Annotated in this window: 76 protein-coding genes, 1 tRNA gene and 2 pseudogenes (2 of these 79 cut by a window edge); 8 read left to right on the top strand and 71 right to left on the bottom strand. The window is 47.0% G+C overall.

Annotation, left to right across the window (positions count from 1 at the left end; translation table 11 throughout):
- From DW085_RS03000 to DW085_RS19015, 47 genes are all read right to left on the bottom strand, one after another.
- A protein-coding gene (locus DW085_RS03000) for a Gp15 family bacteriophage protein (protein WP_284525701.1) crosses the window boundary here: on the bottom strand, positions 1-525 show its 5' portion. It extends 54 nt beyond the left edge of the window; only the first 525 of its 579 coding nucleotides appear in the window; it begins with the start codon at positions 523-525; its stop codon lies off the left edge, out of view.
- Complete coding sequence (locus DW085_RS02995) at positions 525-977, bottom strand: hypothetical protein (RefSeq protein WP_118472733.1); 453 nt, start codon at positions 975-977, stop codon at positions 525-527. The genes DW085_RS03000 and DW085_RS02995 overlap by 1 nt, the downstream gene beginning before the upstream one ends.
- A 15-nt stretch (positions 978-992) precedes the next feature.
- Positions 993-1,490 carry a hypothetical protein gene (locus tag DW085_RS02990; RefSeq protein WP_118472732.1) on the bottom strand — a complete coding sequence of 166 codons (498 nt, stop codon included), beginning with the start codon at positions 1,488-1,490 and terminating at the stop codon, positions 993-995.
- A gap of 60 nt (positions 1,491-1,550) precedes the next feature.
- Positions 1,551-2,063 (bottom strand): hypothetical protein, encoded by a 513-nt coding sequence (locus DW085_RS02985; protein WP_118491301.1) that lies wholly within the window; start codon positions 2,061-2,063, stop codon positions 1,551-1,553.
- A complete protein-coding gene (locus DW085_RS02980) occupies positions 2,056-2,421 on the bottom strand; it encodes a hypothetical protein (protein ID WP_243033903.1) in 366 nt (121 codons plus the stop codon). The genes DW085_RS02985 and DW085_RS02980 overlap by 8 nt, the downstream gene beginning before the upstream one ends.
- Before the next feature lie 170 nt (positions 2,422-2,591).
- Positions 2,592-3,026: a hypothetical protein gene (locus tag DW085_RS02975; protein WP_243033902.1), complete on the bottom strand. Its 435-nt coding sequence runs from the start codon at positions 3,024-3,026 to the stop codon at positions 2,592-2,594.
- Complete coding sequence (locus DW085_RS02970) at positions 3,020-3,664, bottom strand: DUF4417 domain-containing protein (protein WP_118491299.1); 645 nt, start codon at positions 3,662-3,664, stop codon at positions 3,020-3,022. Before DW085_RS02970 ends, DW085_RS02975 begins: the two co-directional genes overlap by 7 nt.
- A gap of 3 nt (positions 3,665-3,667) precedes the next feature.
- Positions 3,668-3,871, bottom strand: coding sequence for a hypothetical protein (locus DW085_RS18890; protein ID WP_147353922.1), 204 nt, complete (start codon positions 3,869-3,871; stop codon positions 3,668-3,670).
- Positions 3,872-4,173: 302 nt separating this feature from the next.
- Complete coding sequence (locus DW085_RS02960) at positions 4,174-4,569, bottom strand: hypothetical protein (RefSeq protein WP_118491295.1); 396 nt, start codon at positions 4,567-4,569, stop codon at positions 4,174-4,176.
- 4 nt (positions 4,570-4,573) lie between these two features.
- A complete protein-coding gene (locus DW085_RS02955; RefSeq protein WP_333491334.1) occupies positions 4,574-4,843 on the bottom strand; it encodes a phage holin family protein in 270 nt (89 codons plus the stop codon).
- Positions 4,840-5,067 (bottom strand): hypothetical protein, encoded by a 228-nt coding sequence (locus DW085_RS02950; RefSeq protein ID WP_118491293.1) that lies wholly within the window; start codon positions 5,065-5,067, stop codon positions 4,840-4,842. The genes DW085_RS02955 and DW085_RS02950 overlap by 4 nt, the downstream gene beginning before the upstream one ends.
- A 2-nt stretch (positions 5,068-5,069) precedes the next feature.
- A complete protein-coding gene (locus DW085_RS02945; protein WP_118491292.1) occupies positions 5,070-5,567 on the bottom strand; it encodes a hypothetical protein in 498 nt (165 codons plus the stop codon).
- A 12-nt stretch (positions 5,568-5,579) separates the two neighbouring features.
- Entirely contained in the window at positions 5,580-6,755 is a 1,176-nt protein-coding gene (locus DW085_RS02940) for a phage coat protein (RefSeq protein WP_118491291.1), read from the bottom strand.
- A gap of 48 nt (positions 6,756-6,803) precedes the next feature.
- Positions 6,804-7,445 carry a hypothetical protein gene (locus tag DW085_RS02935; protein ID WP_118491289.1) on the bottom strand — a complete coding sequence of 214 codons (642 nt, stop codon included), beginning with the start codon at positions 7,443-7,445 and terminating at the stop codon, positions 6,804-6,806.
- A 32-nt stretch (positions 7,446-7,477) separates the two neighbouring features.
- Positions 7,478-7,551: transfer RNA gene (locus DW085_RS02930), tRNA-Ile, on the bottom strand.
- A 226-nt stretch (positions 7,552-7,777) separates the two neighbouring features.
- Positions 7,778-7,969, bottom strand: a complete 192-nt coding sequence (locus DW085_RS02925) for a cysteine-rich KTR domain-containing protein (protein ID WP_118472720.1) — start codon at positions 7,967-7,969, stop codon at positions 7,778-7,780.
- A gap of 100 nt (positions 7,970-8,069) precedes the next feature.
- Positions 8,070-9,287, bottom strand: coding sequence for a phage minor capsid protein (locus DW085_RS02920; protein WP_118491287.1), 1,218 nt, complete (start codon positions 9,285-9,287; stop codon positions 8,070-8,072).
- Positions 9,288-9,317: 30 nt separating this feature from the next.
- On the bottom strand, positions 9,318-10,727 hold the full coding sequence (locus tag DW085_RS02915) for a hypothetical protein (RefSeq protein ID WP_243033901.1): 1,410 nt from the start codon (positions 10,725-10,727) through the stop codon (positions 9,318-9,320).
- 54 nt (positions 10,728-10,781) lie between these two features.
- Complete coding sequence (locus DW085_RS02910; RefSeq protein WP_118491283.1) at positions 10,782-12,404, bottom strand: PBSX family phage terminase large subunit; 1,623 nt, start codon at positions 12,402-12,404, stop codon at positions 10,782-10,784.
- A gap of 38 nt (positions 12,405-12,442) precedes the next feature.
- A complete protein-coding gene (locus DW085_RS02905) occupies positions 12,443-12,706 on the bottom strand; it encodes a hypothetical protein (protein WP_118491281.1) in 264 nt (87 codons plus the stop codon).
- 156 nt (positions 12,707-12,862) lie between these two features.
- The gene (locus tag DW085_RS02900) at positions 12,863-13,519 is read right to left on the bottom strand and encodes a hypothetical protein (protein WP_118491279.1); all 657 of its coding nucleotides are present in this window, start codon (positions 13,517-13,519) and stop codon (positions 12,863-12,865) included.
- Between the two features lie 171 nt (positions 13,520-13,690).
- Positions 13,691-14,845: a DNA cytosine methyltransferase gene (locus DW085_RS02895; RefSeq protein WP_347474955.1), complete on the bottom strand. Its 1,155-nt coding sequence runs from the start codon at positions 14,843-14,845 to the stop codon at positions 13,691-13,693.
- 2 nt (positions 14,846-14,847) lie between these two features.
- The gene (locus DW085_RS20345) at positions 14,848-15,189 is read right to left on the bottom strand and encodes a DNA cytosine methyltransferase (protein ID WP_347474954.1); all 342 of its coding nucleotides are present in this window, start codon (positions 15,187-15,189) and stop codon (positions 14,848-14,850) included.
- Complete coding sequence (locus DW085_RS02890) at positions 15,182-15,628, bottom strand: hypothetical protein (protein WP_118491277.1); 447 nt, start codon at positions 15,626-15,628, stop codon at positions 15,182-15,184. Before DW085_RS02890 ends, DW085_RS20345 begins: the two co-directional genes overlap by 8 nt.
- Positions 15,629-15,668: 40 nt before the next feature.
- A complete protein-coding gene (locus DW085_RS02885) occupies positions 15,669-15,950 on the bottom strand; it encodes a hypothetical protein (RefSeq protein ID WP_118491275.1) in 282 nt (93 codons plus the stop codon).
- Positions 15,947-16,072 (bottom strand): hypothetical protein, encoded by a 126-nt coding sequence (locus tag DW085_RS20135; RefSeq protein ID WP_284525700.1) that lies wholly within the window; start codon positions 16,070-16,072, stop codon positions 15,947-15,949. Before DW085_RS20135 ends, DW085_RS02885 begins: the two co-directional genes overlap by 4 nt.
- A gap of 1 nt (position 16,073) precedes the next feature.
- On the bottom strand, positions 16,074-16,625 hold the full coding sequence (locus DW085_RS02880; RefSeq protein ID WP_118491273.1) for a hypothetical protein: 552 nt from the start codon (positions 16,623-16,625) through the stop codon (positions 16,074-16,076).
- 1 nt (position 16,626) lies between these two features.
- Positions 16,627-16,875 (bottom strand): hypothetical protein, encoded by a 249-nt coding sequence (locus tag DW085_RS02875; protein WP_118491271.1) that lies wholly within the window; start codon positions 16,873-16,875, stop codon positions 16,627-16,629.
- 4 nt (positions 16,876-16,879) lie between these two features.
- Positions 16,880-17,095, bottom strand: coding sequence for an alanine racemase (locus DW085_RS02870; RefSeq protein ID WP_243033900.1), 216 nt, complete (start codon positions 17,093-17,095; stop codon positions 16,880-16,882).
- Entirely contained in the window at positions 17,092-17,397 is a 306-nt protein-coding gene (locus tag DW085_RS02865) for a hypothetical protein (RefSeq protein ID WP_118491269.1), read from the bottom strand. The genes DW085_RS02870 and DW085_RS02865 overlap by 4 nt, the downstream gene beginning before the upstream one ends.
- Positions 17,398-17,434: 37 nt before the next feature.
- Entirely contained in the window at positions 17,435-17,761 is a 327-nt protein-coding gene (locus DW085_RS02860) for a hypothetical protein (RefSeq protein WP_147353921.1), read from the bottom strand.
- Positions 17,762-17,954: 193 nt separating this feature from the next.
- Complete coding sequence (locus DW085_RS02855; RefSeq protein WP_118491265.1) at positions 17,955-18,743, bottom strand: DNA adenine methylase; 789 nt, start codon at positions 18,741-18,743, stop codon at positions 17,955-17,957.
- A 14-nt stretch (positions 18,744-18,757) separates the two neighbouring features.
- Complete coding sequence (locus DW085_RS02850) at positions 18,758-19,450, bottom strand: DUF6291 domain-containing protein (protein ID WP_284525708.1); 693 nt, start codon at positions 19,448-19,450, stop codon at positions 18,758-18,760.
- 27 nt (positions 19,451-19,477) lie between these two features.
- Positions 19,478-19,906: a hypothetical protein gene (locus DW085_RS02845; protein ID WP_118491261.1), complete on the bottom strand. Its 429-nt coding sequence runs from the start codon at positions 19,904-19,906 to the stop codon at positions 19,478-19,480.
- The gene (locus DW085_RS02840) at positions 19,863-20,282 is read right to left on the bottom strand and encodes a hypothetical protein (RefSeq protein WP_243033899.1); all 420 of its coding nucleotides are present in this window, start codon (positions 20,280-20,282) and stop codon (positions 19,863-19,865) included. Before DW085_RS02840 ends, DW085_RS02845 begins: the two co-directional genes overlap by 44 nt.
- A gap of 149 nt (positions 20,283-20,431) precedes the next feature.
- Positions 20,432-20,737 carry a phosphoenolpyruvate carboxykinase gene (locus DW085_RS02835; RefSeq protein ID WP_118491258.1) on the bottom strand — a complete coding sequence of 102 codons (306 nt, stop codon included), beginning with the start codon at positions 20,735-20,737 and terminating at the stop codon, positions 20,432-20,434.
- A complete protein-coding gene (locus DW085_RS02830; RefSeq protein ID WP_118491256.1) occupies positions 20,688-21,281 on the bottom strand; it encodes a hypothetical protein in 594 nt (197 codons plus the stop codon). The genes DW085_RS02835 and DW085_RS02830 overlap by 50 nt, the downstream gene beginning before the upstream one ends.
- 2 nt (positions 21,282-21,283) lie before the next feature.
- Positions 21,284-21,901: a DUF1071 domain-containing protein gene (locus DW085_RS02825; RefSeq protein WP_118491254.1), complete on the bottom strand. Its 618-nt coding sequence runs from the start codon at positions 21,899-21,901 to the stop codon at positions 21,284-21,286.
- Complete coding sequence (locus tag DW085_RS19030) at positions 21,885-22,061, bottom strand: hypothetical protein (RefSeq protein ID WP_182430754.1); 177 nt, start codon at positions 22,059-22,061, stop codon at positions 21,885-21,887. The genes DW085_RS02825 and DW085_RS19030 overlap by 17 nt, the downstream gene beginning before the upstream one ends.
- Before the next feature lie 32 nt (positions 22,062-22,093).
- Positions 22,094-22,408, bottom strand: coding sequence for a hypothetical protein (locus DW085_RS02815; RefSeq protein ID WP_118491249.1), 315 nt, complete (start codon positions 22,406-22,408; stop codon positions 22,094-22,096).
- Positions 22,380-22,679, bottom strand: coding sequence for a hypothetical protein (locus DW085_RS02810; RefSeq protein WP_118491247.1), 300 nt, complete (start codon positions 22,677-22,679; stop codon positions 22,380-22,382). Before DW085_RS02810 ends, DW085_RS02815 begins: the two co-directional genes overlap by 29 nt.
- 47 nt (positions 22,680-22,726) lie before the next feature.
- On the bottom strand, positions 22,727-22,867 hold the full coding sequence (locus tag DW085_RS19025; protein WP_182430753.1) for a hypothetical protein: 141 nt from the start codon (positions 22,865-22,867) through the stop codon (positions 22,727-22,729).
- Complete coding sequence (locus DW085_RS02805; protein ID WP_118491245.1) at positions 22,854-23,066, bottom strand: hypothetical protein; 213 nt, start codon at positions 23,064-23,066, stop codon at positions 22,854-22,856. The genes DW085_RS19025 and DW085_RS02805 overlap by 14 nt, the downstream gene beginning before the upstream one ends.
- Positions 23,067-23,283: 217 nt before the next feature.
- Positions 23,284-23,475 (bottom strand): hypothetical protein, encoded by a 192-nt coding sequence (locus tag DW085_RS19020; protein WP_118523740.1) that lies wholly within the window; start codon positions 23,473-23,475, stop codon positions 23,284-23,286.
- A gap of 83 nt (positions 23,476-23,558) precedes the next feature.
- Positions 23,559-23,804, bottom strand: coding sequence for a hypothetical protein (locus tag DW085_RS02795; RefSeq protein WP_118491242.1), 246 nt, complete (start codon positions 23,802-23,804; stop codon positions 23,559-23,561).
- Positions 23,805-23,871: 67 nt separating this feature from the next.
- Positions 23,872-24,264, bottom strand: a complete 393-nt coding sequence (locus DW085_RS02790) for a helix-turn-helix transcriptional regulator (protein WP_118491240.1) — start codon at positions 24,262-24,264, stop codon at positions 23,872-23,874.
- A gap of 632 nt (positions 24,265-24,896) precedes the next feature.
- A complete protein-coding gene (locus tag DW085_RS19015; protein WP_182430751.1) occupies positions 24,897-25,049 on the bottom strand; it encodes a hypothetical protein in 153 nt (50 codons plus the stop codon).
- Between the two features lie 258 nt (positions 25,050-25,307).
- On the opposite strand from DW085_RS19015, the gene DW085_RS02785 reads away from it, so the two are divergent.
- A complete protein-coding gene (locus tag DW085_RS02785; RefSeq protein ID WP_118491238.1) occupies positions 25,308-26,012 on the top strand; it encodes a DUF4145 domain-containing protein in 705 nt (234 codons plus the stop codon).
- Here the strand turns inward: DW085_RS02785 and DW085_RS02780 are convergent.
- Both DW085_RS02780 and DW085_RS02775 read right to left on the bottom strand, forming a co-directional pair.
- Positions 25,996-26,211, bottom strand: coding sequence for a hypothetical protein (locus tag DW085_RS02780; protein WP_207663887.1), 216 nt, complete (start codon positions 26,209-26,211; stop codon positions 25,996-25,998). The two genes, DW085_RS02785 and DW085_RS02780, sit on opposite strands and share 17 nt — an antisense overlap.
- 5 nt (positions 26,212-26,216) lie before the next feature.
- Positions 26,217-26,426, bottom strand: a complete 210-nt coding sequence (locus DW085_RS02775; RefSeq protein ID WP_118491236.1) for a hypothetical protein — start codon at positions 26,424-26,426, stop codon at positions 26,217-26,219.
- Positions 26,427-26,593: 167 nt separating this feature from the next.
- Between DW085_RS02775 and DW085_RS02770 the strand changes: the two genes are divergently transcribed.
- The 5 genes from DW085_RS02770 to DW085_RS02745 all read left to right on the top strand — a co-directional run bounded on the left by DW085_RS02770 (position 26,594) and on the right by DW085_RS02745 (position 30,840).
- Positions 26,594-26,905, top strand: a complete 312-nt coding sequence (locus DW085_RS02770) for a helix-turn-helix transcriptional regulator (RefSeq protein WP_182430749.1) — start codon at positions 26,594-26,596, stop codon at positions 26,903-26,905.
- 22 nt (positions 26,906-26,927) lie between these two features.
- On the top strand, positions 26,928-27,665 hold the full coding sequence (locus tag DW085_RS02765; RefSeq protein WP_118491233.1) for a Fic family protein: 738 nt from the start codon (positions 26,928-26,930) through the stop codon (positions 27,663-27,665).
- 20 nt (positions 27,666-27,685) lie between these two features.
- Positions 27,686-28,150, top strand: coding sequence for an ImmA/IrrE family metallo-endopeptidase (locus DW085_RS02760; protein WP_118491231.1), 465 nt, complete (start codon positions 27,686-27,688; stop codon positions 28,148-28,150).
- A 48-nt stretch (positions 28,151-28,198) separates the two neighbouring features.
- On the top strand, positions 28,199-29,098 hold the full coding sequence (locus tag DW085_RS02755) for a hypothetical protein (protein ID WP_118491229.1): 900 nt from the start codon (positions 28,199-28,201) through the stop codon (positions 29,096-29,098).
- Between the two features lie 677 nt (positions 29,099-29,775).
- Positions 29,776-30,840 (top strand): site-specific integrase, encoded by a 1,065-nt coding sequence (locus DW085_RS02745; protein WP_118491225.1) that lies wholly within the window; start codon positions 29,776-29,778, stop codon positions 30,838-30,840.
- 116 nt (positions 30,841-30,956) lie between these two features.
- Here the strand turns inward: DW085_RS02745 and DW085_RS02740 are convergent, their stop codons facing one another.
- The 14 genes and pseudogenes from DW085_RS02740 to DW085_RS02675 all read right to left on the bottom strand — a co-directional run bounded on the left by DW085_RS02740 (position 30,957) and on the right by DW085_RS02675 (position 44,905).
- Positions 30,957-31,151, bottom strand: a complete 195-nt coding sequence (locus DW085_RS02740) for a small, acid-soluble spore protein, alpha/beta type (RefSeq protein ID WP_106999744.1) — start codon at positions 31,149-31,151, stop codon at positions 30,957-30,959.
- 54 nt (positions 31,152-31,205) lie between these two features.
- Positions 31,206-31,508, bottom strand: coding sequence for a hypothetical protein (locus DW085_RS02735; RefSeq protein WP_118491223.1), 303 nt, complete (start codon positions 31,506-31,508; stop codon positions 31,206-31,208).
- Between the two features lie 12 nt (positions 31,509-31,520).
- Positions 31,521-32,342 carry a DUF1700 domain-containing protein gene (locus DW085_RS02730; RefSeq protein WP_118491221.1) on the bottom strand — a complete coding sequence of 274 codons (822 nt, stop codon included), beginning with the start codon at positions 32,340-32,342 and terminating at the stop codon, positions 31,521-31,523.
- 13 nt (positions 32,343-32,355) lie between these two features.
- Positions 32,356-32,670, bottom strand: a complete 315-nt coding sequence (locus tag DW085_RS02725; protein ID WP_022360428.1) for a PadR family transcriptional regulator — start codon at positions 32,668-32,670, stop codon at positions 32,356-32,358.
- A gap of 465 nt (positions 32,671-33,135) precedes the next feature.
- Positions 33,136-33,285, bottom strand: coding sequence for a hypothetical protein (locus tag DW085_RS19010; protein ID WP_182430747.1), 150 nt, complete (start codon positions 33,283-33,285; stop codon positions 33,136-33,138).
- A gap of 52 nt (positions 33,286-33,337) precedes the next feature.
- A pseudogene (rpsA, locus tag DW085_RS02715) lies at positions 33,338-34,419 on the bottom strand (30S ribosomal protein S1).
- Entirely contained in the window at positions 34,400-35,251 is an 852-nt protein-coding gene (gene ispH, locus DW085_RS02710) for a 4-hydroxy-3-methylbut-2-enyl diphosphate reductase (protein ID WP_106999741.1), read from the bottom strand. The pseudogene rpsA and the gene ispH overlap by 20 nt, the downstream one beginning before the upstream one ends.
- 300 nt (positions 35,252-35,551) lie before the next feature.
- Positions 35,552-36,538 (bottom strand): LysR family transcriptional regulator, encoded by a 987-nt coding sequence (locus DW085_RS02705; RefSeq protein ID WP_118491219.1) that lies wholly within the window; start codon positions 36,536-36,538, stop codon positions 35,552-35,554.
- Positions 36,539-37,056: 518 nt separating this feature from the next.
- Entirely contained in the window at positions 37,057-38,073 is a 1,017-nt protein-coding gene (locus DW085_RS02700) for an aminopeptidase (RefSeq protein ID WP_106999739.1), read from the bottom strand.
- A gap of 266 nt (positions 38,074-38,339) precedes the next feature.
- A complete protein-coding gene (locus tag DW085_RS02695) occupies positions 38,340-39,638 on the bottom strand; it encodes a dicarboxylate/amino acid:cation symporter (protein ID WP_118491217.1) in 1,299 nt (432 codons plus the stop codon).
- A gap of 358 nt (positions 39,639-39,996) precedes the next feature.
- The gene (locus DW085_RS02690; RefSeq protein ID WP_118491215.1) at positions 39,997-40,989 is read right to left on the bottom strand and encodes an FAD-binding protein; all 993 of its coding nucleotides are present in this window, start codon (positions 40,987-40,989) and stop codon (positions 39,997-39,999) included.
- 154 nt (positions 40,990-41,143) lie between these two features.
- Complete coding sequence (gene pepV, locus DW085_RS02685) at positions 41,144-42,547, bottom strand: dipeptidase PepV (protein WP_118491213.1); 1,404 nt, start codon at positions 42,545-42,547, stop codon at positions 41,144-41,146.
- Positions 42,548-42,579: 32 nt separating this feature from the next.
- Positions 42,580-43,029: a GatB/YqeY domain-containing protein gene (locus DW085_RS02680; RefSeq protein ID WP_022360228.1), complete on the bottom strand. Its 450-nt coding sequence runs from the start codon at positions 43,027-43,029 to the stop codon at positions 42,580-42,582.
- Positions 43,030-43,315: 286 nt separating this feature from the next.
- The gene (locus tag DW085_RS02675) at positions 43,316-44,905 is read right to left on the bottom strand and encodes a peptide chain release factor 3 (protein ID WP_106999734.1); all 1,590 of its coding nucleotides are present in this window, start codon (positions 44,903-44,905) and stop codon (positions 43,316-43,318) included.
- A gap of 430 nt (positions 44,906-45,335) precedes the next feature.
- On the opposite strand from DW085_RS02675, the gene DW085_RS02670 reads away from it, so the two are divergent.
- Positions 45,336-45,989, top strand: a complete 654-nt coding sequence (locus DW085_RS02670) for a type III pantothenate kinase (RefSeq protein WP_347474953.1) — start codon at positions 45,336-45,338, stop codon at positions 45,987-45,989.
- A 119-nt stretch (positions 45,990-46,108) separates the two neighbouring features.
- Here DW085_RS02670 and DW085_RS02665 read toward each other — a convergent pair whose 3' ends face one another.
- On the bottom strand, positions 46,109-46,897 hold the full coding sequence (locus tag DW085_RS02665; protein WP_106999732.1) for an SseB family protein: 789 nt from the start codon (positions 46,895-46,897) through the stop codon (positions 46,109-46,111).
- Between the two features lie 450 nt (positions 46,898-47,347).
- Positions 47,348-48,124, bottom strand: coding sequence for an RNA polymerase sporulation sigma factor SigG (gene sigG, locus DW085_RS02655; RefSeq protein ID WP_106999731.1), 777 nt, complete (start codon positions 48,122-48,124; stop codon positions 47,348-47,350).
- A gap of 292 nt (positions 48,125-48,416) precedes the next feature.
- Between sigG and DW085_RS02650 the strand changes: the two genes are divergently transcribed.
- Positions 48,417-49,433: an acyltransferase family protein gene (locus DW085_RS02650; RefSeq protein WP_243033897.1), complete on the top strand. Its 1,017-nt coding sequence runs from the start codon at positions 48,417-48,419 to the stop codon at positions 49,431-49,433.
- Here DW085_RS02650 and sigE read toward each other — a convergent pair.
- The 6 genes and pseudogenes from sigE to murA form a co-directional block, all read right to left on the bottom strand.
- Positions 49,387-50,145 (bottom strand): RNA polymerase sporulation sigma factor SigE, encoded by a 759-nt coding sequence (gene sigE, locus DW085_RS02645; protein ID WP_106999729.1) that lies wholly within the window; start codon positions 50,143-50,145, stop codon positions 49,387-49,389. The genes DW085_RS02650 and sigE overlap by 47 nt on opposite strands.
- A gap of 55 nt (positions 50,146-50,200) precedes the next feature.
- Positions 50,201-50,989: a sigma-E processing peptidase SpoIIGA gene (locus DW085_RS02640; RefSeq protein WP_181357137.1), complete on the bottom strand. Its 789-nt coding sequence runs from the start codon at positions 50,987-50,989 to the stop codon at positions 50,201-50,203.
- A 337-nt stretch (positions 50,990-51,326) separates the two neighbouring features.
- Positions 51,327-52,552: pseudogene (gene ftsZ / locus DW085_RS02635) on the bottom strand (cell division protein FtsZ).
- Between the two features lie 200 nt (positions 52,553-52,752).
- The gene (locus DW085_RS19505) at positions 52,753-52,908 is read right to left on the bottom strand and encodes a hypothetical protein (protein ID WP_243033896.1); all 156 of its coding nucleotides are present in this window, start codon (positions 52,906-52,908) and stop codon (positions 52,753-52,755) included.
- Positions 52,905-53,525 carry a cell division protein FtsQ gene (locus tag DW085_RS02630; RefSeq protein ID WP_243033895.1) on the bottom strand — a complete coding sequence of 207 codons (621 nt, stop codon included), beginning with the start codon at positions 53,523-53,525 and terminating at the stop codon, positions 52,905-52,907. Before DW085_RS02630 ends, DW085_RS19505 begins: the two co-directional genes overlap by 4 nt.
- Positions 53,497-54,293: the 3' portion of a UDP-N-acetylglucosamine 1-carboxyvinyltransferase gene (murA, locus tag DW085_RS02625; RefSeq protein WP_118293738.1), read on the bottom strand. 487 nt of this gene lie beyond the right edge of the window; only the last 797 of its 1,284 coding nucleotides appear in the window; its start codon lies off the right edge, out of view; it ends in the stop codon at positions 53,497-53,499. The genes DW085_RS02630 and murA overlap by 29 nt, the downstream gene beginning before the upstream one ends.

Genomic DNA, 54,293 nt, shown 5'->3' with positions numbered 1-54,293 from the left:
TTTCTGTTCTTCCTCCGATGTCTTATTTTCCAAAATCACAAGTGAACGATGTTCATGAAGAAACTCTTCTTCCCATTTTTCTAGCTTCTTCCCTTTTGCACGCTTCTGGCGTATGGCAAGAACCTGCGAAAAGGTCCCTTCATCTATTTCGTCAAAATACCCCGCAAACGTCCACCAATGCGTATAGCGTTGGGGATTTCTCAGCTCATATCCTGCCACCTTATTAATCGCCGGAAAAATCATGGATGCATCCTGCTCCCAATCCATGACTCTGGGACCAGCCTTTCCATCACTTCGTTTCCCGCAATCCAGATACCAATACGCCCGTTCTACGGCTTCATTCAGGTACTCCTCCGGTGGAAGCTCTACAAACAGAATCTCCATCATTACCTGGATTTTGTTTTCCTCCGGCAGCTCTGGATCATTGAATGCCACCAAGATATCCAGAGCCGGGCGGAAATCTGTCCGAATTTCATACATTCCCCCGCCAACTTCCAGCGTCTGCGGAAGATCCCAGGTAAACACTATTTTACCGGGGCAATATAGCCGCCCGGACCCGTTTTGTATTTCTGCGTGTATTTCTGAACATGAGCCTGCACCGCTTCCAGCTTTACATTTCTCTCCTGCTCAATGATCCCCTTCACGGCGTTCAGCACATTCTCAACAAAGAACTGCCCGCTGTCCAGCATCGTGAACGGGGAGGTAATCGAAAAGAAGCTTTTCGCCACCGGCGCATTAAACAGATAATCCACCTGTTCTCCGATACGCTTATCCAATTCCATTACATAGGAAATCGGTGCATCTTTTTTCCCCTTGATCTCCTCGGACATCTGCTCAAAAGCAGAAACCGTCTCATCATAACGCCGGATAAGATCGAAATCAGATGGAATAAATTTGAACTGTCCCAAAAGTTCCCCACGCATATTCGTAATATCGTATACCTTACTGCCATCATCAATCTGAATTACATTTCCCATCTGTTACACCTTCCCTTATTCTCCTACCTTGGCATCATCCCACGTGAGAGCGCCATCCGCGATCGTGACAGAACCTTCCTTCCGGTTTCCATCAAAATGAATACTGAACGGGATCTGAAAGCCCGATGTATTGCCGCCGTACTCTTCCGGCTTCACCACAACATCCTCTTTCCATGCCCTGTGTTTTGCCGCTGCGGTATCCTCTACAATCACTTCCAGAATCGTTGTTCTGCAATCATCACCCTTTAACCGGTTCATTGCCATATCTCGCAGTTTCGGATAAATCGGATCGGTCGGATCCGCATAGTAAGTGGTCGATTCGATCGACGGTTCATAACCGTTGTCCTCAACATATGATTCGTCCCAGACATTCTTATTGGATGAAACATCCGGATTCAGATTAACGCTTAAATCATCGGTGTACTTTCCCAGTCTCCACCATTTAGGCGTTCCAGTACCACCAAATGCCGCATCCAGAAATGTTCTGTAAGCACCTCTTGTTAATTTGCTCATAACGTCCTCCTTCTTGAATAAAAAAACAGAGCCTCAAATCAAATTGATCCTGGCTCTGCGTCATGCGTCTGGCTCTAATATTTCATTACTGTATCGTACAGATACCGGAAGAACCCAATCCTGTACACCATTTTCCTGCGGTTCCAAGCCATATGCATTTTCCCGCACAATTCTTGTTATCTTTCTCTCTTGGGAGAGCTTTGGATATTCAGTCAAACGATATTCTTTATCATTTAACACAACCTTTTCCCGGCAGAGCCATTTTCCAAGCCCGTCTAGAAAGCTCTGAGCCGATAGTTTACGTCGTTCCCGATCGGATGCCGTCCGGTATACAACATAGAACGGAAACTGACAGGTTTGAAAGATGTTCCCTATCACATCCTCATTCTCCTCATAAATCAAGGCACCGCTGTCCGCTGAAAAAGCAATTCCTTTGTCTTTTTCCAGCTCTTCAAACTTAATCCGTTCTCCCTGTGGCAGACCCGGATACTGATTCAAAAGCTCCTGGATCGCCGCCGTCAGTACCTCATAACCACTCGCATCTGTTCCTATCGGTTGCAATACATTAGCCACGTTTACCACCTCCCGCTGTTTCTTTTACCAGGTGAATCCATGCCTTTTCATCTGCCTTCTTGGCTGCTTCAAACCACTCCGCTTGCGCTTTCGGATGCGCCTGCCTCGTATATTCCAGCCGTTCCTTTGCCCGTGTCTTTCCGCCATATTGGCTGACCAAAACCTTCTTCGCTCCCCTACGCGCCCAGGGGCTGCCGGTTTGCTCATCTACCATGCCTTTTCCTTCATACAAGAATCGCCCCTGCAGACCATAGGCAGCATATACAACACCGCTGCCTTGCACCGCCGCACTAGCCGCGCGGGTTGTATTTATAAAACTTCCGGTAATCATCGGCATAAATGGAACCATACTTTCCATAACAGCCCCATCAAGCTGATATTGTGCCCTCTGAAACTGTCGCTTAAACCGCGACATATCCAATGTTATGTGAACATTTCCCTTGACGGTAGAGAAGCTTTTCATAGCACCTCTTTTACTCCTTCTGGCGATGTCGTCCACCTACTTTCCTAGAATTTCAAAGTGCGGGATCAGGCTGTACGGTCCGCCCACACTGGATATCTTAAAGCAGTATCCCGTTCCGCATTCAGATACTGATAAAAACCATCCGGGTAATCAGCATCATTCACGGCACCTGCCTCCCATTCTCCAGCTATGAAAAAATCATCATTGCCAAACGTGATACTGGCTGCCCTTTCTTCCGCCTCCTGCCTTTTCCAACTCTTTGGCGGAAGCCACGGAAGGAAGAATCCTGCTGCCGTCCGGATCAGCTTGCTACCATCCTGCTCCTGATATTCGATATGAAGCTGTGTGTTGTCCGTACTGCCTGGACCATATTTTTTCAAGATTGCACCCCGATCCATATTCAAATCTACACCCGACAAGACATATGGGTACCAGATGGCCTCGTCCGATGACTCGTAATAACAAAATACTGTAACCGTATCACTATACATAATTACCACCCATCACATACCGCCTCCTTGAATTTATCGCTAAATGCCCGCACCCGGACAATATTTCCTTTGCACTCCTCCGGTACACTGCCGTAAAAGATGATTGTCTCCGGATGTAACCGCTCAACCATCGCCGCGTACCCAGATAAAAACAGACTTCTTTTTTCTGCACTGTTCATGCATCCGACCGAAGAAACCGCCAGTGTGCCGCCCTTTGGCTCCCCATCGAAGCACCATGCATAGGATTCTGGTGTGCTCCATGAGATCGTCGGGATTACTCGGCAGCCATACTCCTGCAAGTATGCACCTACCCAATGCTTACGGTAATGGTTGTATATCTGGATAGCTTTAGGGAAATCGGTGTAGGTGCTGAAATCTGGCGTCAAAACATACTGAAACTGCCTCAGCTTGTCCACATAGCGATCCACGTTGCGCCATAGAGCATCGAATTGATAATCGTCAATAAAGAAATGAACTGCTTTTTTCTCTGGATTCCGGCAATTACCGCGGGCATAATTGAATCCCACAAACTCACAGTTTCCATCAAAGGTCTCCGCTTCTAAGCGCGGTATGCCGTATTCACCAGCACCAGGAAAGATCCGGCGGTTTAGATTTTCATATGCAATACTGCTTTCCTTATTCGCCATTGATTACCTCGTTCTACGCGGACGATATACTGTTTTACCTTTTCCACGTTCTCCATTCGGAAGAACTTCATAATCATGCTTTTGATTTTCATATCGTCTTTCGCGTGCTTTCCTCAGATCTGAATCTGTCAAATTTTTAAACCCATCTTTTTGACTCATATTTTTACGCAATGTGTTAAAATCAACCTTGCTCGGTCTTCCATCCACAAGAGTAACTCCTGCCGCTGTTCGTTGCACCGTTACAGTTCTGTTCCCCCGTTTGTACGAAAATCCCGTACTTTTTCCAGCCATTCCGCTGTTTCCGCCGCGTCCGCCCATCTTTACCTCCGTATAACAAAAAAGAGATACCACATCATTTCTGATATGATATCTCTCATTCGGCAAGTGTTCGGAGTTGAACCGAACTCTCCTCCATCAAGGCGTAATCACCAGGGTATACGACACTTGCTGGCAAAAAGCATCCCTTTATGGGAATCATGTGCTGATCACACTGTTTTTGTTCGTTTAAACTAATGCTTTCTGTTTATATGATTGTACCATATCTGTTTTACCCTCTCAACCATTTTCTTTTCAGAAGAAGTCAAGTGACTGGCTCCTTTAGCACTATCATTTTCATTATGATAGTATCCATGATGGATATGAGGTTGCATCCCCTTGTGTTTATGGTCGAGGTCAATTTGTTTTGCTCTTTTATTTTGTCGGTCGTAATATATGATTTTCAGAAGATCATTTCCGCCCACTGTTGCATATACACGACCTTTTGTCTGAGTTTCAAACAGGCTTTCTGAGTGCCTGTCATTTGCTTCCACAAATTTTATGTTTCCGCTTTTCAAGACGGTGTGATACTGGCTGCCGTAAGAATTACCCTTATCGCTTATACCGCTCGAAGCACCTCGTCCGCCCATTCAACTACGCTTTCTTGCTCTGTTTGTATAACTGGTTCACGCCTGTTGCCGCCAGACCATTGAACATACCGACCGCTACTGCCGTGATGTAGTCCGTTGCCGGAAAATCTGGGATAACTCCCATCCCGACTGCTCCGAGAATTCCACCAATAACCGCCATAATCACCGGGATCCATTCATCGGAGATTCTTTTTGATGCTTTACAGCCCATTCCTACGATGTAGCAGATCATAACGATTGCTATGCATGAACCTAATGTTGAAATGTCCATCATTTACCACCTCTTAACGCCTGAACAACATTCATAAAATTGGCTGTATTTTTAGCCATTTTCTCAACATTTTCAGGCTTTTTAAGTTCTTCAATAGTTTCACGGAATGCCTGCTTTATTTCGGGATTTTCTCTGAATATCTTTTTCACATTTTTTCTTGAACATTCAAGACAAATATCAGTACTCCAATGTGGCTTGAGTTCTTTTCCGCACTGTCTGCATTTCATACTCACACCCCCGCATATAAAATTGGTATCCCATCGTCTGTTCTTACTCCCATCAGCAGCGGAAGCGCTGTTTTGAGGAGCAGATCATTCGTTTTGCTCACATCCCCCGCAGCGGCATAGAGAGCGCTCCACTCTTTCGCGGCACTTCCGAGCTGCTGAGGGGTCGCATACGAAATTGATTCCGTTCCAGCGGATCGGGATGTTATCACACCCATTCTGTTATCAGCACCACTCTCGCCCGTTGAAACTCCCGAAGCGACTATCTGCATAGCCTGTTTCTCTGCCTGCTCTATCTGATACAATGTTTCTGAAAGAGCGCAGACTGCCTTCTGAATACGTTTCTGGGTTCTCTCATCACTCGGCAGACCGTCAACCAAACGATCGAAAGTTACTGTATCCAGCCAATCCGATGCCCGCTCCGAAAGTCTGGGAAAATCTGCTTCCGGCACGACATTGCCGAAATAATTTTTTCCATAAAACTCATAATCTGCATATGCCATGCCGGAACCTCCTTAACCTCTGGTTTTAATCTGTGCGATCGGGATCGCTTTCGACGGGAAATACTTTGTTCCGGAACTTGCATTATTATTTGCAAGCTCCCAGTTTGAACCAGTTGATAACTGAGCATCCGTCGGGGAGACAAACGACGGGCGTTTGAAGCTGATTCCATACGGAGAAAAAATCTTTCTCTGGCGGGAATACAGGGTATCTTCGCCACCGTTGGTTTTCGGATTACGATCCATCTCATACGGATATTTTACGCCACAGTTTGTATATTCAATTGCACCCGCTCCCAGAACATACGTTGTATATACCGTTCCTGCCGGAAGAAGTTTTACATAATCTCCCTCTGCCGCATCCGGAATATCAGTCGAAACCGTTGCTTTCTTGATTTCACCCGTTCCTGTTCCGTCTGTGGTTACTTTCAGTGCGCCTGGATCCGTCTGTACTGCCTTAACATACTTCGCTTCGACTGCCTCTGTCGGCATATTATCATCAACCAGTACGATTCTTCCGTTCAGTGTAGCTATCGTAAGATCTCTTTCAACACCATCTTTGTCGGTATACTTCATATACGCCAGAAGCTTTAAGTTCTCCAGATCCGTCGCGATTTTGGAATGCATAATTGCCAAACTGAATTTCGCTTTATTGTCTCCCAGTGCCTTCTGAATTGCATTATTCAGAGTGATCTCCTTAAATCCGCACTCCGTTGCATTCTCCGATACGTCATAGGTATGAGCGGTAACAAACTTCACATTCTCGGTTCCAGTCATACCAAACACACCTTTCAGCGTTGCTAACAGTGTAACCTGATCCACGCCATCCCAGTATTCCGCAACCTCTCCCGCTGCTGGAAGGAAATCTTCTCCGGTAATATCCGATGAAAAATCTTTCTCGGTCCATCCGTGAGCACGACCCACTACGATACGCCCCTGCGTGTACGTATCACGGGAATCCGACTTGATATCCGTCGAACCATCGTAGTTATCCGGTGTACCGCCGATACGTGCTTTAATCGGTACAGTAATATAGTTTCCTCCTGTCTGATCCGGGAGCATCGCTGCATACTGGCTTTTCTCAATAATTGCTCCAGATTTTAAAAGCTGGTTTCTGTTCAGATTCGGAACAGTATCTACATACCGCCCAAACACTTCGCCGTTGAAATTCTTTAAATCAAATAATGCCATTGCTTGTCCTTTCTACCTTATCGCGGTTTGTTGGTTTGTACAGTGCCGTCAGGCATTGATATAAGAGTCAATGTCAAGATCTGGGTTTTCATTCTTCATACGCATGACCTCCGTCATCGTATATTTATGTCCGCCCGCCGGTTTATCCTTGTTGACAGGAACCGTAAATTTGGCACTGTTTGCCTGCGCTTTATCTACAAAAATTCCCGGCTTCTGTTTTCCCTCATCATCCGTTACCATTCCTTTGAAAATATCAGCAATAGATTTTCCTTTTGCCGAATCCTTGTCCAGTTCCGCTACAAGAGCATCCCGAAAATGATTTTCAGTAATGTCATTGAGAAAACAATACCGCTTTTCCCCTTTTTCATCCTTTGAGGCAAGAAACGAATTGACTGTCTTTTCTACCTCTACCTTACGGGCATCTTCTGCTCTGGCTTTCTTCTCATCTGCCAAGTCTGTGGTAAGCTTCTGAATCTGCCCTTTCAAATCATCTACATCCACATCTTTAAAGCCGTCTAATTTTCCCTGTACCTGTTCCAGCGATGTCTTATACTCATCTCTCTTTTTTACCGCCTGGTCATAATCTTCTTTTGTGCTGTAGTTTTCTTCCATCTTCTTTTTCAGATCTGCCTTTTTGTCTTCGGGAATTTCAATCCCTACTCCCTTAAGGATCTGTTCATAGTTCTCCATTCTCATCCTCCTTAATATTTAAACATATGGTCTGGGCCGTCAGGGACTTGAACCCCGGACCATCCGGTTATGAGCCGGGTGCTCTAACCCACTGAGCTAACGGTCCTAAACCGGCACAGGCCGGTTAGCATTTTCTTTCATGTGCTATGCTTGGCACAACAGGGGGTACAAATGATAACGTATGTGCAACTTGCGTTGCAAGTGTGCGCCGGAAATTGCATCCGCTTTTCAACCTCTCCCCTAGCTGGGGATTTCTTTTAAGGGCGCACACAAACATGAAAGGAGTCTACCCAACATATAGAAAACGCAGAGTCTAAACTTGTAAGAATTTCTTACTCGTTCGGCTCTGCGTCATGCGTCTGGCTCTGCATATAAAAAACATTCCCTTTTACAATATCTACAATGCTCTGGTTTTTACATACCGGGCAAAATACTGGAAGATTTACTGCTTCCGTATCTGGCCGAATTTTTGTCCGGGTCTTGTTGCCGCATATTCTGCAGCATACCCATCCATTCTTTATCATTCTTCTCCCCTCCAACATACTGCCATTTTATCATGTTTTTCCCCAATCCATTCCCCCCACGTTTCACATCTCTACAATTACTTTTTATTGATTTCTGTTATCATATTCTTTTCGCATTCTGATACCGTCTTGCCGCTCCTCTGGCTTTTGCCGCCTGTTCCCTGCTCCATCTGGCTATCTTCAAGCGTTCCAAAAGAGGACGTAGGCTATTGTACTTGCAAAAATCCTGATATGCCTGGTTCTGCCTTTGCAGAAGATACGACTTCCGATCCAGTTCCTGCTGCAGGGCGAACTTTGCAGCCTCGTCCTGACACTGCTCAACTGCCGTCTGCATCCCCATCACCGCACGTTTGGTCTTCCGAACACGGCGTTCCAGCTCCCTCTGGCGCTTCTCCAGCTTCTCCATCCGGACATTATCTTCGGTTTGAATGTCTTTATATGGATTATGGACACCGTCGCCGCAGCCAAAACTATGACGGCAGTTCCAACCGCACAGCCCTTCTCCTGTTCCGTACCCCGTTTGCGAAAACGGAGGAAAGCGTTTGTCTGTTCCATTCCTGCTATAAAACTGCCCCTGCCACCACAAATGATTACCAGGATTCTGCCCGCCGTCTCCGGTTCTGGCTCCAATATGTGCAGATACTAGAATAATATCCCAGTCCATTTCTTCCATGCGCTTCAAGGATATGTCCCCGGTTGCCTGCGCGATCCCGGTGCGAACTGCCCGCGCTGTCGCAGTTTCCAGCGTATCCGTATGCCCGCTTGGATATTTCACTGCCACTCCCGCAGAAGATATCGTTTCAACCGCTTCTCTCACTGCCTGAGTATACGCAACTGCACCGCTCATAACATGGTTATATGCTTTATCACATTCTGTTATATAGAGCCGTTGTGCCTCTTCTGCCGTCGTGCGGGTGTAGTTCTTCCATTCACCCAACGATGCATTCATATTCCGCTCCATCAGCCGAACCAACGCTGGAGACTCCCACAGTGGTACCGTAGACAGACCGGCAGCACTGTATATCAAATCATCCGCTTCCAGCGCTTTCACTCCCGCCTCTTCCATTGCCAAACGAATCTCTTGTATTTGCTTTCTTGTATACAGTGCAAGCTCCGCCGTTATATTCTCCAGCAACTCCCCAGCATCCTGCAAGATCTGGATCCGCCAGCGGTCCGCCGAAGTCAGCAGATATTTTTCTCCTCTGCCGATGCGCTCCATCATCCGCCCCACAATGGCTTGTACAATATAATCATGCAGCTCCGAAGCGATCTGTTCGCTTCCTTCCGCAATCGCCGCCAAATATGCCGGTCTAAGCATTGCCGCCCTCACTTCCTCTATTGCATCCTTTTACTCTTCCCCAAACAGCGTTGGTTCTTTTGGCTGTGCTTCCTCTACCATTGCTTTCGCATCCTCTTCGGACATTCCTTCAAATTTCTGGAAGTAGACCCATGCCGGCACTTTTCCTTGCATAACATACTGCCACCAGCGCGCCCGGTCCTCTTCACGATTGTAGGTTATGTCTCCGAAGTCATACGTCACTTCATACAGCCCAGCCGGTGCCAAGCCGTTCAGGTCCGCATACACACTCAATGCATAAATCGCACCATTCAAGCAGTCCTGGAGCTTGTCCCGCATATCTTTTATCAGCTGGATCGTCCGCCGGTCATCCGCCTCCACCTGCGTTGCCGTTACCATTCCTGTTTTCTCGTTGAATACAAAATATCCGTTGCTGTACCCGGCCTTATAGCCTATCTGAGACAGCAGGGCATTGATACCAGAAAGACGTTCTTTCGTGTTAAGCTGCGGATTGATTTCATGATAAAAATCCTTTGAATCCGAGCCGAACACGTTTTTCACATAGTGCGGCAGCTTCATTTCCTCCCGCTGCTTTTCCAATTCAATCGCCGTTCTGCCCTTGATATTCATTCCATCCGGCATCATCAGGCGATCGTCTGCCAGCACAATTTTCTCACTGTCAAATATCTCCCCGGCATTCCGGCTGTACGCTACATCCAGATCGCGCAACTCCTCGATTGCTTCCACATACATTGGCAGTCCCATTGGAGAAGATAAATCGATATTGTTTGCCTGCGGTGTACGGAACACGCCAAACATCGGGCCATCCAGCCGCTCCCCGTTTGCTTTCAATATTGGTGGTGTATCCTCCATCATATCCGCCCACTTGGTTTTTTCCAATGCAATCTTTTTCCCAATGTCATCTGCCGATTTGGAAACGTATGCTCGATTGCTGATATAATACGGACACACACGTTTTCCGTCCTGCCATACCTCTACAAAGCGATGATACTCAAGCCTTGTATAAAATTTATCCCCTTCCGTGTATGTATCACGGAAAACCAGTCCTTTAATGCTCTGGTTATCATAATCTACCAGAATAACATCTTCCGGCGTAAATATGTCCAGCCCTTCCCCGTTCGACTTTACAAACAAGGTTCCGTAGGCACAGCCAAATTCAACCCAGTGACGAATCTGGAAATACACCTTATCAATCTGCTCTTGCAGCCAATTCGCCCGCGCGCTACCCTCAATCTGGATCCCGATTGCCAAGGTTGTCAGTCTGGCAGTCTCTGAACAAATTGACTTAGCAAAGTTCACAGTCCGGATTCTGTTATTTTTACTAAGCCACGGAGGTTTTCCAGCATAAATACCCGCACAGCATTTCAGCTCTCGATCCATCTCCGGAGATACTACGGACTTAATCTTAAACTCATCCTCTGCCTGTTTCTTGAAAATCATCCCTATCCACCTTTTTATTGTCTCTATTAATCCCATCTATTTTCACCCATACAACTATGCACTGTTTCCTCTCCGGTTGAACAGAGGTTCATATGCGTAACGCAGCGCTGAAATCGCATGATCGTCCCTGTCCGGATAGCCGCTTATTATATTTCCTTCCTTATCCCGGTCATACTCATAGCGGGTAATCTCTCTGTGTGCGTTCGGTGTCCGGTTCGGGTCAATGACAATTTTCTTTGTCTGTAAAAACTTAAATCCGTATTCAACACTGCCAGGCCCCTTCTCCGCCCCGCGGGCAGGAAGACCCGCATCCCGGAAATCATTGATTGACTTCGGCTCGGCAGAATCACATATCATAACGTAGTCATCGTACCCTTTTTTCTTGATCCATCCCGCCGTTTTGGCATTGCTCCACTTCGTCACATAGAGTTCGTCCAAAAGGTAGATTGTTTCCCTGGCGGCATCGTAGTACGTCCGCAGATAGCAAAACGAATCCGGGTACCATCCGAAGTCTACACCGCAGTAGAGTCGATCCATATGACTGATTTCTTCATCTGTGATTGCCCGCACCTCTACAAATTCGAACACGTTGCCTCCATTTCCGTTCGCATGACCCATATACTCATTCTCATATGCATCCGGATTTACTTCTTTCAGATGCTCGGCGTCGTTCACAAACTGTTCGCCCAGCCATTCCGCCGGGACATCTTTGTAAGTACTTCGGCAGACCAACGCCTCCGGATCCTTAAACTCCGCCTCCTCCACATACTGATTCGCCCAGTTTATTTTACTGCGCGGCGGGTTAAAGGATTTAAAGCGGTATGCCTCATCACCGCCTCGGATGGCGGACTGCTGAATACTTCTGACCTCTTCCGGTCCCGCAAACTGATCCAGCTCCTCCAGCCAGAGAATACCGATATATCCAAACTCCGGCTTAATCGATTTAATTTTCAGCGGATCATCCGCCCCGCGGAAATATATCTTCTGGCCAGTTGGCATATACGTGATTTCAAACGGGGATGTCTTAAACCGAAACTCCTCTTCCAATCCCAGCTTCGCGATCGCCCATTTCATTTGAGCGAACACAGAATCTTTTATCGTATTCCCCACCTTGCGGAGAATCAGCGCGTGCATACTTGGATGATTCTTTATCAGCTCCGGAATTATACACGAAATTCCCGAGGACTTGGTCGAACCACGCCCACCGGGAAGAATATATTCTGTATGCTTTCCACGTCTCACATCGCGAATCAACGGATGGAATACATCCGCAATCACATCCAAATCAATGTGGTATTCTCCCGCAGCCCTGGCTTCCTCTTTTGCTTTGCGAAGCGCTTCCTGCTGCTCCTTGATGGATAACGCCTTTTCCAAATCATTCGCAGCCTTTAACCGATCCGCTACGGAGAGATCCAGACCAAACTGATCCTTCTCCTCCCCACGCACCACTCTGCTCCGAAGCTCCTGGATCTCTTTCAGCGTACAGATGCGGTCGGAATCTATTTTCTCCTGCCGCTCGGCTATATAGGCGGCTATCTGCGGCTTTTTCAGGTTCTCCGCTCCCATCGACCCCGCCGCCCGTTCCCTGTATCCTGCGTCCCGCGCCGCTGCAGAAGCATTCCCTCCATTCTCTATGTAATTATCCGCAAAAGCTTTCTGCTTCGGCGTCAGCTTCATCTATCCACCCTCTTCCATCGTACTGTCCCGTCCCAAGCTCAAGCCCAGCCCTCTAACTGCGTCCAGATTTCCCGAAGCGTCATGACAATATCAATCTGCGATGCCGTCCGAATAATCTCATAATCCTTCATCCTCCATTCTCCCCGCCGGTTCTCCTGCAGCACTGGCGTTGTCAGTGAATACATCGTAATCATACGGTTCTGGTCCTTGCTGTGAAACTGGCTCGTCCCAATTTTCACTACTAAACCGGTTCGAACGAGAATAGCCCTCTGGAGCTTCCGCATCGCTGCATTCAGATTCATGTCTATCACTTCCCTTATTTCTGGCATTCTGCCATTATTTTATCATGGTGGGGCGGGAGGGGTTCTCTGCACGTTTGGATTTTTGAGGATTAAAAAAGAGGCTGTTGCCAATCATTTAACAACAATCCCCTTTTTCAAAATATTTTCTTTATGATTTTACCCAAATTCTTTTCGCTTCATTTCATCAACATACTCTTTGTATAAATCCATAATTTTTTTTCGCTTTAACATTGCATTATGACTCCATTCTGTTGTTTTCTCTTCTATAGAATTCACATATTTTATCCATCCTTCTCTGTCGTTTTCTTTCGGTCTTTTCTCTTCTGCAAAATAAAAAGTATAATAACGTTCCAAAAACCATAAGTTCATAAAATACTTATCTCGTGCCGTTTGCCCTTTTTCATCAAATTGAAACTCTCTTATTTTAAATTGTATATCATACATATCTTTCCTAAACTTCATAAAATCAATAACCAAAGTATTCATATTCAAAAAATCATATTTATCCAACAACAAAACCTTTTGAATATCTTTTGCCTCACTAATTTCCTTTTCAATTTCATAATTTCTTCTTAATCTTCTTTTCTCATCTTCTACAGCTTTCTGATTCTCTTTTAACGTAATCCTCAAAACCACAAATGTTGCTATCGCTCCAACATAAGATGCCATAAACGAAAACCATGTTTCGTTCGTAAATTGACTTATTACAGGTGTCTTATATAAAACAAATTCCAGCACAAATGGAAAACCCACAATAGAAATTGCAATTAATAAAAAGGTTCCTATTTTCTTTGCCCACACTTTCTTTTTCATTACTCTTACCTCATTTTACTATTCTTTCAAAATATAACAAAAAACGCCTTAATTCAATGCAGTTTTTCTACTACGCTTTTTTCTTCTGTGTAACTATAATATTTTTTATCATACACCAAAAGGATGCAAAAAGGAAGCGCCCGCTTCGCGCAGAAAACGCTTCCCTCAAATCTACGCGAACCTTAACTGCCCGCCCGCATCCTCGCCCAGACGATCCGCCCGGCAGTTCGGCAGCCGCTTCGCAACGCATAACTCTTTCAGATTCGCCCGCACCAGTGCCATAGGTATCGGCGGACACACAGCATTTCCACAGCGTCGCACCTGCTCCGCTCTCGGATAAGGCTTCCCGTCGCAATCCCGGTCGATGATGTAGTCGTCCGGGAATCCCTGGCAACCGTACAGCTCTTTCGGTTCCAGCATCCGCAGTCCGATATCCACAATCTGATATTCAGTGCCATATATGGTTACCAGCCCGAAACGATCCTGCGCTGTGATAGTATCAAGCGGCGCTTTTATGTCCTGCCCAGTACCGACACCGTAATACTTCGTCAAAAACGCCCGCACCTCTCCAAAATGCCCCGGGGAGGTCGTCACTGTATGTAATGGCTCCCTTATATCTTGTCCGATACCGCTCTTATAGAATTTGCTGATAAACGATGTAACAAGACCGTATCTGTTCGAACCATCTACCGTCATAAGCGGATCTTCTATTCCTTGACCACGCGTTTCATTTTGCGTCGTTTCCGAATGGTACTGAATCAGTATCGGTGCCACTACTCCAAAACCATGCTTTCCGGTAATTGTCGGCATTGGCTGCCGGATATCCCCCGGTTTACGTTCGCCGCCGTGATTGCACTGGATCAAGAACGGCTCCGGGTTATCCAGAATGAATTTCTTGATTCCACGGGCAATGCGATCCATTGTCTTCTTCGCCAGCGGACGCACCGCCCGGATTCCGTACTTTTCTTTAATTTCTTCGGTGCTATCGAAGATGCTCGGACACGGGAGTGAAAAATCCAGCTGTGTATACGCCCCCACATAAGGTTTCAGCAAGCCAGCTTTTACCTCCGGGCTGTCTGCCGGTCCGTGGGTACGTCGCGCCCATGCGATCGGCTTGCCATCGCATCGCGCAATCAGAAAGAACCGCTTCCGCATGGTAGGAGCTCCATAATCTGCCGCCACCAGCTCCCGGAACTGCACTTCGTATCCCAAATCAGTAAGCTGCTGGATAAATTTATGAAACGTTTTTCCCTGCTTTGCCTTGATCGGATGCTTCCGACGCCCCAGCGGTCCCCACGTCTTAAACTCTTCGACATTCTCCAACATTATCACGCGTGGACGTACCAGTCCTGCCCAGCGGCAGCAACCCACGCCAGACCGCGAATAAACTTGTCCTTTGGCTTCCCGCCCTTTGCTTTGCTGAAATGCTTACAATCTGGAGAAAACCACGCCAGCGCCACCGGATGCCCGCCACATACTTTGACCGGATCTACCTGCCACACATCCTCGCAGTAATGCTTCGTGTACGGGTGGTTTGCCTTATGCATCTTGATCGCCTCTGGATCATGGTTGATCGCGATATCTACACAGTACCCTGTCGCTTCTTCGATGCCGGTGCTTGCCCCGCCGCCCCCAGCAAAGTTATCTACTATCAATTCTCCGTTAATCATCGCCCTCGTTCTCCTCTGGCATTCTTTTTTCTAACGCCTCTTTTAAAGCTGCAATAATCGTATAGTCCAGTATGCTAATATCTTCCGGTTTTTCCGCTTTTCTGAGCTGTAGCTTAAGCAGCTCGCTTTTCAATGCACTACTTATCTTCAATGGTTCCAGTGGCTCTTTTATGTTATCAAGATACTGTACCTGACACGCTCTAGCTGTCTGCATTGCTTCCAGGCACTCCTCCGGTGTTCCAATGCTCTCATATACTCCCAGCTTCTGAATTACTCTAAATGTAATCTCATAAAACAGATCATATGTTTTATACGGATTTACAATGGCATCGTTTCCACTTCTCAGACTATACCGCGCCGGGGCGAATGCTTTTCCTGCATCTTCCGTCAATCGTTCAGTCAGAAAGTTGGTTGTTTTATTGTTTTCAGAATTCTTCACTCTTCTTCCTCCTGTATAAATTCATCACTGGCTTCCTTTCTCAAAACGAATATTTAACGTACATATACATATTGCTTCCCTCAATAGGATAATAATATGTGCCGTTTCCAGAATCATCATATATCATGATTTGATCACACCATTCACCATCCGATTGTTCTTCCCCATGCACTTCCTTCGAAACTCCAAACGAATGTGCGTAAATGCCATCAAAGCCGTTTTCGTTGACCCATTCGTCAAGTTCCTTGAAAAGTTCATTTGCCTCATTCACTAATTTTTCATAACGAGCTGCTTTCTCAGCTATTTCCTTCGATACAGTCATTTTCTATTGCCCTCCTCCGGTACAAATTCTTCGCACGCATCTTCATCGCCTGCCGGATGCCAGTCGCAAAATTCGTCATACCAGCAGTTCCAGCATTTTCTATCATGCTCTTTCTCGTTCATCTTATCGTCTACTCCTTAACATGCAAAACAATAGTTCAACCATCGACCGCTTCCGGCGACCGCCAAAACACTTGATGGCGATCGCCAGTTTCCATTTATCCAGGTTCCCATCCAGCGGTGTCGGATTCTGAAATTCATCTTCGAGCATTCTCGTTTTTGGAATAGCCACTATGATTCCGTATTCTGTCGACGATCCTGGATCGATACTGCGGATATGTGCGTCAAGTGCCCCGCTTAGATAATCCTCTTTAATGTCTTTATAGCACTGCATCGTGGTTACTATGTAATTCTTTTCTCCGATGAAATTCAACCCATTCCCGCTATATACATCTGCCTTGCAACTCTTGATTTCGTAACAGATAAAGATTCCCTTTTCGATGTCCGATATATTACACTGTCCCGCTGGCTGGAATAACATATAGTCGATCCGGCGATGCGTCCGTGCTGAGCCCGGATCGATGTTTACCTCTTTCGCCCAATGTTTTCCCAGCCCACTTAAATACTGCCGTTCCAGCAACTCGCCAAGAAATTTTGTCGTTTCCTTTCTATCCATGCTATAACCTTTCCGATACCTTCTTCGTGATCGCATCGCAAGCCATATCCCAGCCTTTCGAGAAATTGTCCGACGAATCACATCCTCCGGTTTCTTTGATGATTTCCAAAACGTCTTTTTTGGAGATCGGCTCGTTTTTCAGAAGCTCCATAACCCGCTCATTTTCCTCTTTTGTGCCGCAGCGGATAATGATATCATAAGTCTCATCATGAGCACTCCACGTTCCGTCGTTATTTGCTATCAACCGCATTCTATTACCTCCCAAATCCATGTTTCAGGGCGCACATCGTGCATACTGCTATCGCCCTTGCCTTCTCCTGCTCCGGTCTATACCAGCACGCCGCCCCGCATTCCGGGCACTTAACTATCTTCCAGCCTTTGCGCCCATTTGGCACGTTTGCCACTAGCGGCATCATGAGATAGCCACCAACTTCATCTGGTTTTCTTGGTGTTATCTTTATCTCCATCATTCCTTCCACCTCCCCAGCAGCCTCATATATCTGCTTATCTCTGCCAACGTTTTACGGCGATACGCGTAGAAATCGTCCTCGCCCGCCGGTATCTGCCGCCCCATCCGCAGGAGTGTCCGATATCCGGAGCCACTGGTAATCGAATCATATATTGCTATTTCCAGCCCTGGAGCTGCAGAGATCGCGCATTGAAGAATAATAAGCCGTTCCTCTGCAGACGCTTTCATACAGCGCTCCCGGGTCTTCTCCTCATCGCTTTTCAACATTCCATAATCCGCATAAGTCTTATAACGCGTTCTCATGCAGTTCTCCTTCTCCTTTCCGCCTACACCGACATTTCTACCGCCGATCCAGAATCTTCCCGCGGTAATACATCGCCAATTCCGCGTATGTACTGCTGCTTCCGTCGGATGTCCGCACCAGATACCGGTGCTTACTGATTACCCGAACCGTCCGGCGCACGGTTCGCACCTCGCCTTTGGTACGCGCATCGGCAAGCAGCATCACTTTGAGCGAATCCCCGACCTGCACCCGGTTTCTGGTCTTTTCCAGCTCATCCGCCCAGATGCCGTCTACCATCCGGCGATCATCTGGCTTGTCCAGTTCCTCGTCGTTTTCCTCCTCGCCTACACGCGTCAGCAGGTAGACCGCTTTCTGACCGCGCACACCATCGCCCTCCTGAATCAGTTCGCCCAGAGCACACATTTTCTTTACCGCAGCTCTGGTTCTCTCCCGTTCCTCGCCAATCGCTTCCGAAAGCTCCCGAAGTATTTCTCTTGCCGCCCCGAAGCTGCTTCTTGATGGCTACCCGGCGTTCCTCCATGCTCATCATCGTTCGTTACTCCTTTCTCACCCCTGCCTAAAACATCCTCATCTGCCCCTCCAGCTCAAAATTCATCCAGAGGCATTCCGTCCGCTGCTTGTTTGCACGGCAATATTCTATCTTTTCTTCCCTGTGCCAGTTCTGCAGCATATCCGAATACAGCTCATTATCATATCCGCTTATTATCGCCGGTCCCTGGTGTTGCAAAAGCGCCCTCAGAAGGTTCTCGTGGTCCGTATCGCTCATCTCATGCTTGTACTGCTTGCCTGTCCTGCTGCCAAGGATGTACGGCGGATCGCAGTAAATCAGCACGTTTTTGTGATTATATTGCTCGATCAGCTTAACCGCATCCATACACTCTATCTGCACTCCCCGCAGTCGTTCCGCCGCTTGTATGATCACATCCGGAAGTCGGCTCCAATCACGCGCCGTATACGCTTTTTCTCTGCCACAAACATCCCGCTTCCAACCAGGCGGAGATCCGACCGTTCGGAATCCATATCCTTGATTGGCTCTTATACACAGTCTTACAGCCCGGTCATAGGCTTCCGTGAATTTGCCCTCTTCTTCGTACAGCATACGCGCATATGGGGTGTAGTAAATCATCCATGCGAGACGTTCCGGATCTTTCCGGATGCATTCAAACAGGTTGATTACATCTCCATCCAGATCGTTGATCGTTTCAATCGGGCTCCGCGTTTTCCGGAAGAGAACCGCTCCAGAACCTAAAAATGGCTCTAAATAGCTGCGATGAGCCGGGAAGTGACCGATGATCCAGTCCGCCAAGCGCGCCTTACTGCCTGGATAGCGAATCACTGATTGCATTGTTCATCATCCTTTCATCCCGTACCGGGTTCCACAGCGCTTCCAGCCTCGCCCTGCGCCGCTGCGCCCACCATGCCCCACACCATCGCATCGTAGTCGTAGCCATGTTCTTCCAGGTTGTGAAAGCGGTTCTTCTTGGCGACTTCGGCGGCCCCATCCTGCCTCTGCGGATTCTTTTCTCTCCTGTCCCAATTTCTAACCGCTGCTTTCCAGTCCTTCATGCGATTCTTGCCGACCATCCAGCCGTTACTGGTGTAGTAGTCAATAAAACGCTCTGCATCCACGTGCGTGTATCCCATTTTCAGGCAGTAATCTTTTACTTCTTGGAGTGTGGGAGGCGCGAAGCGCTTTTCTTTTACACCCTCTAGGGTGTTTTCTTTTAAATCATTATCATACTCATTATCATTATCAGCTTTTTTTGCTTTTTCAGAAAAGCATTTGCTTTTTTTGCTTTCCTCAGAAACCATTTGCTTTTTATCAGAAGCATTTGCTTTTGGTCTTCCGCCTTTCTTCCCTGCTTCCGATCTGGCGGCACATGCTTCTTTGTAGCGCTGACTGTCTGCGTCCAGCTGCTGCTTGATAAGTTCAAACACGAACGCCAATGCAGGGTCTTTCGGAGCGGCATCCGGGTCTTTCTGGTAGGCATAGATCGCTTGATGAGTTCGCCCGCCTGCTCGTTGCTCATCTTTTCGATGGCAGTGCCCCAGCTCTCATACATGACAAAAGACTTCTTATCACTCATCCAAGCCCATCTCCTTTCCCACCTGCCAGTCCCGGTAATAGCAGATCCATGTATCCAACAGCAGAGTAATGATTCCACCGCGGATCCGTGCTTTCAGTTCGTCGAAAATGTCGTCCGAATACATCCGTTGGAAGTTCTGCAGGTACATGGACACCCGCCACGGCTCACGGTTGCGCCGGTGCATTACCACCGGAATCTCGCCCGCCCTGGCGTCCCTTGAGGACTGCTGCAGCGCTTTCCGAAGTCTCAGGTCTTCCACTCGTTTTACTTCGATATGTACATCCGGCAGCCCAATCACGTCCGCATCGCCGGAAGTCCCGCAATACTGCTGACCCCGGCGGCAATTATATCCATAGTCCCGCAGGATGCCAGCAAGTTCACGCTCGCCGCGCTTTCCTTTTTCCCTCTGTGCCTTCCCCATCCCGCTGTCCTCCATCCCTGAACATGCTAATTTGTCCATATATGCCTTTCGGCTCTTTCCATCCCGTCGCAAATTTAAGTGCTCCCGCCTGTGCTGCGCGGATTGCCTGCACGCGGCGATCTTGCCGCTTAGACCAGCGCTTGGCATCTGCCCGCCCCGCATCCGTTGTCTCCGGCAGGTAATAGCCCTTGCCATCGTCACGGCTCAGAATCGCGTAATCAAGCCGCAAAATCTCTATTCCCTTGCGGAGCATCCGATCGCTGCATCCGAGGCGCTTGCAAAGTTCTCTGCGGGTCTGTGCATTCTTATGTCCCACTCCCAGCGCGTTATATAAAGCACTGGTAAAGATTTCCATTTCCGTTAATTTCTTTGCCAACTTGCTTCCTCCTTCCGGAGCGGGAGGGTCGGTCTCCCTCCCGGTAAACCAATGGCATCCTGTAAAGGTTCGGTAATATATAACACGGTAAGGCGTGCCAGGATGCTGTCTACGGGTTACTATGTACTAGCCCTGCGGCTGTTGTACCGTTATAAATAACTCTTGCCAAACTCGGCAATAAACTGCTGTCTGCTGCCGATGTGGACCTCATAATACTCCTGTGCCTGACGTTTCAGACTCTCATCGAACTCTTGGTTCATATGGACACTGTACGGCGTCATGTTATGCCAGTCCGGGCGGAGCGGAACGATAAAGCCATATGCCTCCGATCTGCTCCGGTTGGCTCCATTAAATACATGATGGATTGCCACCTCCTGGCTGCCGGTAATGATACAATGTTTTAAATCATCCGTCAGTACGCTGTACAGTTTCTTTCTTCCTGTGGTTTTCTTCATACTCTGCCATCATCCGAGCCAACTCCTCCGGCGGCAGAGTTTCAATCCCCTGCTCCTCGCATTCCGCTACCAGCCCGTTTATCAACTCACTCATTTCCTTTGTATCGTAGGTACTGGATCCGGCAAGCACGGTATATGTGCGGTATGCCTTCCCATCCTTGCCCTGCTTAACCTGCGAAGTTGGACGGATGTGGAAGGTTTCCGCCTCCAGCGCCGTCTCTTCCGCTTCGGTCGTGTCCGGCACAACCAAATACGCCATCTGACCGGCAATCATGAGATTCTGACCGTACCGGCGAAGCATCAGATTGTGTGCCCGTGGCTTAGAAATGTCTGCCGCCTCCGCCAGCCGTGAGAGAAGCACCCAGTAATATGCATTCGCATCCAGGCTCCGCTTCTCCCGCCATTGCTTTGCAATGATCCGCAGGGGCTTGTCCTTAATCTTGTCAATCAACGACGATACATCCGATTCCAGCTCAAACGTCAGCCGCATCCGACCGGTTTTCCAGTCCATCGACACATCTTTTAAAGTTCCTTTGCTCTCCACATTTAATCATCTCCGTACTTTGCCTTCAAAGCATTCAGCATGGTTCCTGCTTCATTTCCTGTAAGACTATCCCATGCACGATTATTAGATGCAAGCCAATACTCCATATCTACCTTATGCTTTTTACCTAAATTCTTAAGGGTCTGTATCTGCGCTTTGCTTGCTAAAGGCTCGTCCCCGGGAATAACATTGTCAAATGGCTTCTGTTCCTCTTTGAGCCACAAATCAAAACCAAGTCCAGTATGAATTGCCACACACTTCACAAACGAACGCGTCATGCTATTCCAGACACGCTGTTGATTCATGCTGTTGTCCTTTACAGGATTGCTTCCGTTCATGACCGGTGACTGCATGATGTATTCCTTGCCATCAATTACAACTCTGATGCGAGTTTCGTAGCAACGATTTCTAATTCCGCTCTTATCTTCAAATTCAAGATCAGTATAATAAAGGCTTCCGCCTGTTTTGCGGTTTGGAATTGGTTCAAAATAAACCTCTTCTGCTCCGTATTCGCGCAGAATGTCAATGCACTTCGCCCAATTTAAATATTTAATTCCTTCTCGTTCCATGCAATATCGAGATATGTCCACTTTTCTGAGTTCACTATATGGTTTCAGCATGATCTTCCTCCTTAATCCAGTTGCCAGAGAAGAAGAACTCAACAAAGAGTTCTTTATCTTCCTGCGGCAGTTCATCCAGATGATTCTTCGCGTATTCGAACGCCTCTGCATCGTTCACTGTCTTTCCGGCTTCTGGCGTAAACATCATTCCTTTATACATTCTTCTGTCTTCCTCCAACAGCGCCGCAGCAGTCACATCTTTCCAGTATCCTGTAACTCCTTTTTCTTGTTTGCAAGCTCTTCTAAAAGTCTATCCGTACTACAACCAATATAATTGGTACTGAATGTCCAATATTTATAGCAACCAGGGTACCACCCATCGGGATATACACGAATATCCAAGCAACCATTAATGTGTCCATTAAACGCAAAGAACGCCGTAGGCTTGCGTCCAGTAAGCTCCTGACTTCTTACCTGTGTGGTATTGATCTCCAACACCATCTCCAGCGCCTCATGAATCTTCTTCCGGCGCATCTTCTCAATTTTCTTTGCCAGTCTCTTCTTCATCGGAATCCTCCTCCCATGCTGCTTCCGTAGCTGTGTGAAATGCCATATGGAAATCTGCATACGCTTTCTCCAGCTCTTCTCCCGAAAAATACGCTTTCAGAAGCGCCGCCGCCATTCTTGCCAGGGCTCCCGGAAGAATTGAAAATTTAACATCACCGATGATAAACGCCCCTGAATCTCTGATTGCATCATACTGGATCGTGGTACCAAGGATCATGTCCCCCTCCAGCTCCATCGGCTCCCTTTTACCTTTAAACGTTGCTTTTACCATTGCATCCTCCTGTATCTCTTGATATAATCAAGCTGTTAATATTTTTATTAATGTGACCGTTCAGCTCTGCCAAGCTGGCGGTCTTTTTCTTTGGTTTCCCATAACCGGTGTACCGACTGGCGTTTACCATCGCCCCGGCGCGGTTGGTTCCGTTGGTTCTCCTGCTCATCTTTCTTATTCAATGCCATTGCAGACGCTTTCCAGCAATTCCGCAATCTCCTTTCCGCTGTAAACAGCTCTGTTGTTTTCCGGTGTTTCATTCCCCAGATAACCTATAAGGTAATGCGTCGCAAGCTTGACGCGTAATCCATCATCACGGTAATCTTCTCTGACTCTCAGATCTTCCCGTGGCATACCTCTGAGGATTTCTTCGGCTCTCTTCGACATACTCCTGTCCTCCTTCCCCTGCTGCCAGAAACAGCCTTTACTGCTTCTCCAGCCTCAAACAGCTCTCGAACCCCCTCATCACACGGAACGCTGGGCATTTTTCTTTTAAGCATAATTCAAATCTCGTCCGTGTAACGTCCCCTTGTCCAACAAGTACGGCTGGAAATGTCTCCATCACAGTTCTGAACGGGCAAAACTCCATTTCTCTTTCTCTCATTTAGAACATCCCCGCCGCCTGTGCAATCGCCACCATCGCCCCGGTCGCCACCGCTGCAATCGCCAGACCGGTAAAGGCTAATCGCCAAGCAAACTGCAGATCTGCCTGTGCTCTACTCAGTTCCTCGCCCAGCACCTCAATGATCCGCTGGTTCTGACTTCTCAGTTCCATGCATTTCAGTTCTCTTCTCATTACGCTTCCTCGCTTTCTTCTTATAATCTTTGCACGGGTATTCCCGATCGGATTCCATACACCGCCAGCAACTCCGGCAGGTCTTACACGACTTTTCTTTCATTTTCATATTTTGCAATCACATTATTGCGAATCTCCAGAAGCCGCAGCACATACGCCCCAGACACCTTCCACGGCGCAGATTTAATATTATGGAGCGTTGACAGCGATACTCCCAGCTCACCAGCAAGTTTTTCATTTGTCCAACTGGTTCGAATCTTAATTTCGTTTATCCAATCCGCCGTGCAATAGCTCCATGATGGCTTTTTCTTAAATGCAGTTCTTTTCATCCCTCTCACCTCCCCTTCTGCATCGGAATACGCCCCTACAAACTCATCTGAGCATTAGCATCCCGAATCAATCTGGTTCTATCGGTAAATCATCCGTCACACGCTTTTTGAAATTCTTCTGAATTTCTGCCGTTGATACTGGAACCCCTACAAGCTGTACAAAATGCCTTTCTCGCCCACTGGTGTATGCAACATGGCACTCCTTGATTTTTTTGTCATATATCATGAACGCCATCCGCTTACTGGTAGCTCTCTGGTAAAGTTTAAGACCCGGACTAGAGTCCGACCAAACCACATAAAGGCATTCTTTTCCGCCACCCTCCAACTCCGCATCCAGAAGCCAGTCCACTGATCTGTTTAAGACCTTTGACAGCTTTTCCAAATCATCCAAATCGATCCGGATCTTTACGTTTTCAATTCCCACCAGCCGATGGGGTTTGATTCCTGACTGCTCTGCCAGCTTCTTCTGGGTTCATCCCATTTCTGCTCTGGCTTTAACAATGTTATTTGCAATGTCGCAATAAAAATCAAAGCCAATACGTTCCAGAATCTCGTTCTCAATAAAACGCATCTCTCTCACCCCCTCTCGTCCTCTGTTGCAAACAGGTAATCATTGTCTTCTCTGTCTCCCCAGTGCTATACTGTATTTACAGGCGTTGCAGCGCCGAGTATACGGAAAGGAGGAACTTGTTATATATACAATTATTGGAAATGTCATTACCTCTTTAGGTGCATTTATTACGATTTATCTTACGGCTATCAAAGATAGTCATGTATCAAAGCTCAAAACCATTCGTGAACAATTAGATAAATTTTATATCCCTTTTTATAAAATTTATTGCCGCGGTTTCCTGTCTGAACTGAGACTAAGCGAACTGAATTTCGAAACCTGGTCTTGTATTCTGGATCTTATGAGTGACAACCTCCATTTGATGGAACCAGAATCTCAGTCCATGTATTCTAAATACTATTTAGCTTACCTCAATATGCTCGAAGCTCAGGATGGAAACCCTATGTTCCCTGTCGAGCAAACTTCGCAAAATCTTGATGAAGCTTTTAACACTTTATGTAGGGCTATATTTAGGGAATATGTTACATTGCTACGCAAATTAAAGCTGCCAGTCCCCATACTACCCACGCACAAAAATAGTGCTCTTTAAGTGCCAGTGCTATTGCACCTACGTTTATCACGGCTAAGGTCAATACTTTTTCCGTTAGAATAGCTCTGATTACTGTTTCTAACATCCTGTTTCTTCTCCTTTCTCCTCTTTAATATCATCTGGTTGCTGCATTTGAAAATCTTTTGTAAGACTCACCTGCAGCGACCATCTTCCATGCTCAAAACTCAAATGCACTCATTTTTGACGATAACCTCTGAGTCGATTTCATCTGAAAAACCGTATTCACGCATTCGTGAAAACCATATTGCTCTTCCAATCTATTTAGTGCTATACTCTCTATACAAGCTCCTGCAAAGCTGAGTATTAGGAAAGAAGGAATTCAATGAAAACAACCATTAATGCTTTTAGTGTAAATTCGCAAATGAAAAACATTAATATTAACGTTGAAACACCACATAGCTGTCCCAGATGTGGAATCGCATATGCTGACGCACCTCGAGTTACATATTATAGTTGCCTTGACGGTTTCTATGAGTATAATATCTATGCATATTCCCTATACTTTTGCCCTAATTGCGGCAAATGTTTTTTTATCGAATATCGTGTATCAAATGATCTTTATTCTCCAGAAACATATACTGCTTACACAGATGCTGTGTATCCTCATCCCGATATAGAAAAAGGATTTTCTGAAGATATCGCCAAACTTTCACCTAATTTCATTAAGATATACCATCAAGCTGAAAAGGCTGAAAATATGGGCTTATCAGAAATATGTGGATTAGGTTACCGAAAGGCTCTTGAATTTCTTATCAAAGATTATGGAATCTTATTTCACCCTGATGATGAAGAAAAAATCAAAAACATGGCTCTATCACCGTGTATAAACACCTACATCGACAACCCTCGAATAAAAACACTTGCAACTGCATCTGCTTGGATCGGAAATGATGAAACTCATTATGTTCGTAAACATGAAGACTATAATTTGGAGCATTTGAAAATTTTTATATCTGCAACCGTTTCCTTCATCAATTCAGAACTCTCATATTTGAAAGCTGAGCAATTGCTTAACACTCCAAAGTAGACTCTTTTATTGCTTTGGCCTCAAGTTCCACCAATGGAGCACACAATTCCATATCCATCTCTGCCAGAAACTTTCCATCTAAGTCCCAGTACTGAGTAACAACCCGTGCTGGGTCTTTTTCTGTTCCAAGTCCTCTTACAGACTTGGTTTCAATTACCTGAATCACTTTGGCCTCTTTTACACCGTTTGGTCTATTCACTTTTCTTACACCTCCTTCTCATCCTCTGTTGCGAACAGGTAATCCAGAGAGCATTCTGGAAATTCTTTTTTAATCTGAATCATTTCGTTTCTCTTGAATTCTGTCGCACCAGACATTTTGTTTTTTAGACTCTCGTAATTGATACCCGTAATTTCTGCTAATGCTTTGATAGAAATTTTCTTTCTTGCCATCTCCGCATTCAAGTTATTAAACAATGTTTTCGCCTCCTTTATTACCCTGTATCGTAATCACAATACAACTATATTACCCTGCATCGTATTTGTCAACCCCAAAAAGTAATTTTTTTACTTTATAGGGTAATTTTTTATTTACAAAATATATCTTCCGTAGTATTATGAAATTACGAGGAGGTACTCACAATATGGGATTAACAGATAAATTAGATATTTTAATGAAAGAACGAAATATAAGTAAAGCGGACTTAGCTAGGGAATCTGGTGTTCCTTATACAACGATAGATGGCTTTTATAAAAAGGGATCAGAAAATGCAAAACTTTCAACATTAAAGAAACTTTGCAACTATTTTAATTGCACTTTAGATTATTTAGCTGATGATGCAGTTAATGACCAACCCACCACTTTAGCCGCCCATTTTGAAGGGGAAGAATACACAGAGGATGAGCTGGCCGAGATTCGCCAGTTTGCTGAATTTGTTCGAAATAAAAGGAAATAATCATTTCAGGAAGGAAAGATATATGACTACTGCTGAATTTATCCAGTTCCTGCTGGAACGCTTTCTGATTGAATGGAAGCGCCGCGACCGTTCCGGAGTTTACGGTTTTACCCAGCGACTGATGGCATATAACTCAAATAAAATCGAGGGCAGCACCCTGACAGAAGAACAGACCGCTTCCCTCTTCGATACTGGCACACTTCCAAAATCCGATGATTATTATCGTGCGAAGGACGTTGAGGAAATGAACGGTCACTTCCTGGCATTTAATAAAATGCTGGAAACCATCAAACAACCTCTAAGCCAGGAACTAATCAAACAATTCCACTATGAACTGAAAAGCGGCGTCTTTGAAGATCGCGCCAACGGTTACGCAATTGGAGATTACAAGAAGCGTCCTAATATCGTCGGCATGTATGAAACCGTGCTCCCCAGCAAAGTGCCGGAAGCAATGAGTGAACTTCTTGTCTGGTATAACTCTCAGACCGTCACACTGGAAATTCTGGCGAAGTTTCATGCACGCTATGAAAGCATCCACCCATTTCAGGATGGAAACGGACGCACCGGACGCATTATCATTTTCCGGGAATGCCTGCGTCACGGTATTTCTCCGCTGATTATTGAAGATACACACCGGCCGGAATACCTCGAAGCTTTAAAAGAATACCGTGAATCTGGAACCGTGGCAAAACTAATTTCACTCTTTCAGCTTGAACAGAAGTACTACCTGAATCGGTGCCAGTATTTTATGCTGGAATAATTTAGTACTGGGGGGATTTTATGAACTCGTATGAATCTTTACTGGAAGAGGCCTGCAGAGATGGAGTTGAGGTTTATGATTATCCATTTACCAGTGAGCGTATCAGAGGCCTGTACTGTGACAGAGCTATTGCCATCCGACAGGGCATGACAACGGTGGAGAAGTCCTGTGTCCTGGCCGAGGAGCTGGGGCATCATCATACCACCGCCGGACAGATCATTGACTTAGATTCTGTAGAAAACCGAAAGCAGGAACGCATGGCGCGTCTGTGGGCTTACAATAAGCGCATCGGACTCTCTGGCATCATCCAAGGCTACCGGAAGCGCTGCCGCAACCTACACGAACTGGCAGAGTGCCTGGAAGTGTCAGAGGATTTTCTGAAAGAGGCGCTGGAGTGTTACCGCGAAAAGTATGGATGCTATACGGAGCTGGATGGATATTTGATTATGTTTGAGCCATATTTAGCAGTGATAGAGAAAATATAATTAACTTAACATAAATTAATCATTTAAATTTACGAAGGGGGAGTTTATATGTTTTCAAAAGATGAAACTTTAAAAATGTTAACTAATTGCGAAATTCCAGTGATTAATCCTTCTACAAATTATTGGTTTATCAGAACTAACGGAGGTGACAATTTTGAAAATTTTTATTTTGGTCAATATGTTGCTATCGGTTGGGATAAAATTAATGATCTTGATTCCATAAAATACTGTTCTCTCAATGATTTAAAAGATGAAATTATTAAATCATATCCTGACGATTCTAAACCGGGATCGACTGCATCACAAATTATGCGCTTTGTAAATGATATGAAAATCGGTGATTATGTACTGGTTCCTGGCGCAAACTGTGACCGTATTGCTATTGGTCAAATAACCAGCGAACCATATATCTACAAAGCTTCTGAGCAGGAACGTATTGATGTAATGTTTTTTGATGGAGAAATTTCATATTTAAAACGTAGAAATGTTAAATGGATCGCGAATAGACCATTCGAACGGCGTGAATTAGATCCGATGCTCATACCAATTATTTATTCTTATGGTACTATTGTCAATGCCAATCCTTATTCGGGATTTATTAATCGAACCCTATATAGCTGTTATATCCAGGGGAAGGAAATGCATGCAATATTCGATGTAACCACTACTCAAAATATTGCTGCTGTCGATTTGTATAATTTTATCGACTCTATTTTTGAAAGTGCCGATATATATTCAGAATTATATAATGTACCTATTAAAAAAAATGAGTTTTCCATTAAGGCTACTATAAACTCTCCTGGTCCTGTGGAAATTATTACATGTGCGCTGGTGCCTTTATCTTATTGGCGTCATTATCATTATTTATCAATGGTGCTAAAGCAAAATTTTCCTTTGACATATTTAATGTTGTTAAAGGTAATGTTGATATCGATTCACCTGGATTAATTGATAAAATCAGGGATTTTAAAACAATAGCTACTGAAAATGAAATTAAACTTCAAAAAACTCAGGCCAAAATTGAAGAATCGAGAAAAAAACTAAAAATAAAGAAAAAAGAAAATAAAAAATAGGGCTGGACGTTTAATCCAGCCGCTCAATCTTGAAGCTTTTCTTTACAAAGATAAACGATGTAATCAAAAATAAGACTTCATGTAAATATATTTTTCCAGCAAATATAATTCTTGGCATATGTAACAGAGAAATAAAGACAAGGCGCTGTAATAGATATGCAACAAAAAACAAAAGTATATAAATACTATATTTTGAAATGCAATATCTCATAATAAGACCCCCTCTCTTTATAAGACTATGATACATCACATTATGCTGTGTGACAACTTACGAATTCTTAATTTTAATATCTGATTACAGAAAGGAGTTAAAAACAACCATCTGACCGACCAAGGATGCTCCGCAGCTCCAGACCTCTTTTTCGAGAATAATACTCTATAAAATGTAAAACCGCCCGGTGCTACCAACACCGAACGGCTTTACATAGATTTTCTCTTACAGGATCACTCCCGGAAGATATAATCAAACTTGAACACTTTGAATTATATCATTCTTCCGGGTGCCCTGCAAGGGGTGTATTTCCTATACCCACCAAGGAGGATGATATCATTATGGCAAAACGCAAAAATTCACTCCCATCCGGGAACTTTCGTGTTCTGGCTTTAGATTACACAGATCCGGATGGTAAACGTCATTATAAGTCCTTTACCGCGCCGACCAAGAAAGAGGCGCGGATGCTTGCAGACGAATGGAAATTATCAAAGAAAAGGAACCGCGCCGAAAATATATCCGTTCGTGTCGCTGTCCAGCGATACAAGGACATGAAAGCAGCCGTCCTTTCCCCGTCTACCCTACGCGGCTATGCAGGACTCTTGCGGACGCACTTCCAGGGCGATTTCGGCAGCACACGCCTTAATGAATTGAACAGCCAGATTGTACAGATCTGGATATCTGATTTATCGAAAAGGCTTAGCCCTAAGACCGTCCGAAATGCCTATGCGCTTCTGACAGCGGCTCTCGATATGTTTGCCCCCGACCTTTCTATCCGCGTACAGCTTCCCGCCCGGAAGCACCCGGAGCTATATTGTCCGAACGACACAGATATTCAGCGCCTCCTGGCTGAATCTGCTGGAACCGATCTGGAAATAGCCATTCTTCTGGCTGCATTTGGTCCGCTTCGCCGTGGCGAAATCTGTGCTTTGACTTCCCGTGATATTAAAGGGAACACCATAACTGTCAGCAAAAGCATCGTGCGTAGCGAGGACAATGAGTGGATAACCAAGTCACCCAAAACCTACGGCAGCTATCGAACTATACAAATGCCAGAATTCTTTTTTAAACATATACGCGGTAAAAAAGGGGCACTGTGTAACCTGAACCCCGATCAGCTCACGCGAGACTTCGAACGGGTTCTGGATCTCTGCCAGCTCCCCCACTTCCGCTTTCATGACCTGCGGCATTACTCCGCGTCCATCATGCATGCGATCGGAGTTCCGGATCAATACATTATGCAGAGAGGCGGTTGGTCCTCTGACAATGTGATGAAATCCGTCTACCGGAATGTCATTGATTTGGAGGCAGAAAAGCAGAGTCAGCTGATCCTTGAACATTTCCAAAAAGTTGCAAACGTAAAATCATGCAACACGAAATGCAACACGATGCCTGAAAAGCATTGATATTAAAGGCTTCTTCGCGGGTTCAAGTCCCGCAGCCGGCAGATTTGAAAGCCCTTGAAAATATTGGATTTTTCCTTTATTTTCAAGGGCTTTTGGTGTTTTCAAGCAAATATCTATCAGCCTTTCTTATCCTGTTTCATCTCCCGCCTTTTCTTCGTCATCAGACCGCCAATCCGCCCGCTCTCCTTGGCAGTCAGGCTTCTCCAGCCATACTGCCGTACCTTGTCCGCCAGTCCAATTTCTTCCGCCACCTCATATTTCAGCCGCTCTGCCGGGGTCATTTTCTCAAAATCCACCTTATTTTCATCCATAAAAAATACTCCTTTCCACCTTGTGTACTCAGAGTATGTCCATTTTCTGGAAAACTATTCGCATTGTTTTTCTCTGTCCAGCTGCTCTTCCATCTCATCCAGCTCGTCGATCTCTTCCGGCAGCTGCTCTTCCATCTCATCCGGCTCGTCGATCTCATCCGGCAGCTGCTCCGTATCATCCCATATCTCCTCCGAATCACCCCAGTTATATTTATCCTGAAATTTTTTTTCCTGATCGATCAGAAAATCCAGTCCGGCAGCTGCGCCTCCAATGGCAGCCCCGATCGATGTCACACCGATTCCACCCACAAAGAGGACAGCGCCAATGATTGCCATTTTTTTCATCCATTTTTTCATTTTCCTATCCTCCTACGCCCTGGCTGACAGATAACCTGCCGCCTGACGGCAAAGCTGAATGATTCCCTTGACTGCCCACGGCAGAAATACACCGTAAAACAGGATACAGCCGCATATCAGAAGCAGACAGCTGCCCTCTGCCGCGATACCCAATCCGATGAACATCAGTCCCATCGCAAAATGTTCAAACAGACTCGCCGTACCCAGAACAAACAGCATAATTCCGCCAACAAACACCAGCACCGTCATCAGTCCCAGCACCACCAATATCGCTGCCAGTGCGACTGCCAGCCCAAAAACACTTCCCACAGTCCCCGTTACCAGCGAAAAGATAAATGGAAGAACTGCAAGCACTACCAGAACTACCACAACCATTCCAATCTTGGAACCGGTTATTTTTTCTTTTAAGCAATGCAGCATCTCGCTCAGACGGCTTCTTTGATTCTCATTGGATGCCGCATTTTCTCCCGTTTCCTCATCCCGAAATTCCCGGAATGGGGCATCCTCGGTTCCAGCCTGAAATCCTGCTTCTTTTTCTCGTTCTCCCTGTTCTGCCCCACCGCTTCTGGATAAAGTCGTCCGCTTTTCTTCAAACCGGCTGTCATTGTACCCCCGGTCTGTAAATTCGCCGCCACTCCATTCACTCTGCAGCTCCATCCGGATTACCTCGGCAATATGCTCCGGACTCTGAAATTCTGCAAGTACCTCTTCTTCCTTCTCCGGTCCCGCTTCCTCCAGATAATCGCGGTAATAGTCAATCGCATCCCGTTTTTCTTCTTCCGGAATATCCTGCAAGAGCGCTTCCAGCCTCTCTAAAAATGCTTCTTTTTTCATGATCTGCCTCTCCTTATCCCTCTTTCAGTATCTCTGAAATTTTTCCTGCATACACGTTCCACTCACCCCGGTAAAGATTCAGCTGAATCCGTCCCGCCTCCGTTATTTTGTAATACCGTCGGTTTCTGCCGTCGATCGCCCGGTCATATGTTTCCAGGCAGTCATCCTTCTGAAGCCGCCGCAACACCGGATAAAGCGTAGACTCCGATATTTCGATTGCCTGACGGACATCCTGCGTGATCTTATACCCATATGTTCCTTCTGCAGATTTTGATACAACTGAAAGGACGATCGCATCCAGAAGCGCAGCTCCTGTATTAAAAACCATCTTATCCCTCCTAAGATTCACTAATTCAAAATATAATATTTTTTCTTGTTTAATATTATATGTTATATAATATTGTATCTAAATTATATATCAGTGTACCTTCTTTGTCAATATTTTTCCAAATATCCTTATGACTCACTCCAATCCATCTTTCTGCTCCCACAACCCTTCACCACGCCGTATCCCGCTCCTCATCACGCAAAAAACAGACCGTACAACCTATGTTCCATCACATACGCCATACTGCCTGTTTTCATTTTTATCTTATTCAAGTCGAACATCCGTGAGACTTGGCGCGTGATTCTGGTCAGCAAAGCTGACATATTCCTATCAGAATCACTGCGCATCCTCGCGGAGCGTTTATCTCAGTTGGAGACCCAACTCCCACTGAGACAAATTTGCTATTACTCACTACCTGAAGAGGCGGGAGTCTTCTCAACTGAGATAAAATCACCAAATAGCTTTCTACAGCACCAGAAACAGCCAGCTCTTTCTTCCAATCCCAGAAATACCCATCTGCATTCCGATCAAGAATACCATGTCCCACGCCATCGCAAAAACGGCTGCCACCTCCACATTCTTCCTGTGGAAGTGACAGCCTGATGATTCTTTCATCCTCCGACTGACGCACTATCTGTCCGATGAGAAACTGGCGTCAACCGTTTGATTAGTTTTCTTCTACTTCCTGATTCTCAAGAGCTTTCATGCTCAGGCTGATCTTGCGGTCTGCCTCGTTGAAATCAACTACCTTAGCAGTGATAACCTGTCCTACGCTCAGTACGTCGGATGGTTTGTCAACATGCTCTCTGGAAATCTGGGATACGTGAAGAAGTGCATCTACACCTGGCTCCAGCTCAACGAATGCGCCGAAATCAGTCATACGTGCTACCTTGCCTTCTACTACGTTGCCTACAGCATATTTCTCAGCTGCGTTTGCCCACGGATTGCTCTCCGGGAACTTTAAGCTCAGAGCGATCTTCTCGCCGTTGATATCTTTGATCAGAGCTTTTACTTTATCGCCTACTTTGAAAACCTTCTTCGGGTTCTCAACTCTGCCCCAGGACATCTCAGAGATGTGAAGCAGACCGTCAGCGCCGCCAAGGTCGATAAATGCACCGAAATCAGTTACATTCTTAACAACACCTTCTACGGTCTGACCAACAGCGATCTTCTCGAATAATTCTTTCTGCATAGCAGCTTTCTTCTCAAGCAGGATCTGCTTGCGGTCGCCGATGATACGGCTTCTTCTTCCGCTCGGATTGAACTCGGTAACTACGAACTCAATCTCCTGACCTGCGTACTTGGATAAGTCTTTATCATAAGTATCAGAAACCATGCTTGCCGGAATGAATACACGGGTTCCCTCAACCTCTACTACGAGGCCTTTCTCCATAACCTGTGTAACTTTCTCTTTCAGAACTTCCTTGTTCTCGAAAGCTTCTTTCAGACGTTTCAGACCCTTATCAGCAGCCAGTCTCTTGTAAGATAAAGCAGCCATGCCCTCTCCGTCGTTTACTTTCAGAACTTTTGCTTCCAGTTCGTCGCCGACCTGAACTTTGGTTCTAAGATCTACGCCCGGCTCATTGGTGAATTCGCTTCTTGTGATGATGCCTCGGATTTGCTTCCAGCGATGCTGAGAATGATTTCGTCTTCCTTGACACCGATAACCTGACCGGTAACAGCCTCTCCTGTACGTAATCTCTTGAATGATGATTCTTCAAACATTTGTTCAAAACTTAATTCTGACATTAGTATGAACCTCCTCGATAATTTGATTTGGGGTCGATGCCCCGGCTGTAATACCTACGCTGCGCACAGTACCTGTTATCTCAGGCTTGAAATCTTCCAGTGTCTGAATGTAGTAAGTGTGTTTACATTCCCTGCGGCAAATCTCATACAACTTTTGTGTGTTAGAACTGTTCTTGCCTCCAATCACAATCATAACATCAACCTGTGAAGCTATCTGCCTCGCCTCAACCTGTCTCTCCTGTGTTGCATTGCAAATCGTATTTAAAACAAGTATATCATAATACGTTTTTGAAATTTTTTCAACTAAATCTTGAAATTTATTGTAGTTAAATGTCGTCTGCGCCACGATACAGAGCTTTTCATCCGGTCTGAGTGCCAGATTTTCAAATTCCTCCAGTGACTCGACTGCCAGAGTATACTCATTTCCCCAGCCCTTGATACCCTCGACCTCCGGGTGGTGCTCATTTCCCACGATAATCACGCGGCGTCCGGCTTCGCACTGTTCCCGGACAATCTTGTGGATCTTTTTGACAAATGGACAGGTCGCGTCCACAAGCTCCAGTCCCTGGCGTTCCAAGAGTTCATAGATCTCCCTGCCTACGCCGTGGGAACGGATGACGACCACGCCTTCTTTCAGGGCTTCCAGTTCCTCCTTCGAATGGATGACCTGTACGCCCTTCTCTTCCAGATCCCGCACCACCTCTTCATTGTGGATGATGGGACCGTAGGTATAGATCGGCTTCTTCCCCGTCGCTATCTGATCATATACCTTCTCGACTGCCCGCTTCACGCCAAAGCAGAAGCCAGCCGTCTTCGCAACTGTGATTTCCATGTTCCTGCCCGCCATTCCTCCTATTCCTCATCGTCTTGGATAAATAAATCCCCTCTGTCTCCTTCATAAAATCCACCTTTGCTCCTGTCTCTCATAGCATCCCGCGAATTCTCCAGAATAGAAATTCTTCCGCCTTTAATCGGCAACTCATTTACCCTCATTGTTATAGTCTATCATACTTTAGACTGCTGGTAAAGTCTAAATCGACGTAAAATTATATAAAATTTACACGATTAACTGATTTTGCAACCGCATTTCGGAATTTACGCCGCATTCAGTCCCTGTCTTCGGAAATTGCCGTTACTCCTTTTGCCTCCCGGCAACCGGATCGGTGTCCGGATCATCCGACCGGATGCCTGCCAGACGCATAAACTCACGCATCGCCGCCGTCACATAACGCCCCCGCTTGACCGAAAATGTGATCTCCCGCTCAGACAGCGGGTCGTCCAGCTTATAATAGACCAGCCTCGGGTCCTCCGGACGCCACTGTACAATATCAGAACGCACAAACATCGCTCCAACCCCGTTGGAGACGATATTTAAAGAAGTCAGCACCTGATCCACCATCATCACAGTTTTCATCGTAAAACCGCTGTTGCGGCATATTTTCGCGCCTCGTTTATACATATCATTGCCCGGTTTCATCGTGATAAACGGCACATCCTTAAATTCCTTTAACGGAACCGCCTCCACCTCCGGTTTTAAAAAGGACTTGGACAGAATCTCCTGCCTGGACAGTCGGTATGGCTGCAGCTTCCGGTTAACCGGAAAACTTTCCGGAACTGCCAGAATCAGATTTTCCTTCCGGAATAAATACCGTTTGATCGAAGTATCGTCCTTCTCCATCGCCGTCTCCAACACCAGATCCAGCGACTCATTTTCCAACCCTGCTTTCAGCTCCCGCGTATTTCCTTCTGTTAGGTCAATCGTAACCTGCGGATATTTTGTCTGAAAACGGGCAATCAGATCCGGATACACAAACGAGCAGAAATAAGATGCACCGCCGAGCGCCAGCGTGCCGCCCTGAAGCCCCGCAATATCTTGAAAATACCGTTCCAGATTCCGTTCCAGAAAAAGAATCTTTTCAACGGTACGGATGTAATACGCGCCCTCCTTCGTCACCGTCAGCGGAATCGTACTGCGATCAAAAATCGGCGCTCCCATCTCTTTCTCTGCCTTCCGCACCATGTTGCTGAGTGCTGGCTGGCTGATAAAAAGCTTCTTCGCCGCTTTGGAAAAACTCTTTTCTTTGTAAACCTCATACACGTACTTCATTTCATTCAGCATTTGTCAATTCCCCCTGTCCATTTTCCATCCTGCTTTGCTTAAATGATGTTACGATTCTTGCACCCATGACCCGTAACGAATTCTGCCATGGTTCTGCACTTAAATATGGCTGATCCACTTTCCCATATCTCTATGCTAAAATCTGCTATAAACGAATATAACCGCCATATCTAACAGTTATTTTTTATTGTTATTATTTTATCATAAGATTTCTATATCTGTAAACAAATAAACTGTATTTTCCGTCCGTTTTCAGGCAGAATCCAGCTTATTTTACAAAACTTCCAGGTGCGTGAATCAGCACTCAAAAGAAGCTGCGAACGCCTGCGCTCTACACATCTAAGGCAGCTAACCTGCGTCCACAGCTTCCATTTTTAATATGGAGGTTTATTCAATTCCTAAGCTTTTACAAATTCCTGATGTTTTATATTGCGGCTGCTCAAGGGGAAATCGCAGCCGCAATTCATGCAGTCTTTCATTGACAATTCGTTCTTGATATTTCTTAATATATAGCCATATTATTTGTCGCCCAAACAAACAACCTTGCCGTCTTTTACGATCAGAACTTCTTCTGGTGTTCCCTCGTCGAAGATAACGGTCGGATTGTACTGTACCATGTCGATATGTACGGTCGAACGTGCAGGCTGTCCATAGTAGAATCCGTTGCCCATTGCGATGTGGCAGGTTCCTCTTGCTTTCTTCTCTTCCTCGAAGTCTCCGTTAAACATACAAGCCGGATTAAGTCCAAGTCCGATCTCTGCGATGTTGTCGGAATCTTTAACTTCTGCGATCTGACGGCGGATTTCTTTACAAATCTTCGGATCGCCGCCAACTACCTCTACGATACGCCCTTGTTCGATTCTTAACTCAACCGGTGTGGTCGGGCATCCATAGTAGCAGATAGGTCCATCAATTACCAGTTTGCCATGGGTTGTGTCGATCACCGGTCCTAAGGAAACCTCGCCGTCAGACCAAGCCATTGCATCGCCCGGATTTCTCGCGATACCACATTCGATGATCGGCTCCATCTGATTCATTTCCATGTACAGGTCGGTACCAGCCGGTGTGGTGATGTGAGCCATCTTATGACCTCTCCAGATAGCCTGCAGCTTCTCGCCATCTGCGTAAACTGCTTCGTAGTCTGCCAGAGCGCCGCCTCGTGTGAAGTTATCGATACTTCTTAAGCAGATGGAAACCTCACGGAGTTTCTTCTGGTTGATGAGCTCTTTCAGATGGTTATTGTAGATAGCTGCACCGGATGCAGTTGTCATGCCGACAAATACATCGCAGGCATCCATGCCAAGCTCCAGAGATTTCGGGAAAATGGTTGCTTTATCTTTTCCACGAATCGGCATCATGTATACGCCGTACTCAGCGCCGCAGTTTAAAGCGGCTGCTGCCATCGCCTGGGTCATTCTCTCGTCGGTTTGAGGGTCAACGACAATCAAAACTTCCTCGCCCGGTTTAACAGCCATCAGGTTGCCAAGAAGATACTGCGCACGTTCCATACATTCGATAATTCTGTTATCACTCATAATTCAAATCTCCTTTTCTTATCTGATTTTTCTGATTTTTTGCGCCGTTGCAAAAAGGTTCGCATTTTCTGCGTTGTATTCTTTTTTATTTGAATCCGGAAAACAGATTCTTCTCAGGGCCGGGTGCCCCATGTGCCGTTTTATCTGAATATTTCCTGCCTCTTAAGCCGGAATATTCTTCGCTCAAAGCATTCGGTTAATCTACCTATTTCCATTTTCCGGATGATATACTGATTCACATATTTGTTAACTACTTTCCAGCCGCCTTACGCTGCTTTCTTCTGTTCTACCTGATTGAAAACATCGTGGTTCAATTCACCCTGCATTTCAGAGATACAGACAGAGGCTACCAGGTCGCCTACGGAGTTGGTAGAGGTATGAATCTGGTCGATGATACGATAGATTCCAGCTACCAGTGCGTATGCATCCAGCGGAAGTCCCATCTGCGTCATCAGGGTTAAGCTGATAACCAGACCAATCTGCGGAGTTGCTGCACAGCCAACGCTTAAGAAGGTTGCCTGTACAACCAGCATAATCTGCTGCTGAATACTTAACTCTACGCCGTACAGCTGTGCGGCAAAGAGAACAACGATACCAAAGTATGCACACGTTCCGTTCATCTGAGCGGTACATCCAAGCGGAAGTACGAAACTCGCAATATCTCTCGGAACGCCCATCTTCTTCGGTGCTACTTCCATCGATACCGGAAGAGCTGCTGAAGAAGTACAGGTACTAAATGCAATCATCCAAGGTTCAAACGCTTTGCGCCAGAACTTCATCGGATTTACCTTTCCAATCACGCTAAGGAAAATGCTGTATCCAACAATACTCATGGTGATGCAGGCAAGATAGTCAGTTAAGATGAATTTCAGAACCGGTCCGAAGATGGCAACGCCATATTTTGCAAGTGCTACAGTCATCAAACTGAATACGCCGTAAGGGATGATTCCAAGAATCATATCGATAACCTTAAACATCGTCCGTGAGCAAAGGCTGATGATGTCACATAACGGCTGCGCTTCCTTGCCGATGCTGATGATGGCAAATCCAAGAAACAGGGAGAAGACGATAATCTGCATCATCTCGCCACTTGTCAGTGCCTGGAATGGGTTGGATGGGATTAAGTCAAGCAGTGTCTGGTAGATACCCGGAAGTTCTTTCACCTCCATTGCTGTCTCTGCCGTTCCCAGCTGCAAGCCGTGTCCCGGTTTGATAATATTGGCAAGTATCAGACCGATGGTTGCTGAAATACCGCCAGTTGCTAAAAACCAGATGATGGTTTTAACGCCGATGCTTCGAAGTTTCTTGATATCACCCAGTGAGAGCGCCGCGTCGATGATACAGAAGAACACCAGCGGAACGACAATCATCTTGATCAACTTGATAAACAAATCTCCAATGAACTGGAAGAACGGAAGGACATATCCGTTAATGATCTCATTCTCCACGCCGCCCATAAAATTTAAGACGTAACCAAACGCGATACCTGCAAACAATGCAATGAATATTTTCACGTACAACGGAGTTTCTTTTTTCTCCGCCCCATTTTTAGTTTTCTCCACCATGTAATACCCCCTTATGTAATGTTTTTTTATTTCTCGTGTTCCTCATGAGGTTTGACTACATAGTATCAAAAAGCCAGATTATTATAAACAAATATATCGAATTGCGAATAAGTTATAATAATTCAGTGATACAGAGTTGGTTCTGACTTACTTTTTTATATATTGTCTCCACAATAAAAATAATTTTATTTTTGCAAATCAGTTCCGTGCTGTTTTCTGTAAAATACCAAAAGCGGGTAAAAGTTTTTTCGCTTTTACCCGCTTCTTGCTTGAACCTTCTTCTTAAAGGTTTCTATTTTATTTCGTCTGTATCATCTACTTTTTTAGAAATGGCATTATATGTGAACCATTTTAGCTTTTACTGGTTATCCGAAACATAAACCGCTGCTTCTGTTCCTGCAGTCGAACCAAACACAACCGCCTCGGTCAGCTCATTGCCGGAGAGCACACCTTCACCGTCTACTGCCGCTGACAGGATCGGACCTGCTGCATAAAGACCATTGATCAGCTCGCCGCTATCTTTGTTTAGCTGTTCCGCATTGTTGCTGACAACCAGGGCTGCTGCCTTGCCATCTGCCTCGTATACCTGAGATTCCTCAAAAACCGGAATCAGGGAAACATCGGTCGCTACCAGTGCCAGGCAGTCAATCTCCTGATCCTTGCCGTCCACCGTCACAGTGATGCGGTCAAGGGCACCTTCTTCATTGTAAGCGACACTCTTTAATTCTGCCTTATATTCAACCGGAATCTTCAGCTCTTCGACTTTTTTAAGCAGCGCTTCCTGTGCAAGCTCGTTCAGATTTCCCTCTTTTGCCGGGAAACTGCGGGCTACCGAGGAACCTGCCTCCTGTGTCAGATCGCCGTACTCCATTCCCAGTGTGTCGGCAAGCCAGTCTTTCGCCTCTTCGCTGTTCTCCGATACATATGCCGCCATATCCGAATTGTTCGTATTATTTCCTGCCGTCATAATATCGGACAGATAAATCTCAAAATCATCCGTAAGATTCGCCTGGAACTGCTCATCCGTATCGGCTGCATTGACATACGGTGCCATCTCCGTCATATCTGCCGCCAGCTCTTCGCCCGGTGCCAGAATCAGGATCTTCGACGGATCCATGCCCTCGGCTGCCGCCTGAACCGCCGCGATCAGTCCGGCACTGTCTCCGCCTGCGATGACAAGCTGTGCATCCGATGCTTCTGCCTCTCCGGCCGCTTCAGTTGCTGCCTCGCTTGCCGCTGCACTCTCTGTTGTATCTGCCTTACTGCCGCATCCCGCCAGTGCCGTTGTTCCCAGAACCGCTGCCGCCGTCAGAATCCCTGCCTTTTTAACTGTATGGAATGATTTTTTCATAATCGTTCTCTCCTTTCCCTCTCGCCGGAGTTCCTGCAGCCGTCTTCAAACATGCACAGTACCTCTCGGTTGTGGATTTCAGTCTAACATAGAACCTGCGGCGAATCAATTAAGGTTTCTTTAATTCTTACGGCGGAAAAAACGAAATTTTCTGTTACTTACACAAATCCGCAATCACCTGTGCAAAAATCTTCGCGCTTGCCACCAGATCACTCACATAGGCAAATTCATCCGCCCCATGCATCCGGTTGTCCACGCCCGGCATCGACGCGCCAAATGCAACGCCGTTTTTCAGGTCATGCACATATGTGCCGCCGCCGGTATAGTTGCACTCGCCCTTGTTGCCGGTATAAAGCTCATAAGCATTCAGAAGTGTTCTGACAAACTCGGAATTGCCGTCTACAAAATGCGGTTCTCGCAGCTGCGGGGACTCTAACTTCATGCCGTGGGACGCAAGTTTTGCCTCCACCGGTTTCAACAGGTTGTCATCATTGCCGCCGATCGGGAAACGTCCGTCAAAGTACGCTTCCATCCGTGTCTCCGTCATCGTAAGCATTGTGAATGCCAGAGACAGCGCTCCGGATCCTTCTGCCTGCATCGCCACGCCAAGCGCCTTGCCCTCGGTATCATTCCACGGGAAGCACTCAGTCAGGCTGTGAATCAGCTTCGTCTGTCCGCAGGATGCAAATGGCAGGCGATCCAGAAGCAGAAGCAGGGATGCCAGCGCATTTTTGCCTTCCTCTGGTGTCGAGGCGTGTGCGCCCTCACCGATTGCGGTGATCACGATCGCATCTTCCTCTGCCTGAAGCTCAAACTGTACGCCGGTCTCCTTCGTCACGCCCTCTGCCATCAGACGTACCTCTTCCTCGGTCAGTCCTGTAATTGTCGCATGCGCCTTGCCCGGAACAACATTGATCTTGATGCCAGCCTCGATGGACAGGATCCGCGCATTCTCCGTCGATACCTCAAAAGAAGCTGTCACATGCCCCGGGAAACGTCCTTTTTCGATATTGATAACCGGGAACGAAGCATCCGGGGAAAATGTCATCGGCGCTTCCTTCTCCACTTTATAATAATGTTCAATATCGCTGCTGCCGCACTCCTCATCTGTTCCCAGAATCAGGCGGACATTTTTTGTCACCGGGATTCCCAGTTCTTTGACCGCACGCATCGCATACAGAGCTGCTACCGCCGGTCCTTTGTCATCCGCCGTGCCGCGTCCGTACAACTTTCCGTCTTTTACAATCGGTTCAAACGGCTGTGTCACAGTCCAGCCCTCGCCTGCCGGGACAACATCCAGGTGTGCCAGAATATCTAGCTGGTGCTCACCGTCATTTAAATCGGCGGTTCCTACATAATTATCGTAATTGTTGATGGAAAATCCATACTCTTCCGCCATTTTGAGTGCCTGTGCCAGTGCGCGGCTCGGACCTTCGCCGAACGGATCGCCCTCCTGGTATGCCGAACGCTCGCTGTTGATGCTGCACAGCGCGCATATGTCATCTAACATCTCCTGCTTGTGCGCCTCGATATACTGCTCGATTTTCTTTTTATACATAAATCTTCCGCCTCGTTCTTTTCCTTTGGTTATTATTTGGACAGAATTCCAGCCAGTACCTGGTTCACTACCTTTCCGTCTGCCTTGCCCTTTACCTTCGGCATCAGGGTTTTCATGATTTTGCCCTTGTCAGACGGTGCCGGATTTTCAATGCCAAGCTCTGCCAGAACACTTTTGATCACCTCTGCGATCTGCTCTTCGGTCAGATCCTCCGGTGCAAATTCCTGATAAACTGCCAGACGTGCCTGTGCCTCCTCGCGGATATCCGCACGATCTGCCGGAGCCAGTTCCAGAGTCTCCTTCGTCTGCTTGATCTCTTTCTTTACAACTGCGTCCGCCTCTTCCTCAGTCAGCGGAGAACGCTTGTCGATCTCCGCATTTTTCAGTGCGGATAACAGCATGGATAAGGAATCTTTTCTTGCTTTGTCTTTTGCTTTCATGGCTTCTACCATGGCTGCACGTACTACATCTACTCTGCTCATATGAAATGTCTCCTTTTCTGATTTTTTCTATATTTTCACCATGCCCAAGTGGGACGATGGGAACCCTCTCTTGTTTTACCATGCCCAGGGGTGCGATAGGGACTCTCTCTTGTTTTACCATGCCCAGAGGTGCGATAGGGACTCTCTCTTGTTTTACCATGCCCAGAGGTGCAAAACCTGCGGTTTCACACCCCTGTCCGGGTGCGCCGTATAGCAGAAATCCCCCTTTCAGCGCCTGAAAAATAAATTTTCCATTCGCTGAAACGGTGCTTTCCGCTGCATGGCTTTAGTTACGCCCAAACTCGCTTAACTTAAGCTTCGGATTCCGCTCTTCCACCATTCCCACACTCCAGCTGTTGACAAACAGAAGCAGTGGATTGTCTTTGAGGTCTTTGATCCGCTTCATATCCGAAGTTCCCTGAATCTTGGCAACGTCGATCTCGTCAGCGTTTTCTACCCAGCGGATGTACTCGTATGGAAGTTTTTCCAGCTTGACTTCTACATTGTACTCATTTTCCAGACGGTAGGTCAGTACCTCGAACTGGAGGACGCCGACTACGCCGACGATGATCTCTTCCATACCTGTGTTGAACTCCTGGAAGATCTGGATCGCACCTTCCTGAGCGATCTGGCTGATGCCCTTGATGAACTGCTTGCGCTTCATCGTGTCCATCTGGCGCACGCGTGCAAAATGTTCCGGTGCGAACGTAGGAATGCCTTCAAATTCTACCTTTTCACCTGTACAGAGTGTATCACCGATCGAGAAAATACCCGGATCGAATACACCGATGATATCGCCCGCATATGCCTCCTCGACGATCTTTCGATCCTGCGCCATCATCTGCTGTGGCTGGGAGAGACGGATCTTGCGTCCGCCCTGCACATGCGTTACTTCCATGCCTGCCTCAAATTTGCCGGAACAGATACGCATAAATGCGATACGGTCGCGGTGCGCCTTGTTCATATTTGCCTGAATCTTGAAGACAAACGCGCTGAAATTCGGAGAGAACGGATCCACCATGCCGGTTGTCGTATTTCTCGGCAGCGGCGAGGTTGTCATTTTCAGGAAATGCTCCAGGAATGTCTCTACACCAAAGTTTGTCAGCGCCGAACCAAAGAATACCGGGGATAAATTTCCGCGGCTGACACGCTCCATATCCAGCTCATCGCATGCGCCGTCCAGAAGCTCGATATCATCCATCAGCTGCCGATGGTAGTCTGGACCGATGATGGAGTTAACCTCATCGCCCTCTAACGAGAACTCCTGAGATGCGACCTCCTTCTGTCCGCCCATTGCTGCTGTGAAGGTTGTGATCTTCTTTGTGGCACGGTCATACACGCCCTTAAAATTCTTACCGCAGCCGATCGGCCAGTTGACCGGGCAGGTACGGATGCCGAGCACGCTCTCGATCTCATCCATCAACTCAAACGGATCGCGCGCCTCGCGGTCCATCTTGTTGATAAAGGTAAAAATCGGGATGTGGCGCATAACGCAAACCTTGAAAAGCTTGATCGTCTGCGCCTCGACACCCTTAGAACCATCGATGACCATGACCGCCGAATCGGCTGCCATCAGAGTACGGTAGGTATCCTCCGAGAAATCCTGATGTCCTGGTGTATCCAGGATATTGATGCAAAATCCCTCATAATTAAACTGTAATACGGAAGAGGTAACCGAAATACCTCTCTCCTTCTCTATCTCCATCCAGTCAGAAACCGCGTGCTTGGCCGCTTTTCTTCCCTTGACCGTACCAGCCAGGTTGATCGCGCCTCCGTAGAGAAGAAACTTCTCCGTCAGGGTTGTCTTACCAGCATCCGGGTGGGAAATAATGGCGAATGTACGCCGTTTTTTGATCTGCTCCGCTATATTTTCCAAAAAAATCTTCCTCCAAACTTACTACCATTCTTTAACTTTGTCTAAACGTATTTATTCTATATTATTTTAAACGAATACGCAAGTCCAAGTTACGGTTCACTCACGCGCGATCGGTAACAGATCTTAAAAACATTTTTCATCTTCTTCTTGATCCTTTTCTTTAAAAAACATATAATCATACTATTAACGTGGATATATAATAAATAGTAACAGTTGAACATATGAAACCGTTGCGATAACTATACAATCAACTTTTTATAAGAGATGTTGATTATTGTAGAGATGCAGGAGATATAAAGGAGTTATTTTATGATTCTAGCTATCGACGTTGGAAACACCAACATTATTATCGGCGTGATCGACGCAAAAAAAAACGTATTTTGTAGAACGCATCACGACCACCATCGGAAAACCGAATCTGGAATATGCCGTGGCGCTGAAAAGTATTCTTGAAATTTACCATATTGCCCCAGATCAGCTTGATGGTGCGATCGTCTCCTCGGTCGTTCCGCCGCTTAACCGGACGATTCTTGCCGCCATCCGTAAAATAACGGGACTAAACGCAATGCTGGTCGGTTCCGGCATGAAAACCGGCTTAAACATCCTGATGGACAACCCGAAATCCGTCGGCAGTGATATGATCGTAAACGCAGTCGGTGCCCTTGCAGAGCATGAACCGCCAATCATCATCATCGAAATGGGAACCGCTACGACCATGTCTGTCATCGACAAAAACGGACGCTATGTCGGCGGCGCGATCCTGCCGGGACTTCGCGTTTCCCTCGACAGCATGAGCGCCAGCACTGCCCAGCTGCCGCGCATCAGCCTCGATACGCCGCGCCGTGTCATTGGCAAAAATACCATAGACTGCATGAGAAGCGGCGTCATATTTGGCAATGCCGCGATGATCGACGGTATGCTGGATCGCATCGAGGAAGAACTCGGAGAGAAAACTTCCATCATCGCCACCGGCGGCATCTCCAAGATTGTCCTGCCGCTCTGTTCGCATACGATCACGTATGATGGGGCGCTGTTGATGAAGGGATTACTACATTTATATGAAAAAAACAGGAGAACCGAATAATCAAAAAGGCTGTCTCTCGGCAGATGCATCTATATGATACATTCTGATGGGAGACAGCCTTTTCACCACAGTTTATTATGCTGACATCTATTCATTACCGGTCACGGTCACAGCAGCATTTATTTTACAACCTTCAGCTTCATATTCTCTTTCTCAATCCGATCCAGCTTCTCGCCGTCCAGACGGAGTGCAAATCCAAACGGATTTACCACGATTCCATTCACGTAATCCAGATATTTTTTCAGATCGCGGAAGCGGACTTCCATTGCTCCAAACTGATGTTTACGGTCAAATTTGCCAAATTCTACTAAATCCGTAAATGCCGGGTAATAGCGTACACCCTTTCCGGTGGTCAGAACCGGTACTGCCGTCGTCTTCTGCGGGTCAGCAACCGGAACCAGCAGACGCGCACCGTAAAGCTCTTTGCACATCAGATCCTGCATCTGTGGGAATGCCTGGTGCTGTACCAGTGCCTGATAGAACTGATTTGCAGAACGGACCAGGGACGGGTTCATCACGATCTCGGATGTATCCTTTGGTTTCTCGATGATGCTGAACAGCGACATGGACATATGATTTTCCTGTCCCTTGTCGATCACAACTGCCTCAAAACCGCTGCGGTAGAGGTCGTTGAAAAAGGAAATACGCTGTAATGGGCGGATCTCCAGTACCTTCGTCTCTACACCGACCATCTCCAGCCCTTTCACGAACTCATCTGCATACTCGCGGCTGGTGTAAAGGAAAGCAGCCGCCTTGCCGTTCTCTGCACCCAGGAAGAAGTTTTTCGTCGCATGGACAGTCACAACAAACAGTCCCGGCTCTCTCTGAAGCAGCTCCAGAACCTCTCCCATCACTTTTTTATCTGCTTTATCCTGATGTTCTTTCATCAGCTTACGTAATTTCTCCATTTGAATTCCTCCGGCTCTTTTTAATGTACTCTCGGAATCTTTCTGTGCTTGATTTTGTGAGATGATTTTTTGTCAGCTGTGCCCAAATTTCTGAGGCGTACGCGGTGCGTACGTTGATGAAATTCGGGTACGGCTGGCGGAAAATCAGCCACAAAAGCGAGTGCAGAAAAGACTCCGAGAGTACATTTTATCATGCGCGAGGCTCAATCCGCCTGCGCCTGTCTTTTCTACTCTGTCTGCTGTCCATGACTGCCTGAGTGTCGCATCGCCAAGCTGCCTTTATCACTATATCAGATGGAATACTCCGCTCAACCCCAGTCAGATAACAGTCATCTGCTTGATTTTCAGATTCTTTTTGCAGACTATATCTCCTATATTTTAACACAGAGCCGCCAAACAATCAATCAGAAGAATCTCACACAATCCCTATAACACAATCCCTATCAACATTCAGCTCAAATAATGCTTCATGCTTTTTAACGCACTCTTCTCCAGCCGTGACACCTGCGCCTGCGAAATATGGATTTCTTCGGCAACCTCTGTCTGGGTCTTTCCCTCAAAAAAGCGCATATCAATAATGCGGCGTTCCCGGTCCGGCAGGCGCTGCATCGCCTCCCCCAGCGACAGATCCTCGACCCAATGTTCCTCTGAATTTTTCTTGTCACTGAGCTGATCCATCACGTAGAGCGGATCGCCGCCGTCCGTATAGACCGGTTCGTACAGGCTGACCGGGCTCTGGATAGCATCGAGCGCATACGCAATCTCCTCTTTGCTGACTCCCAATTCTTTGGCAATCTCGCAGAGTGTCGGCTCCTTTGACTGCTTTTTCAGCAGATTTTCACGGGTATAGATCGCTTTGTATGCCGTATCGCGGAGCGACCGGCTGACCCGGATTGAATTGTTATCCCTCAAATACCGTTTCACCTCCCCCAGGATCATCGGAACCGCATACGTCGAAAAACGGACATTCTGGGTAATATCAAAATTATCAATCGCCTTGATGAGGCCGATACAGCCAATCTGGAACAGATCGTCCACATTTTCCCGGCTACCCGAAAAGCGCTGTATTACACTGAGCACCAGCCGCAGATTCCCCTTGATATACTGTTCTCTTGCCTCCCGATCGCCCTTTAGAATCCGGCGAAACAGTTCTTCTTTCTCCTCATTACTTAAAAGAGGCAGCTTGGATGTATTGACCCCGCAGATTTCCACTTTATAGACCGGCATTTCCATTCCCTCCGTATGATGGACGATCAACGCAAACGGTTGAATCGTTTTGATTTTTGTTTTGTCACCTATACATTAGAATGGACAATTCAAAGCTCATTTATACCCGGACAAATGAGAACCGTTTTCACTCATTCCAATTTCTTGCCTTTTCTGCCGTTCCATAGTAAAATATATTTTCAGGGGTTTTACGATCAATATTATTTATAGAAAATAGAATTCAACCACAAGGAGATCCATTCATGAACACACAAAAAAAAGCCCGTTCCCTCTACTGGGATATCGTAAAGGGATGGGGCATTATTGCGATCGTGCTGGGGCATACCGGATATTTCGCCGGTGCGTTCGTCTATCTGTTCCACCTGCACTGTTCTTCTTTATCACAGGCTATTTTTATAATGAAACGAAATACGGGGATACGCCGTTTCTCTACTTCGGCTCCCGTCTCGCCGGTGCATGGCCCAGGTATATGTTCTACACGCTGTTTTTTGTCCTGCTTCACAACTTTTTTGTAACGCACAGGCTCTATGCGGGACAGGAACTTTACAACCATACCAGAATGCTTACGGCATGGATGAGCAGTCTTTCCTTCAACTCCCCGGAACAGGTTCAGGGTGCCCTCTGGTTTCTGCCGGTCTGGCTGGTGTCCTCCGGACTCTTTGCCGGATGCGTCTGGTTTGGACGCGCAGCTGCCCGCTTCGCCCGGAAAGATAATGTCAAGCTTCCTGTATGTGCATTTGCATGCATCCTGATTGGCCTTGCCGGTGTCTTCTTAAATATGAGAAGCTGCCCGCTCCCTTACAATCTGCAGGCGGCGCTGCTCGTTGTTCCGGTCTATCTCATCGCCTGGCTGATGCAGCAGTTTTTCTCCAATTTCCGCCACTATACGGTCTGGTACGGCTGCCTGATAAGCGCCCTGCTTCTGCACCTGACGAACACAAAGCTTCACATTTTCATCGATCTGGCAAGCATGCACATTCCGGGCGTCTTATTTTATCCGATCTCCATCATTGGAATTTACTTCGTCCTTTCGCTCTCTGACCTGTCCGAGCGCATCAGACCGCTGGCAAAGGTCCTTGCCTTTTTAGGACGCCATTCCTTTGACATTATGGCGATTCATTTCACGCTGTTCAAGCTGATCGATTTTGCCTATGCCCGCTTCATTTTGAAGGAAATACCGGAAACGCTTTCCAACTTCCCGGTCTCCTTCCGCTATGAAATGGGTCCGTTTTACATCCTGATCGGTCTGTTTCTTCCAGCACTTATCGGCTGGTATATAGACCGCATTGCTGCGAAATTTCTTTTTTGAGGCGTTTCATAATCTTCTTTTCCAGCCTCGATATGTATGACTGCGAGATACCCAGAAGGTCGGCAACCTCCTTCTGGGTCATTTCATCTTCCTGCTCTCTCCCCAGACCAAAGCGCAGCTTCACGATTTTCTGTTCCCGCGGATTCAGGCGGTCGATCGCCGCATTCAACAGTTTCCGCTCTGTCTCATCCTCCAGATCCCGGTAAATAATATCCTCATCCGTTCCCAAAATATCCGACAGAAGCAATTCATTTCCATCCCAGTCCACATTCAACGGCTCATCAATCGAAACCTCGAGCTTCGTCTTATTATTTCTCCGGAGATACATCAGAATCTCATTTTCAATACAACGGGATGCATAGGTCGCCAGCTTAATATTTTTATCTACGTCAAACGTGTTGATCGCCTTGATAAGACCGATCGTCCCGATCGAAATCAGATCTTCCACGCCCACGCTGGTGTTGTCAAACTTTCTTGCTATGTAGACCACCAGGCGCAGGTTGTGTTCGATCAGCGCCGAACGCGCCTCTTTATCCTCACTGGTTCCAAATTTTCTTAAAACCTCCGCCTCCCGCACACTGTCAAACGGTGCCGGAAGGATATCGGTTCCCCCGATATAATGAACTTCCCCGTCCCGGTGCATCAGAAATGACCGGAACGACGGCATCATTTTTAAACGAAACTGACCTGGAACTGAAACTTTTATAAACATACGCTTTCCCCCTTATGTTGTTCGCTATGGTTCAGACCATAACGGCTGTTTTTCTTCACAACCAATATTTTTCATTGAGCAGCATCTGATACTCGCCCTTCTGCGACAGCGCCTCCTGTGAAATGGCAATCCACGGCTTCTCAATCACCCGCATACCGCCCTGACCGGACACTTCCATCCGCTCCGCCTGATATGCCGGAATCACGCCGCCGCCCTTTCCGACACTCCGAAATGGGATGTATTGGACACCGTCCTCCCAGGAAAAAAATCTCTCTGCCACACACGCATCCAGCACCTGCACCGGACGCCCCGAAAGCGGCATCGTCAGATGGTTGCCTGTGTCGAGAATCGCCTGCACATGCCGCTCCCTGCCTTTGTTAAAAAGCGTTACCGCGTACTGGTGTTCCAGCTTCATACACCGTTGCATACCAAACCGCCACACCGCAGATGGAATCAGAAAACTCCCCCCCGCGGTAAACAGCCAGAACAGAAGATTCACCCGTATTCCAAGCGGCTGAACCAGTTCCATGCAGCCAGCCGCCAGCATAGATGCTATGTAAAGCCCGATCGCGGCTTCTGCCGCCTCCGACTTCCTACGGATGGAAAATGCCGTCCATGCCATCAGCACGCTCATCGTGGCGCTTAGGAGCATCCGCCCGGCATATCCCAGCGGAACCGGAGCTAACACCATTCCTAACGCATACACGGCTCCCAGAAGACTCCCTGCCAACCGCCCATACCGGCGTTCCGGCAGACGCAGGCAATTCTTCACCACCGACAGAAGCAGGAAATCCGCTGCCAGATTTTGCAGCAGGATGACATCCGCATACACACGATAGGTCACTGTCTCTTCCCACCTTTCTGTCCGACACGGGATATTATAAGAAAAAAGTTCCGCAAAATTTGTCAAACCGAGGGCGCAAAACGCCTGTTTTGATCGCCAAAAATCGGGGGAAAAACGTAAAATTTGAATAGATTCGACATAAGTCGAAGGTCTGAATCGACGATAAAAAAGAATGTGCCTTTTTGTGTAATAGGGGATTCCAAGGAATTTCCTATTACACAAAAAAACACGCATCAGAAATTTTCACTTCTAATGCGTGTCTCTTCCAAAAACAACTGCTTCTGTATATATTTTGTATTTTTGCTAAAGCAAGAGCAGTTCATCTCTCACTCTTATATTATTTCTTATTTCTCAGAAAATCCGGAATATTGATCTGTGTTTCCTGGCGCATCGGGCGGAACGGCTGTGCCGGTGCCGACTGCGGTGCTTCCTTCGGAGCGACTGGCTGTGCCGGTGCTGCTGCAGATGGTGCACGGAAGGTCGGTGCCTTGTAGGTCGGCTGCGCTGCCGCTGCAGTCTGTGCTGCCGGCTGAGCGTATGTATTGCCAGTCGTCTTTGCCTTGAACGGAGTCTTGAACTCAGTCATCGCTTTTGCGACCGGTGTGTTCACACCGTGGGAATCCAGTCCAGTCGCAATAACAGTGATCGTCGCCTCATCCTGTGCATTCTCATCGTACATCGCACCGAAGATGATATTGGCATCGTCGCCTGCAAGCTCCTGTACATAGCTGGCTGCGTCATTTGCCTCGATCAGGCTGATATCGCCGGAAATATTGATGATAACGTGGCTTGCACCCTCGATGGTTGTCTCAAGCAGCGGGCTGGATACAGCCTGCTTAACAGCCTCAAGTGCTTTGTCATCACCCTTCGCATGACCGATACCGATATGAGCGATACCCTTGTCCACCATAACGGTCTGAACATCTGCAAAGTCAAGATTGATAAGACCCGGAACATTGATCAGGTCGGTAATACCCTGTACTGCCTGCTGAAGAACCTCATCTGCTTTCTTCAGTGCATCCGGCATCGTGGTACGGCGGTCTACGATCTCAAGAAGTTTATCATTCGGGATAACGATCAGAGTATCGACAGCTGCTTTCAGTTTTTCGATACCATTGAGCGCATTGCTCATACGGGTCTTTGCCTCGAAACGGAACGGCTTTGTGACAACGCCGACCGTCAGGATGCCCATATCTTTTGCGATACGTGCAATAACCGGAGCTGCACCTGTACCGGTACCGCCGCCCATACCTGCGGTAACGAATACCATATCTGCACCCTTGAGAGCCTGTGCCAGCTCTTCCTGGCTTTCCTCAGCTGCTTTCTCACCGATCTCCGGCTTTGCGCCTGCACCAAGTCCCTTGGTCAGCTTCTCACCAATCTGCATAGCTGTGGACGCCTTGCAGAACTGCAGTGCCTGCTTATCTGTATTGATACCGATAAATTCTACACCGGCAATATCTTCATCGATCATACGGTTGACAGCGTTGTTACCGCTCCGCCGACACCTACTACTATAATTCTGGCAGAGTTCTCTGCTTCATTTATCTTTATCTCTAACAAGATACTTCCTCCTTCATTTTCCCATCTGTTCCGGTTTTATCATCTTTATACTAAAATTAGGGTCTTTTAAATCTAGCCTACCTAATACTATATTTGATTTTCAGCAAAAAATCAATCGTTTCTTTTATAAATTTTCAATAAACCAGTCACAATGTTACTGTTCACACATACGTGCCAGTAACGGATTATGCCGATTCTTCCTAGTTTTTATCAAACCGGTACATCGGATTTGCATTCGATTCATCGTAGCTGTCCAGATAGAGGGTTCCGGACAGATCCGGATAATCCCGCAGAATATCCGTCAGCTCCGAAAGTTTCCCGTTCATCTCACTGTTGCTTCCCAGCTCAACCTTCAAGCTCCTGATTTGAAGCGTCGCTCCTTTTCCTTATTAAAACGGATCTCGTCCACCGCAACCTCGTTGACCGACAGTACCTGCGTCAGGTTCAGAATCTCGTTGAAAACGCTGATATCCTCGACCGGCAGCGGCTGATGCAGCACGATATGTCCAAAGGAAAGTCCGGCAATCTTCGGCACACCCGGCAATGTCTCGCTTGTGCTCTCCACAATGATGCCGTCCTTGTCAAAATACATCCGGCTGTTCATGTAGGAAACGTAACCTACCACACTCTTCTCGTAGACGATCACCTCCACGTCCGACGGGCTGCGGAACACCAGCTTGTAATCCTGCACGAACGGAATTGACTTGTGCGGCCGGAAGCGGTACTGCATATAGCAGAACACCGGATTCCGGCTCAGCCGCGAATCGAAAATAGACGCCTCTATCTGCTCTGCCGTATATTGCCGGTTTCCACTGACATGGATTGTATTAATCTGAAGCAGCGACAGACCGACAAAAAACGCGGCTGCCACAAGAAGTGCTGCCGCCGTGATCCAGATATGTTTTTTTCCACGGCGGCGCCATACCTTTTCCTCTGTCTTTTTTTCAATCTGTATCTTCTCTATCTCCATCATCCTCCCGGCGCCGGATCTCTGCTCCTAATGCCCGCAAGTCCCGGCAAATATCTTCATATCCCCGCTCAATATGTTCACATTCTGATACTCTGGTCCATCCGTCCGCCCCCAGGGCTGCCACCGTCAGGGCTGCGCCGCCCCGCAGATCGCGGGCACGCACCAAAGCTCCCCGCAAGGTTTCCACTCCGTCAATCCGGGCAATGTTCCCGCTACATTCGATGTTCGCCCCCATTTTTTGAAGCTCCGCCGCTGTGCCAAACCGGTTTTCAAATACCGTCTCCCGCAGCATACTGGTTCCATCTGCCCGTGACAGCGCCGCCATCAAAAACGGCTGCAGATCGGTCGGAAACGCCGGATACGGTCCGGTTTTCACCGATACCGCCCGCAGGCGCTGTCCGCTGTGTACATATATAAGTTCCGGTTCCTGATAAAGCGAAACGCCCATATGCTCCAGCACCCCGGTCAATGCACGCAGCTCCTGTGTCTGCACGCCGTCCACGATCACCTCACCGCTACAGGACGCAGCGGCAAGAAGATAGGTCCCGGCTACGATCCGGTCGCCGCCGATCACAAACCGGCTGTCATGAAGCGGCAATCCGCCTTCTATGATCAGCGCATCCGTCCCGATCCCCCGGATCGATGCCCCCATACCATTTAGGAAATGGCACAGCTGTCCAATCTCCGGTTCCCGCGCGCATCCCCGCAGAACCGTCCGCCCCACCGCTGCCACAGCGGCAAACAGGGCATTTTCCACCGCGCCGACACTCG

The organism is Clostridium sp. AF50-3 (assembly GCF_003477445.1).
In the GTDB taxonomy this organism is placed as follows: domain Bacteria; phylum Bacillota; class Clostridia; order Lachnospirales; family Lachnospiraceae; genus Otoolea; species Otoolea fessa.
This window is presented reverse-complemented; position numbering and strand designations above follow the sequence as displayed.

Excerpts from the sequence above, each read along its gene's own strand:
- DW085_RS02835 (WP_118491258.1), bottom strand. The coding sequence starts at position 20,737 with ATGAAGAAAACCACAGGAAGAAAGAAACTGTACAGCGTACTGACGGAT.
- DW085_RS19025 (WP_182430753.1), bottom strand. The coding sequence starts at position 22,867 with ATGGCATTGAATAAGAAAGATGAGCAGGAGAACCAACGGAACCAACCG.
- DW085_RS02915 (WP_243033901.1), bottom strand. The coding sequence starts at position 10,727 with ATGATTTTCAAGAAACAGGCAGAGGATGAGTTTAAGATTAAGTCCGTA.
- DW085_RS02725 (WP_022360428.1), bottom strand. The coding sequence starts at position 32,670 with ATGGTTTTTAATACAGGAGCTGCGCTTCTGGATGCGATCGTCCTTTCA.
- DW085_RS02865 (WP_118491269.1), bottom strand. The coding sequence starts at position 17,397 with ATGAGAACGCGTTATAAGACTTATGCGGATTATGGAATGTTGAAAAGC.
- pepV (WP_118491213.1), bottom strand. The coding sequence starts at position 42,547 with ATGTATAAAAAGAAAATCGAGCAGTATATCGAGGCGCACAAGCAGGAG.
- DW085_RS02940 (WP_118491291.1), bottom strand. The coding sequence starts at position 6,755 with ATGGCATTATTTGATTTAAAGAATTTCAACGGCGAAGTGTTTGGGCGG.
- DW085_RS02795 (WP_118491242.1), bottom strand. The coding sequence starts at position 23,804 with ATGAAAAGAACTGCATTTAAGAAAAAGCCATCATGGAGCTATTGCACG.
- DW085_RS02755 (WP_118491229.1), top strand. The coding sequence starts at position 28,199 with ATGTTTTCAAAAGATGAAACTTTAAAAATGTTAACTAATTGCGAAATT.
- DW085_RS02960 (WP_118491295.1), bottom strand. The coding sequence starts at position 4,569 with ATGGGCGGACGAGGTGCTTCGAGCGGTATAAGCGATAAGGGTAATTCT.
- DW085_RS02880 (WP_118491273.1), bottom strand. The coding sequence starts at position 16,625 with ATGGATAGAAAGGAAACGACAAAATTTCTTGGCGAGTTGCTGGAACGG.
- DW085_RS02705 (WP_118491219.1), bottom strand. The coding sequence starts at position 36,538 with ATGCTGAATGAAATGAAGTACGTGTATGAGGTTTACAAAGAAAAGAGT.
- DW085_RS02630 (WP_243033895.1), bottom strand. The coding sequence starts at position 53,525 with ATGATGGAGATAGAGAAGATACAGATTGAAAAAAAGACAGAGGAAAAG.
- DW085_RS02785 (WP_118491238.1), top strand. The coding sequence starts at position 25,308 with ATGAAAACAACCATTAATGCTTTTAGTGTAAATTCGCAAATGAAAAAC.
- DW085_RS02665 (WP_106999732.1), bottom strand. The coding sequence starts at position 46,897 with ATGGAGAAATTACGTAAGCTGATGAAAGAACATCAGGATAAAGCAGAT.
- DW085_RS02680 (WP_022360228.1), bottom strand. The coding sequence starts at position 43,029 with ATGAGCAGAGTAGATGTAGTACGTGCAGCCATGGTAGAAGCCATGAAA.
- DW085_RS02905 (WP_118491281.1), bottom strand. The coding sequence starts at position 12,706 with ATGAATCTGAATGCAGCGATGCGGAAGCTCCAGAGGGCTATTCTCGTT.
- DW085_RS02735 (WP_118491223.1), bottom strand. The coding sequence starts at position 31,508 with ATGAAAAAATGGATGAAAAAAATGGCAATCATTGGCGCTGTCCTCTTT.
- DW085_RS02765 (WP_118491233.1), top strand. The coding sequence starts at position 26,928 with ATGACTACTGCTGAATTTATCCAGTTCCTGCTGGAACGCTTTCTGATT.
- DW085_RS02810 (WP_118491247.1), bottom strand. The coding sequence starts at position 22,679 with ATGGTAAAAGCAACGTTTAAAGGTAAAAGGGAGCCGATGGAGCTGGAG.
- DW085_RS02690 (WP_118491215.1), bottom strand. The coding sequence starts at position 40,989 with ATGAAAAAATCATTCCATACAGTTAAAAAGGCAGGGATTCTGACGGCG.
- DW085_RS02695 (WP_118491217.1), bottom strand. The coding sequence starts at position 39,638 with ATGGTGGAGAAAACTAAAAATGGGGCGGAGAAAAAAGAAACTCCGTTG.
- DW085_RS20135 (WP_284525700.1), bottom strand. The coding sequence starts at position 16,072 with ATGAACGAGAAAGAGCATGATAGAAAATGCTGGAACTGCTGGTATGAC.
- DW085_RS02650 (WP_243033897.1), top strand. The coding sequence starts at position 48,417 with ATGGGGCATTATTGCGATCGTGCTGGGGCATACCGGATATTTCGCCGG.
- DW085_RS02970 (WP_118491299.1), bottom strand. The coding sequence starts at position 3,664 with ATGGCGAATAAGGAAAGCAGTATTGCATATGAAAATCTAAACCGCCGG.
- DW085_RS19015 (WP_182430751.1), bottom strand. The coding sequence starts at position 25,049 with ATGTTAGAAACAGTAATCAGAGCTATTCTAACGGAAAAAGTATTGACC.
- DW085_RS02920 (WP_118491287.1), bottom strand. The coding sequence starts at position 9,287 with ATGCTTAGACCGGCATATTTGGCGGCGATTGCGGAAGGAAGCGAACAG.
- DW085_RS02910 (WP_118491283.1), bottom strand. The coding sequence starts at position 12,404 with ATGAAGCTGACGCCGAAGCAGAAAGCTTTTGCGGATAATTACATAGAG.
- DW085_RS02900 (WP_118491279.1), bottom strand. The coding sequence starts at position 13,519 with ATGAAAAAGAAAGTGTGGGCAAAGAAAATAGGAACCTTTTTATTAATT.
- DW085_RS02845 (WP_118491261.1), bottom strand. The coding sequence starts at position 19,906 with ATGGGGAAGGCACAGAGGGAAAAAGGAAAGCGCGGCGAGCGTGAACTT.
- DW085_RS02760 (WP_118491231.1), top strand. The coding sequence starts at position 27,686 with ATGAACTCGTATGAATCTTTACTGGAAGAGGCCTGCAGAGATGGAGTT.
- sigG (WP_106999731.1), bottom strand. The coding sequence starts at position 48,124 with ATGCCGGTCTATAAAGTGGAAATCTGCGGGGTCAATACATCCAAGCTG.
- DW085_RS02955 (WP_333491334.1), bottom strand. The coding sequence starts at position 4,843 with ATGATGGACATTTCAACATTAGGTTCATGCATAGCAATCGTTATGATC.
- DW085_RS19030 (WP_182430754.1), bottom strand. The coding sequence starts at position 22,061 with ATGTATAAAGGAATGATGTTTACGCCAGAAGCCGGAAAGACAGTGAAC.
- DW085_RS02870 (WP_243033900.1), bottom strand. The coding sequence starts at position 17,095 with ATGATGGAGATAAAGATAACACCAAGAAAACCAGATGAAGTTGGTGGC.
- DW085_RS02730 (WP_118491221.1), bottom strand. The coding sequence starts at position 32,342 with ATGAAAAAAGAAGCATTTTTAGAGAGGCTGGAAGCGCTCTTGCAGGAT.
- DW085_RS02770 (WP_182430749.1), top strand. The coding sequence starts at position 26,594 with ATGGGATTAACAGATAAATTAGATATTTTAATGAAAGAACGAAATATA.
- DW085_RS02935 (WP_118491289.1), bottom strand. The coding sequence starts at position 7,445 with ATGGAGAACTATGAACAGATCCTTAAGGGAGTAGGGATTGAAATTCCC.
- DW085_RS02990 (WP_118472732.1), bottom strand. The coding sequence starts at position 1,490 with ATGAGCAAATTAACAAGAGGTGCTTACAGAACATTTCTGGATGCGGCA.
- DW085_RS19010 (WP_182430747.1), bottom strand. The coding sequence starts at position 33,285 with ATGAAAGAATCATCAGGCTGTCACTTCCACAGGAAGAATGTGGAGGTG.
- ispH (WP_106999741.1), bottom strand. The coding sequence starts at position 35,251 with ATGGAAATCACAGTTGCGAAGACGGCTGGCTTCTGCTTTGGCGTGAAG.
- DW085_RS19020 (WP_118523740.1), bottom strand. The coding sequence starts at position 23,475 with ATGAGAAGAGAACTGAAATGCATGGAACTGAGAAGTCAGAACCAGCGG.
- DW085_RS02745 (WP_118491225.1), top strand. The coding sequence starts at position 29,776 with ATGGCAAAACGCAAAAATTCACTCCCATCCGGGAACTTTCGTGTTCTG.
- DW085_RS02995 (WP_118472733.1), bottom strand. The coding sequence starts at position 977 with ATGGGAAATGTAATTCAGATTGATGATGGCAGTAAGGTATACGATATT.
- DW085_RS20345 (WP_347474954.1), bottom strand. The coding sequence starts at position 15,189 with ATGATTAACGGAGAATTGATAGTAGATAACTTTGCTGGGGGCGGCGGG.
- sigE (WP_106999729.1), bottom strand. The coding sequence starts at position 50,145 with ATGTTTATAAAAGTTTCAGTTCCAGGTCAGTTTCGTTTAAAAATGATG.
- DW085_RS02875 (WP_118491271.1), bottom strand. The coding sequence starts at position 16,875 with ATGCGGTTGATAGCAAATAACGACGGAACGTGGAGTGCTCATGATGAG.
- DW085_RS02740 (WP_106999744.1), bottom strand. The coding sequence starts at position 31,151 with ATGGATGAAAATAAGGTGGATTTTGAGAAAATGACCCCGGCAGAGCGG.
- DW085_RS02825 (WP_118491254.1), bottom strand. The coding sequence starts at position 21,901 with ATGCTGAAACCATATAGTGAACTCAGAAAAGTGGACATATCTCGATAT.
- DW085_RS02925 (WP_118472720.1), bottom strand. The coding sequence starts at position 7,969 with ATGATAAAGAATGGATGGGTATGCTGCAGAATATGCGGCAACAAGACC.
- DW085_RS02700 (WP_106999739.1), bottom strand. The coding sequence starts at position 38,073 with ATGAGTGATAACAGAATTATCGAATGTATGGAACGTGCGCAGTATCTT.
- DW085_RS02815 (WP_118491249.1), bottom strand. The coding sequence starts at position 22,408 with ATGAAGAAGAGACTGGCAAAGAAAATTGAGAAGATGCGCCGGAAGAAG.
- DW085_RS02945 (WP_118491292.1), bottom strand. The coding sequence starts at position 5,567 with ATGGCATATGCAGATTATGAGTTTTATGGAAAAAATTATTTCGGCAAT.
- DW085_RS02855 (WP_118491265.1), bottom strand. The coding sequence starts at position 18,743 with ATGCAATCAGTGATTCGCTATCCAGGCAGTAAGGCGCGCTTGGCGGAC.
- DW085_RS02950 (WP_118491293.1), bottom strand. The coding sequence starts at position 5,067 with ATGAAATGCAGACAGTGCGGAAAAGAACTCAAGCCACATTGGAGTACT.
- DW085_RS02885 (WP_118491275.1), bottom strand. The coding sequence starts at position 15,950 with ATGACTGTATCGAAGGAAATAGCTGAGAAAGCAGCTCGTTATGAAAAA.
- DW085_RS02895 (WP_347474955.1), bottom strand. The coding sequence starts at position 14,845 with ATGTTGGAGAATGTCGAAGAGTTTAAGACGTGGGGACCGCTGGGGCGT.
- DW085_RS02805 (WP_118491245.1), bottom strand. The coding sequence starts at position 23,066 with ATGTCGAAGAGAGCCGAAGAAATCCTCAGAGGTATGCCACGGGAAGAT.
- DW085_RS02980 (WP_243033903.1), bottom strand. The coding sequence starts at position 2,421 with ATGGAAAGTATGGTTCCATTTATGCCGATGATTACCGGAAGTTTTATA.